At 46.4% G+C, this 57,671-nt stretch carries 53 protein-coding genes (2 of these 53 only partly in view); 23 read left to right on the forward strand and 30 right to left on the reverse strand.

Annotated elements, in window-relative coordinates:
- The 3 genes in view from KO501_RS08885 to KO501_RS08895 are tightly spaced (each overlapping or abutting the next) and all read right to left on the reverse strand, a layout consistent with a single transcriptional unit that may run on beyond the window.
- A protein-coding gene (locus tag KO501_RS08885; RefSeq protein ID WP_252728272.1) for a hydrolase crosses the window boundary here: on the reverse strand, positions 1–884 show its 5' portion. It extends 181 nt beyond the left edge of the window; 884 of the gene's 1,065 nt are visible here — the first part of the coding sequence; the start codon lies at positions 882–884; its stop codon lies off the left edge, out of view.
- Entirely contained in the window at positions 833–1,327 is a 495-nt protein-coding gene (locus KO501_RS08890; RefSeq protein ID WP_216029297.1) for a TIGR02444 family protein, read from the reverse strand. Before KO501_RS08890 ends, KO501_RS08885 begins: the two co-directional genes overlap by 52 nt.
- Positions 1,311–3,212, reverse strand: coding sequence for an ATP-binding cassette domain-containing protein (locus KO501_RS08895; RefSeq protein ID WP_216029298.1), 1,902 nt, complete (start codon positions 3,210–3,212; stop codon positions 1,311–1,313). Before KO501_RS08895 ends, KO501_RS08890 begins: the two co-directional genes overlap by 17 nt.
- Before the next feature lie 130 nt (positions 3,213–3,342).
- Between KO501_RS08895 and KO501_RS08900 the strand changes: the two genes are divergently transcribed.
- A complete protein-coding gene (locus KO501_RS08900) occupies positions 3,343–3,549 on the forward strand; it encodes a YheV family putative zinc ribbon protein (RefSeq protein WP_216029299.1) in 207 nt (68 codons plus the stop codon).
- A gap of 208 nt (positions 3,550–3,757) precedes the next feature.
- Positions 3,758–4,873 (forward strand): DUF748 domain-containing protein, encoded by a 1,116-nt coding sequence (locus tag KO501_RS08905; protein WP_216029300.1) that lies wholly within the window; start codon positions 3,758–3,760, stop codon positions 4,871–4,873.
- Positions 4,874–4,888: 15 nt separating this feature from the next.
- On the opposite strand, the gene KO501_RS08910 is transcribed toward KO501_RS08905, so the two are convergent.
- From KO501_RS08910 to KO501_RS08920, 3 genes are all read right to left on the reverse strand, one after another.
- Positions 4,889–5,578 (reverse strand): transposase, encoded by a 690-nt coding sequence (locus KO501_RS08910; RefSeq protein ID WP_216029301.1) that lies wholly within the window; start codon positions 5,576–5,578, stop codon positions 4,889–4,891.
- A 134-nt stretch (positions 5,579–5,712) separates the two neighbouring features.
- Positions 5,713–5,943: a SlyX family protein gene (locus tag KO501_RS08915; RefSeq protein ID WP_216029302.1), complete on the reverse strand. Its 231-nt coding sequence runs from the start codon at positions 5,941–5,943 to the stop codon at positions 5,713–5,715.
- Positions 5,936–6,877 (reverse strand): hypothetical protein, encoded by a 942-nt coding sequence (locus KO501_RS08920; protein ID WP_252728291.1) that lies wholly within the window; start codon positions 6,875–6,877, stop codon positions 5,936–5,938. The genes KO501_RS08915 and KO501_RS08920 overlap by 8 nt, the downstream gene beginning before the upstream one ends.
- A 224-nt stretch (positions 6,878–7,101) precedes the next feature.
- On the opposite strand from KO501_RS08920, the gene fkpA reads away from it, so the two are divergent.
- Positions 7,102–7,890, forward strand: a complete 789-nt coding sequence (gene fkpA / locus KO501_RS08925; protein ID WP_216029304.1) for an FKBP-type peptidyl-prolyl cis-trans isomerase — start codon at positions 7,102–7,104, stop codon at positions 7,888–7,890.
- Between the two features lie 248 nt (positions 7,891–8,138).
- On the opposite strand, the gene KO501_RS08930 is transcribed toward fkpA, so the two are convergent.
- Positions 8,139–8,417, reverse strand: coding sequence for a hypothetical protein (locus KO501_RS08930; RefSeq protein ID WP_216029305.1), 279 nt, complete (start codon positions 8,415–8,417; stop codon positions 8,139–8,141).
- 219 nt (positions 8,418–8,636) lie between these two features.
- Between KO501_RS08930 and greB the strand changes: the two genes are divergently transcribed.
- The 8 genes from greB to eda all read left to right on the forward strand — a co-directional run bounded on the left by greB (position 8,637) and on the right by eda (position 18,608).
- A complete protein-coding gene (gene greB / locus KO501_RS08935) occupies positions 8,637–9,113 on the forward strand; it encodes a transcription elongation factor GreB (protein ID WP_216029306.1) in 477 nt (158 codons plus the stop codon).
- 589 nt (positions 9,114–9,702) lie between these two features.
- Positions 9,703–10,581 carry an NAD(P)-dependent oxidoreductase gene (locus KO501_RS08940; RefSeq protein WP_216029307.1) on the forward strand — a complete coding sequence of 293 codons (879 nt, stop codon included), beginning with the start codon at positions 9,703–9,705 and terminating at the stop codon, positions 10,579–10,581.
- Between the two features lie 223 nt (positions 10,582–10,804).
- Entirely contained in the window at positions 10,805–13,030 is a 2,226-nt protein-coding gene (locus tag KO501_RS08945) for a polysaccharide lyase 6 family protein (protein ID WP_252728292.1), read from the forward strand.
- Between the two features lie 66 nt (positions 13,031–13,096).
- Complete coding sequence (locus tag KO501_RS08950; protein ID WP_252728274.1) at positions 13,097–15,250, forward strand: heparinase II/III family protein; 2,154 nt, start codon at positions 13,097–13,099, stop codon at positions 15,248–15,250.
- An 11-nt stretch (positions 15,251–15,261) separates the two neighbouring features.
- A complete protein-coding gene (locus KO501_RS08955; protein WP_216029310.1) occupies positions 15,262–15,606 on the forward strand; it encodes a cupin domain-containing protein in 345 nt (114 codons plus the stop codon).
- Between the two features lie 2 nt (positions 15,607–15,608).
- On the forward strand, positions 15,609–16,919 hold the full coding sequence (locus KO501_RS08960) for an MFS transporter (protein ID WP_216029311.1): 1,311 nt from the start codon (positions 15,609–15,611) through the stop codon (positions 16,917–16,919).
- 70 nt (positions 16,920–16,989) lie between these two features.
- Complete coding sequence (locus tag KO501_RS08965) at positions 16,990–17,922, forward strand: sugar kinase (RefSeq protein WP_216029312.1); 933 nt, start codon at positions 16,990–16,992, stop codon at positions 17,920–17,922.
- A gap of 65 nt (positions 17,923–17,987) precedes the next feature.
- Positions 17,988–18,608: a bifunctional 4-hydroxy-2-oxoglutarate aldolase/2-dehydro-3-deoxy-phosphogluconate aldolase gene (gene eda / locus KO501_RS08970; RefSeq protein ID WP_216029313.1), complete on the forward strand. Its 621-nt coding sequence runs from the start codon at positions 17,988–17,990 to the stop codon at positions 18,606–18,608.
- 105 nt (positions 18,609–18,713) lie between these two features.
- On the opposite strand, the gene KO501_RS08975 is transcribed toward eda, so the two are convergent.
- The gene (locus KO501_RS08975) at positions 18,714–18,941 is read right to left on the reverse strand and encodes a hypothetical protein (RefSeq protein WP_216029314.1); all 228 of its coding nucleotides are present in this window, start codon (positions 18,939–18,941) and stop codon (positions 18,714–18,716) included.
- 185 nt (positions 18,942–19,126) lie between these two features.
- Between KO501_RS08975 and KO501_RS08980 the strand changes: the two genes are divergently transcribed.
- Positions 19,127–22,093: a TonB-dependent receptor gene (locus KO501_RS08980; protein ID WP_216029315.1), complete on the forward strand. Its 2,967-nt coding sequence runs from the start codon at positions 19,127–19,129 to the stop codon at positions 22,091–22,093.
- Between the two features lie 176 nt (positions 22,094–22,269).
- On the opposite strand, the gene KO501_RS08985 is transcribed toward KO501_RS08980, so the two are convergent.
- Complete coding sequence (locus KO501_RS08985) at positions 22,270–23,004, reverse strand: FCD domain-containing protein (protein WP_216029316.1); 735 nt, start codon at positions 23,002–23,004, stop codon at positions 22,270–22,272.
- 394 nt (positions 23,005–23,398) lie between these two features.
- Here KO501_RS08985 and KO501_RS08990 point away from each other — a divergent pair, with 394 nt between their 5' ends.
- Positions 23,399–25,729 (forward strand): Tex family protein, encoded by a 2,331-nt coding sequence (locus tag KO501_RS08990; RefSeq protein ID WP_216029317.1) that lies wholly within the window; start codon positions 23,399–23,401, stop codon positions 25,727–25,729.
- An 86-nt stretch (positions 25,730–25,815) separates the two neighbouring features.
- Here the strand turns inward: KO501_RS08990 and KO501_RS08995 are convergent, their stop codons facing one another.
- The 3 genes from KO501_RS08995 to bioH form a co-directional block, all read right to left on the reverse strand.
- Entirely contained in the window at positions 25,816–26,637 is an 822-nt protein-coding gene (locus KO501_RS08995) for a putative metalloprotease CJM1_0395 family protein (protein ID WP_216029318.1), read from the reverse strand.
- Positions 26,638–26,645: 8 nt separating this feature from the next.
- Complete coding sequence (locus tag KO501_RS09000; RefSeq protein WP_216029319.1) at positions 26,646–26,978, reverse strand: hypothetical protein; 333 nt, start codon at positions 26,976–26,978, stop codon at positions 26,646–26,648.
- Positions 26,979–27,114: 136 nt separating this feature from the next.
- Complete coding sequence (gene bioH, locus KO501_RS09005; protein ID WP_216029320.1) at positions 27,115–27,933, reverse strand: pimeloyl-ACP methyl ester esterase BioH; 819 nt, start codon at positions 27,931–27,933, stop codon at positions 27,115–27,117.
- Positions 27,934–27,976: 43 nt separating this feature from the next.
- On the opposite strand from bioH, the gene KO501_RS09010 reads away from it, so the two are divergent.
- The gene (locus KO501_RS09010) at positions 27,977–28,663 is read left to right on the forward strand and encodes a hypothetical protein (protein ID WP_216029321.1); all 687 of its coding nucleotides are present in this window, start codon (positions 27,977–27,979) and stop codon (positions 28,661–28,663) included.
- Here KO501_RS09010 and KO501_RS09015 read toward each other — a convergent pair.
- Entirely contained in the window at positions 28,639–31,227 is a 2,589-nt protein-coding gene (locus tag KO501_RS09015; protein WP_216029322.1) for a M14 family zinc carboxypeptidase, read from the reverse strand. The two genes, KO501_RS09010 and KO501_RS09015, sit on opposite strands and share 25 nt — an antisense overlap.
- A 126-nt stretch (positions 31,228–31,353) precedes the next feature.
- On the opposite strand from KO501_RS09015, the gene nfuA reads away from it, so the two are divergent.
- Positions 31,354–31,932, forward strand: a complete 579-nt coding sequence (gene nfuA, locus KO501_RS09020) for a Fe-S biogenesis protein NfuA (RefSeq protein WP_216029323.1) — start codon at positions 31,354–31,356, stop codon at positions 31,930–31,932.
- 6 nt (positions 31,933–31,938) lie between these two features.
- Positions 31,939–32,187, forward strand: a complete 249-nt coding sequence (locus tag KO501_RS09025) for a hypothetical protein (RefSeq protein ID WP_216029324.1) — start codon at positions 31,939–31,941, stop codon at positions 32,185–32,187.
- On the opposite strand, the gene KO501_RS09030 is transcribed toward KO501_RS09025, so the two are convergent.
- On the reverse strand, positions 32,159–33,427 hold the full coding sequence (locus KO501_RS09030) for an MATE family efflux transporter (RefSeq protein ID WP_216029325.1): 1,269 nt from the start codon (positions 33,425–33,427) through the stop codon (positions 32,159–32,161). The two genes, KO501_RS09025 and KO501_RS09030, sit on opposite strands and share 29 nt — an antisense overlap.
- Positions 33,428–33,518: 91 nt before the next feature.
- On the opposite strand from KO501_RS09030, the gene KO501_RS09035 reads away from it, so the two are divergent.
- Positions 33,519–34,601 carry a polysaccharide deacetylase family protein gene (locus KO501_RS09035; RefSeq protein WP_216029326.1) on the forward strand — a complete coding sequence of 361 codons (1,083 nt, stop codon included), beginning with the start codon at positions 33,519–33,521 and terminating at the stop codon, positions 34,599–34,601.
- On the opposite strand, the gene KO501_RS09040 is transcribed toward KO501_RS09035, so the two are convergent.
- From KO501_RS09040 to KO501_RS09065, 6 genes are read right to left on the reverse strand one after another with little or no spacing between them, the layout of a single operon-like run.
- Positions 34,602–35,201, reverse strand: coding sequence for a GNAT family N-acetyltransferase (locus KO501_RS09040; protein WP_216029327.1), 600 nt, complete (start codon positions 35,199–35,201; stop codon positions 34,602–34,604). It abuts the gene before it with no gap.
- 5 nt (positions 35,202–35,206) lie between these two features.
- Entirely contained in the window at positions 35,207–35,851 is a 645-nt protein-coding gene (locus KO501_RS09045) for an SCO family protein (protein WP_216029328.1), read from the reverse strand.
- Positions 35,848–36,765, reverse strand: coding sequence for a heme o synthase (cyoE, locus tag KO501_RS09050; protein ID WP_216029329.1), 918 nt, complete (start codon positions 36,763–36,765; stop codon positions 35,848–35,850). Before cyoE ends, KO501_RS09045 begins: the two co-directional genes overlap by 4 nt.
- Positions 36,758–37,747 carry a COX15/CtaA family protein gene (locus KO501_RS09055; RefSeq protein WP_216029330.1) on the reverse strand — a complete coding sequence of 330 codons (990 nt, stop codon included), beginning with the start codon at positions 37,745–37,747 and terminating at the stop codon, positions 36,758–36,760. Before KO501_RS09055 ends, cyoE begins: the two co-directional genes overlap by 8 nt.
- Positions 37,748–37,756: 9 nt before the next feature.
- Positions 37,757–38,314, reverse strand: a complete 558-nt coding sequence (locus tag KO501_RS09060; RefSeq protein WP_216029331.1) for a hypothetical protein — start codon at positions 38,312–38,314, stop codon at positions 37,757–37,759.
- A gap of 5 nt (positions 38,315–38,319) precedes the next feature.
- On the reverse strand, positions 38,320–39,030 hold the full coding sequence (locus tag KO501_RS09065; protein WP_216029332.1) for an SURF1 family protein: 711 nt from the start codon (positions 39,028–39,030) through the stop codon (positions 38,320–38,322).
- Between the two features lie 30 nt (positions 39,031–39,060).
- Here KO501_RS09065 and KO501_RS09070 point away from each other — a divergent pair, with 30 nt between their 5' ends.
- A complete protein-coding gene (locus tag KO501_RS09070; protein ID WP_216029333.1) occupies positions 39,061–39,270 on the forward strand; it encodes a DUF2909 domain-containing protein in 210 nt (69 codons plus the stop codon).
- Positions 39,271–39,280: 10 nt separating this feature from the next.
- On the opposite strand, the gene KO501_RS09075 is transcribed toward KO501_RS09070, so the two are convergent.
- From KO501_RS09075 to KO501_RS09100, 6 genes are all read right to left on the reverse strand, one after another.
- Positions 39,281–40,159, reverse strand: a complete 879-nt coding sequence (locus KO501_RS09075) for a cytochrome c oxidase subunit 3 (protein WP_216029334.1) — start codon at positions 40,157–40,159, stop codon at positions 39,281–39,283.
- 18 nt (positions 40,160–40,177) lie between these two features.
- A complete protein-coding gene (locus KO501_RS09080) occupies positions 40,178–40,768 on the reverse strand; it encodes a cytochrome c oxidase assembly protein (protein ID WP_216029335.1) in 591 nt (196 codons plus the stop codon).
- An 8-nt stretch (positions 40,769–40,776) separates the two neighbouring features.
- Positions 40,777–42,384, reverse strand: a complete 1,608-nt coding sequence (gene ctaD, locus KO501_RS09085) for a cytochrome c oxidase subunit I (RefSeq protein ID WP_216029336.1) — start codon at positions 42,382–42,384, stop codon at positions 40,777–40,779.
- A 9-nt stretch (positions 42,385–42,393) separates the two neighbouring features.
- Positions 42,394–43,542 carry a cytochrome c oxidase subunit II gene (gene coxB, locus KO501_RS09090; RefSeq protein ID WP_216029446.1) on the reverse strand — a complete coding sequence of 383 codons (1,149 nt, stop codon included), beginning with the start codon at positions 43,540–43,542 and terminating at the stop codon, positions 42,394–42,396.
- A 408-nt stretch (positions 43,543–43,950) separates the two neighbouring features.
- A complete protein-coding gene (gene lexA / locus KO501_RS09095; protein ID WP_216029337.1) occupies positions 43,951–44,577 on the reverse strand; it encodes a transcriptional repressor LexA in 627 nt (208 codons plus the stop codon).
- 116 nt (positions 44,578–44,693) lie between these two features.
- A complete protein-coding gene (locus KO501_RS09100) occupies positions 44,694–45,488 on the reverse strand; it encodes a hypothetical protein (RefSeq protein WP_216029338.1) in 795 nt (264 codons plus the stop codon).
- 153 nt (positions 45,489–45,641) lie between these two features.
- On the opposite strand from KO501_RS09100, the gene KO501_RS09105 reads away from it, so the two are divergent.
- Together KO501_RS09105 and plsB are read left to right on the forward strand one after the other, a co-directional pair.
- The gene (locus KO501_RS09105) at positions 45,642–46,073 is read left to right on the forward strand and encodes a DUF2177 family protein (RefSeq protein WP_216029339.1); all 432 of its coding nucleotides are present in this window, start codon (positions 45,642–45,644) and stop codon (positions 46,071–46,073) included.
- Positions 46,074–46,180: 107 nt separating this feature from the next.
- Positions 46,181–48,634: a glycerol-3-phosphate 1-O-acyltransferase PlsB gene (gene plsB / locus KO501_RS09110; RefSeq protein ID WP_216029340.1), complete on the forward strand. Its 2,454-nt coding sequence runs from the start codon at positions 46,181–46,183 to the stop codon at positions 48,632–48,634.
- A gap of 62 nt (positions 48,635–48,696) precedes the next feature.
- Here plsB and ilvA read toward each other — a convergent pair whose 3' ends face one another.
- Genes ilvA through KO501_RS09125 form a run of 3 tightly spaced genes read right to left on the reverse strand, consistent with a single transcriptional unit; the run spans position 48,697 to position 53,041 of the window.
- Positions 48,697–50,226 (reverse strand): threonine ammonia-lyase, biosynthetic, encoded by a 1,530-nt coding sequence (gene ilvA / locus KO501_RS09115; RefSeq protein WP_216029341.1) that lies wholly within the window; start codon positions 50,224–50,226, stop codon positions 48,697–48,699.
- Positions 50,223–52,073 (reverse strand): dihydroxy-acid dehydratase, encoded by a 1,851-nt coding sequence (ilvD, locus tag KO501_RS09120; RefSeq protein WP_216029342.1) that lies wholly within the window; start codon positions 52,071–52,073, stop codon positions 50,223–50,225. Before ilvD ends, ilvA begins: the two co-directional genes overlap by 4 nt.
- Before the next feature lie 35 nt (positions 52,074–52,108).
- Positions 52,109–53,041 carry a branched-chain amino acid transaminase gene (locus tag KO501_RS09125; RefSeq protein ID WP_216029343.1) on the reverse strand — a complete coding sequence of 311 codons (933 nt, stop codon included), beginning with the start codon at positions 53,039–53,041 and terminating at the stop codon, positions 52,109–52,111.
- Between the two features lie 434 nt (positions 53,042–53,475).
- Here KO501_RS09125 and KO501_RS09130 point away from each other — a divergent pair, with 434 nt between their 5' ends.
- Together KO501_RS09130 and KO501_RS09135 are read left to right on the forward strand one after the other, a co-directional pair.
- Positions 53,476–54,087, forward strand: a complete 612-nt coding sequence (locus KO501_RS09130) for a trimeric intracellular cation channel family protein (RefSeq protein ID WP_216029344.1) — start codon at positions 53,476–53,478, stop codon at positions 54,085–54,087.
- Positions 54,088–54,157: 70 nt separating this feature from the next.
- Positions 54,158–55,678 (forward strand): YifB family Mg chelatase-like AAA ATPase, encoded by a 1,521-nt coding sequence (locus KO501_RS09135; RefSeq protein ID WP_216029345.1) that lies wholly within the window; start codon positions 54,158–54,160, stop codon positions 55,676–55,678.
- Here the strand turns inward: KO501_RS09135 and ilvY are convergent.
- Entirely contained in the window at positions 55,660–56,523 is an 864-nt protein-coding gene (gene ilvY / locus KO501_RS09140) for an HTH-type transcriptional activator IlvY (RefSeq protein WP_216029346.1), read from the reverse strand. The two genes, KO501_RS09135 and ilvY, sit on opposite strands and share 19 nt — an antisense overlap.
- A 154-nt stretch (positions 56,524–56,677) precedes the next feature.
- On the opposite strand from ilvY, the gene ilvC reads away from it, so the two are divergent.
- Positions 56,678–57,671, forward strand: partial view of a ketol-acid reductoisomerase gene (gene ilvC / locus KO501_RS09145; protein WP_216029347.1) — the 5' portion only. Its footprint extends 488 nt past the window's final position; the window shows 994 of its 1,482 coding nt (coding positions 1–994); it begins with the start codon at positions 56,678–56,680; the stop codon falls past the right edge of the window.

A 57,671-nucleotide genomic window follows, 5' to 3' on the forward strand; every position in this document is an offset into this window, starting at 1 on the left:
TCATCCAAACTGTGGACAATCAAAGTTGGGCAATGAATGGCCCCTAGAAAACGAAATGCACTGCACTTCTCGTAATAATCCTTGGCATCCGCGAAGCCATGTAACGGCGCGGTCACTTTGTCGTCAAACTGCCTGAAAGAACGCAACCCTTTCACTTGTTCTACGCTAAGATCAATTCGCCCTCCGTAATCCATCATGGCCATTTTTTTTACCAAGGTGGCTTTCATACTCTTCATGAGATAGCTTTGATAAATACGGGACGCACCTTCATCAATACTGGCGCTACACGAAGCCAGTTTCATCGGTGCTGATACTGCCATGGCAGCCTCAAGCCACGGTTGATTAGGGTACTCGCCTAACAATTTGAGCAGCATATTTCCGCCTAAAGAAAAGCCGATGGCCGCTTTTGGCAACGAAGGATACCGGCGCTGCAACAGATCAAGTATAAATGCTGGATCTTGGGTTTCACCCGAATGATAAGCCCGTGGAGTGCGGTTTACCTCACCACTACAACCGCGAAAATGCATCATAACGACCTGCCAACCCTGCTCACTGAGTGCCGCCATGGTGTCGTTGGCATAATGCGACCGAATGCTCCCCTCTAACCCGTGAAACATGATCACAAGACCCGTAGGTTTGTCTGGCTTTGGCCCCCACGCCAAATCAATAAAATCGTCGTCAGGGGTGACAATTCGCTCCCAAACATAGTCTACAGGACGTCGTTTTTGAAAAAACCGAGGCCAAATGGTTTGAATATGACGGTTTCTAGCCCATCGATGGGGGACAAAAGCACTGCGTTTGACAACACCATGACCATGAGGGGGAAGCCCCATTACGAGTGCTGCATTTTCGATTGTGAAAGTTGAACCACCAATGTCACCCATTTTACCGCCTCAGGGGTGTTACGCAGGCCATAAAGGTTAATAAAACCCGCTATACTGCCATTGATACCCGATAACGGTACGTACTCAACATCCAAGCGATTATAGGCAGCGGTAAGGGCTTCCTGCTGCTCCATCTCTAGGGCTAGCTCTTGCTGCTTTAACTCCCCGTAAACCTCGGCATTAAAAGGTGTCGCTTGCTTTGCTAAGCGCCGCTGTTTACGGTGTTGATATAATTTGTCATCCGAAGTCACAATGGCAGCTTTCAGCACTTTCCACTGATTTAACGTTACAATGGCGCCGTTATCCAAACACCAGCAAAGCAATAGCAACATATTCACGTTAACCTGATAGGAATCTTGCAATGCTAGCGCCGTTTTAGCTACCTTTTTGTCTTTATACACCTGCAGACTATACTGCCAAAACGTATCAGCGTTCAGATTCATACTCTGTCCTTGCCTCTTCAATGGCTTCTTGTGCCTCTAACCATGCCGCTTCATGATCATCCAATTGTTGTTTTAGCGTGGTCTGTTTTTCAAGCAACGCCAACAACACTCCTTTATTCGTGTCTTCGTATAAAACAGGATCACCCAGTTCGGTTTCCACTTCCGATAAGCCAACTGACACCTTCTCCATGGCTTTTTCATGCTTCTCGATGGCTTTTTTCAGCGGTGCCACCGATTGTCTAAATTCAGCTTCTCGACGCTTTTCAGCTTTACGATCTATTTTGGGCTTGTCATCTTTGCTGTCTTTCTCTGCCGGTTGCTGGGCCAAAATCCATTGACGATAATCATCTAGATCGCCATTAAAAGGCTCGGCACTTCCACTGTCCACAAGATAAAAGTCTTCACACACAGACGATAGCAAAAAGCGATCGTGAGAAACCAGTACCATGGCCCCATCAAACCCTTGCAATGCCATATTCAAAGCATGACGCATTTCTAAATCGAGGTGGTTTGTGGGTTCATCAAGCAGCAATAGGTTTGGCTTTTGATAAACAATGAGCGCTAACACTAAGCGGGCTTTTTCGCCTCCCGACATGGGGGCCACTGGCGCTAAAGCCTCGTCACCATAAAACCCAAAACCGCCCAGAAAATCTCGCAATGCCTGTTCAGTAGCTTTGTTATCCAGCCGCTGTAAGTGCAATAACGCCGACGCATTGGCATCAAGGTATTCCAACTGATGCTGGGCAAAATACCCCACATTTAACCCTTTGGCAGAGGTAAATGCTCCTTGCATGGGGTCATGGACACCTGCCAGTAGTTTAATTAACGTCGACTTACCCTGACCGTTGCGCCCTAGCAAACCAATTCGACTACCAGGCACTAAATTCAGTTTTACATTACTAAGTATTACCTGCTCACCGTAACCCAGTTTAACATCGCGCATTTGTATTAAAGGGTTTGGCAGACCGGCAGGAGCGGCAAATTCAAAACTAAATTCACTGGCGGCATGGGCAGGTAACAATTGCTCCATTTTTTCTAACTGTTTAATGCGACTTTGGGCTTGCTTGGCCTTACTGGCCTTCGCCTTAAAACGGTTAATAAAGGACTCTAAATGAGCAATCTTGTCTTGCTGTTTTTGAAACTCGATATTTTGTAACCGTAAACGCTCGGCCCGCTGGCGCTCGAAAGCTGAATAATTTCCGCTGTACGTCACCAATTTCTTTTGTTCAACGCTAACGATTTGTTCCACCGTATTATCAATAAACGCTTTATCGTGACTAATCAATAACAGTGTACCGGCGTAACGCTGCAACCATTTTTCAAGCCAAATGACGGCGTCTAAGTCGAGGTGATTGGTGGGTTCATCAAGCAATAACAAATCCGAAGGGCACAACAAGGCTTGCGCCAAATTCAAACGCATACGCCAACCTCCTGAAAAGGCGGTAACTGGCGATGAAAGCTGGGCAGTAGAGAAGCCTAGGCCGGCTAAGATCGTAGCCGCACGGGCTTCCACATCATAGGCACCAGCATGTTCAAGCATACCGTGTATGCGCCCCATGGCATCGCCATCTTGGTTAGCTTCGGCATCGGTTAGAGCCTGTTGTAAGCTGCGCAAATGGGCATCGCCGTCAATGACATAATCAATGGCACTACGGTCGACGGCAGGGGTTTCCTGCGCCACGCTAACAATGCGCCATTGCGCGGGCACCTGACACTCACCGGCATCCACCGACAATTCTTGTCGAAGCAGGGCAAACAAGCTGGATTTACCACACCCATTACTGCCTATAAGAGCGGTTTTGTGACCGAGGAAAAGTTGCACAGAAGCGTTTTCTAACAGTACTTTACTGCCGCGCATTAAGGTTATGTCAGATAGAGTAATCATGCCTGCGTGGTTGTCCTTCAATTTAAGCGGCGTATGATAACAAACTCACTGTAGTTGTGGCTTGTTTTTCACGCTTATACCACCACTATAAAAAAACAGCGCATTTTTTACCAATAATCGGGAGAGAAGCATGACTGCGCGCAAGAGAAAACGTTTTATAGCTGGCGCTACCTGCCCTAAATGTGGTGCGGTAGATAAAATCATGTTGTTTTTTGAAAACAATGTGGAAAAGCTCGAATGCGTGCAATGTGGTTACTCTCAGTCTCAGGCCGACCAAAACGTCAGCGCCGAAACCCGTCAAAATGAAAATGTTATTGGCGTTTTTAAACCCGAATAGCCTGTTATTTTTACCGAGTCGTAAGAAAACCCTTCCCAAGGTAAGGTCAACCGAGAACGCCACCTCTCGTGAGCGTTCTATAAACCAAATTATTTTTCAATAATAACAATTAGTTAATTACAGATCATGGCAGCGGCAAATTCACTGTAGCGCTGGCATGAGTTTTGGATTACCTCTTAGACTATGTCACGTTACAGGGGTAATTATCATGGCCAAGCATCACGGCAAAAAGCCCGTTACCTATTTTGTGCTTGTTGTTGCCAGTATTGTGCTGTTACGCATGAGCCTACCTTTTGCCGCACAATGGTATATCAATGATACCCTGGACAAAGGCGAGAATTTTACCGGCAGTGTAGGTGATGTTGATATTTTACTGTGGCGCGGTGCCTATCAACTGGAAAATATCGTCATACTAAAACGCACCGGTGAAGTCACCGAACCGTTTCTTGAAATTGAGCAAGCAGACATCAGCCTGTTATGGTCCGCCCTTTTTGACAAAGCAGTGGTCGCCGACGTAAATCTTGTGCACCCCCAAGTTAACTTTGTTGACGGCCCTTCTAAAAAATCTAGCCAATCAGGAGAAAATGAGAATTGGTTAAATTTAGCTGATCAACTGGTGCCTCTACGGGTAGATCGCTTGCATATTGAACACGGCACGGTGCGATTTATTAACCCTACATCGTCTCCCGCCATCAAGGTTAAACTTCATCAAATAGACGCTACGGCAAGAAACTTGGTAAATAGCCGTCACCTGTCAAAAGATCTGATTGCGACTATCGAGGGCACGGGTAAAACCGAAGATAAGGGTACCATTACATTAACGGCATCATTGGATCCCAGCACACCAAAGCCCACCTTCGATATTAATCTGCAGGCGAACGACGTAGCACTAGGTAACTTCAAACCGTTATTAGAAACCTACGCCCCCTTTGATTTAGAAGCCGGCACCCTTGAATTCACTATGGAACTGGCTAGCGACAACGGCAGCATTAACGGCTACGCAAAACCCATCCTTCACCAGGTAGAAGTGTTTTCATGGAAGGGAGATATTGAAGACGATGACGATGGCTTTTTCCGCGGCATTAGCGAAGGGATGTCAGCATTCATTGCTGAACTATTTGAAAATCAATCTGAAGACCAAATTGCCACACGGATCCCCCTATCCGGTTCTTTATCTGACGTTAACACGCCGGTTTTCAGCACACTTGTCGGGATCCTCAGAAACGCCTTTATTCAGGCTATTCGAGGTGACTTAGAAAATAGCGTCGTCTTTTCTGAAACCGAGCCAAATGACGAACAACAAGCTGACCCGCAGCAGCCGTAACCTTGCCCGTTTACATTACCCATGGTGTTTTGGCGGACGGCCTCGCTTGCCCTCGGTGAGCCGTCTTCCAGTTACCTGTTCTAAACGCTTGATAAAACCCGCATCGCCAAGAGCCAGCCCCATTTTTAACGACTTACCAATGTGTTCAGACAACCCGCCATGATTTTGCAGAACAAACCCTCTATACGATTGGCAACGTTGGACAGTGGTAGTCCCTAGCCGAATATACGCTTTGTGTGGCGTAATCATTCGGTTAGCTTGCCCCAACCCATTGTAGGTAACACTTGACCAAGGGTGCTGTTCCGGCGTATCGCATAATCCTTCGTTCACTGGGCTTTGTTCTATAAAACGATAAACGGCCAATAACACCTCATCATCAAGCACAAGTGCAGACTTATATCGATCTCGCCATATGGTTCCGGTGGTATTGTAACGTTGGTGGTAATACTGCGCGTATAACCTACCTGTAGCCTGTAACATAAGCGAAATCCCATCACTTTGTGAGGGAGTGCATAAAGCCAGAAAACAGCTTTTGCCCACAGACCAGGCATGTAAGGCCACCTTATACCTACTGGCATAGTTTTCTAGAAATTTGAGGTAAGTCTGTCTATCTGCGTCGTCTTTAAAAGGTGCAAGATTATCCCGCCCCTGTCGCTGTATAAGCTGGGGAATACCGGCGGGGGATGTTCTGAGTTTTCTGGCCATAACACGTCACTTCGTAGTAAAAATTACGAGAAACCTTCGCCAACCCCTGTATTCTATGGATTAGCCAAGCTTGTATGCCAGTAAAGTGTAGTCAATAAATACCCATTTAACTAAATTCCTCCCACTTACAAAATTTAGTAATGGGGTGGTGGCGACTCATCTGAAATCTTGGCGATATTTGACGGCTCAAACCCTTTCACTTTTTCCATTACATGGCGCATCTGCACTTGCAGCTTTTCTATCTGATACTGCTGGGCCGTTAACGCCTCGTTAAGGGTTTCAATGGTATGCTCTTGAAACGCTAACTTAGTCTGTAATTCTTCGATGGCTTCTAAAGCTTCGTTCATTGTTGTCGGATCACTCATCTTCTATCGCCCATAATTCTGCTAACCCACTGCTACTTTCTGAAAGTAGGTTGCCGTTTGGCATAAAGCCAACAGCATAAACCACCGCCGTTGCCGGCCGAGATCCTTCCTTAGGCGCAACCTTCCATTCTTGCAGTAATTTACCGCTTCTGACGTTCCAACGGTAAATACGCCGAGAAGGTGCGCCGGTAAGTAAGGACTTACCGTCATCAGAAAACACAGCGTCGGTGAATATTTTCTGACGTGCAATATACTTGAGGTTACTGACGGGCGCACCTGTTTGTGCATTCCAGATTTTCGAATCTTGCTTGCTATCGGCAGTAAACACATAGCGTCCCTGATCATCCAGAGCCACTTTTGAGATACGACTGCCATGCTGAAAGGTATGCACTATTTGCCCGCTATCAGTACTCCACAGATACGCCATGTAGTCGTTACCACCGGTAAGAGCGAACTTACCGTTTGGTGATAAATCCACACTATTGATACGTTCTTGGTGGCCCAAAAACTCAAGTCGACGGCCTGTTTGGGGTTCAAAATACATAACATGACCATTTGACCGGCCCACCAATACCCCTTTAGCATCATCGGCAACGGCCACATCCCGAATGGAAGATTCGTCAATCCGCCAAAAGCCCACGGGATCGCCGGTTTCTATGCTCCAAAGCGCAAACGCTTCGCGATCGGCGGTCACCACATATTTGTTATCCGATGAAATATGAATAGCAATAACTAAGTTATTGCCTTCACTTTGATGTCGCCAATGATACAGCAGCTTATTATCGGTGTTGCGCCAAACATTAATGCCGTTATCTACACCAGAAACCACGCTGAATTTTCCGTCTGGGGAAATATCCGCAGCGAAAATTCCTCCTTCAGCGTGCCACCATTTATTCACAGGATCCGTTTCTGGGACCGTGCAACTGCATAGCATCAGGCTAAAAAATGCCAGTGATAGTGTTCTTTGGAACAATCGTCGATGAATCATGTCTTACAGGTTTCGCTTTATCTACGCCTGCATTTACCATAGCATGGATAAATGAAGATCAATTTAGCAAAATGATTTTTACGTTGATCATTTTTCTAAATTTATTAGTTTATAACTCAAACAAGTTAGACGTGAAGTCTGGCGAATATTTTACATTAATGGAGAATTTTATGCGTAAGTCGCTTGTCGCCTTATCGACAATAGCTGCACTTGGTTTGTTTGCCTGTCAACCAAAAACAGATGATCAATCAAAAGAAGACATGGCAGCCAAAGAAACTACCACCCAAGACAGTGCGGCGGTTGATATGACCGAAGAGCAAAAACATGCTTATGCCATGGGCGCAAGTATGGGAATTTTTGTGACTAACCGCGCCAAGCAACAAGAGCAAGTGGGCTTGCCATTAGATAAAGATGCCCTGAAAGAAGGCTTTCTTGATGCCATGAATAACGAAACTAAGTTTTCTACTGGTGACATTCAGAAATTTGCGCAAGCGGGTGAAGAACAGTTACGTGCTAAGCAACAAGAAATGGCATCTAAAGCGGCTGAAGAAAACATTAAAATTGGCGAAGATTACCTGGCAGAAAACGCCAAGAAAGACGGTGTTGTTGTTACCGATTCAGGTCTGCAATATGAAGTGCTTACTGAAGGGACAGGAAAAAGCCCTGAAGCGACGGATACGGTGAAAGTGCATTACCACGGTACCCTTATTGACGGCACAGTGTTCGATTCTTCATACGAGCGTGGCGAACCTGTTATCTTCCCACTAAATCGAGTCATCCCAGGTTGGACCGAAGGCGTTCAATTGATGAAGGAAGGCGCCAAGTATCGTTTCGTGATCCCAGCGGACTTAGCCTATGGCGAACGCTCTACGGGTTTAATCACACCAAATTCCACATTGATTTTTGAAGTTGAATTGTTAGAAGTGGTAGAACAAGCCGACGGTTCTGAAACTGAATAAAAGAACAAAGAGATGCTAAAAAGCCGACTGAGTAAGTCGGCTTTTTTTATGGTAACTCCGTACCCGCTGTGAGTCCTTACGTGCATATCGCCTGTTTAGGTTCAAGCGCGTGCTCGAATAAGAATCCGAGCCAGATTGGTATGCGTAAACATATTGTTCACTTTTTATACTAGTGCATTATGGCGGTTTTAACAGATTTTTTATAAAACCTTTTGCACTAAAAAAACTCTGATTATTAGTTTTGGTTGTTAACTACTACTGGAAAGTAAATGGCGACGACGCTCTGTCCTTGTGCGTAACGTGGCACAATGACGAATCATGATAAAACCCAGTTTATAGGAGAGGATGCCTCCCACCAGTAACAAAGCCGTTTTTAGGCTGTTTATATGCACTAATATCTCTATCATACCGACAGAAAATAAAATCACACCGGTCAGAAAGAGTAAAAAACCGGCAATGGTAATTCCATTTGCAGTGGCTGACACGCCATGTCGCTTTGAATTGTTGAAAGCTTGATCATCTTGCATAGAATTACCCACTGGCCTCGTTTAGAAATTATCGACAAATATAGCTAACCCTACTTTTAGGACATTTCTACAACCGTTATGTTCAATTATGTGCAAATTTTATGCAATTGTCATGCATAAGGTTGCAAAACCTGTTAACTGTAACCACATCATTAGTCTATATCGGCCAGTGTAACCTTTATATGAGTAGAAAAATCATAAACATAGCGAATAATGATTATGCGAACACCTCTGATTACCCGTAAGGGTTATGAAAAGCTACAACGAGAGTTAGATCACCTATGGCGGGTTGAAAGGCCCGAGACTACGCGGAAGGTGACCTGGGCCGCCAGTTTAGGTGATCGCAGCGAAAACGCAGATTACCAATACAATAAAAAACGTCTGCGAGAAATCGATCGCCGAGTGCGATACATAAGAAAATGCTTAGAACGGTTAAAAGTGGTGGATTACGCCCCTGAGCAAGAAGGTCGGGTTTTCTTCGGTGCCCGGGTAGAAATAGAAAATGACGGCGGTGAAGTTCGCACGGTACGCATTGTAGGTCCAGAAGAAATATACGGCGAAGATAAAACATTTATTTCCATCGATTCTCCCATGGCACGGGCTTTACTTAAAAAAGAAGTGGATGAAACGGCGACGGTTCATACCCCCGATGGCATCAAAACCTGGTATGTAAATCGTATCGAGTACGAAAAATAAGGCGCAGGCTGCCTATGCCCTTAGCGCATAATCACATCGCAGCCTGTTATTACCAGTTTAAGCACAGTTCTTACCAATTTACCCCCCATACCTAAACCAGAAATTTAACAGCTTTTTCATACTTTCACTGTTTACCATTCCCGCGATTTAGGCTGTTTATTAAAGTGATTGCACAGCTTTGCAATATCATCATAAAAACCAATTAAAACAGCGTGATAGGCATTTATCACTTGGCTTTCAACCGTCTTTACCGACTTATTTAATCTGTGTATTTACGCCTCTTTCTTTAATTTGTACCGCAAAAGTAAACTCTCATATTGTAGCCAAATGTTAATTATTGGTTGACAAATTGGCAAGGTAGGAATAGTGTTTTTGGTATGCTGATTGGTTAGCACGAAGAATAAGCAACCAGGTTATATCGGTATAACGAACGTTTTGCATTGTACGACCGCCTTTTTTTTAGTGGGAATTTCACGTTTAAAACGTGTTGGTACGAGCAACGCAATATTGAATTTAATCGGGGTGATGACGTGTCTTTTAAGCAACTATTCAGCCCGGGTAAGTGCGCCAAATATTTTAGGAGTTTTTCATGTCAAAACCTGTCATTGGTTTCATCGGTCTCGGTTTAATGGGCGGTAATATGGTCGAGAACCTGCAAAAGCGCGGGTACGATCTTATCGTAATGGATCTTAACAAAGATGCTGTAGACGCCTGTGTAGCACGCGGTGCTAAAGCCGCAACATCAGGCAAAGAGCTTGCTGCTAGCGCAGATATCGTTATGTTTTGTTTGACCACTTCCGCCATTGTAGAAAAAGTTGTTTATGCTGAAGATGGCGTATTAGCAGGCATGAAAGAAGGGTCTGTATTAATTGACTTTGGTACGTCTATTCCTGCATCTACACGGAAAATCGGAGCAGATCTTGCTGCTAAAGGCATTGGCATGATCGACGCGCCATTAGGCCGTACACCTGCTCACGCTAAAGATGGCTTACTGAACATCATGGCAGCAGGTGATATCGAAACATTTAATAAAGTTAAACCCGTGCTAGACGATCAAGGGGAAAACGTTTTCCACCTTGGCGCATTAGGTGCAGGTCATACAACCAAGCTTGTTAATAACTTTATGGGTATGACAACAGTTTGTGCCATGTCTCAGGCGTTCGCCGTAGCCGACCGCGCAGGTGTGGACAGACAACAATTGTTCGACATCATGTCTACAGGCCCATCTTCATCACCATTCATGCAGTTCTGTAAGAACTATGCGGTAGATAATGTTAGCGACTTAGGCTTCTCTATTGCTAACGCGAATAAAGATTTGGGCTACTTCCTACAAATGGTAGAAGACTTAGGCACTGAATCTAAAATTGCTGAAGGGTCTTCAGCTAACTTACAAGCCGCATTTGACGCGGGAATGGGTGACGGCAACGTACCTGAAATCTTCGACTACTTCTTAAAATTAAGTAAATAAGTAGGTTGTTGATAACGCGGGCGTTACCTGGCTGAACTACAAACAGATTCTTAGCCCTGTAACGCTCGCCCTTTCGCTGATATTAATAAATACTGGATTTGCCTGTCCTGAATTATAGGGTGAAGTTACTTAGCGTTTTTCAGGTTCACGGTCTGGTCTCAAAGAAGAAGAGTTATCTATGCGTTTTATGTGGGTTTACTTATTCGCGCTTAGCACGATTCTTATGGCGTGCTCCTCTGTCAACTCCAACACCGACACCAATACTTATGTTGTTGAAGATCAACAAGAGTATCAGGCCATCGCCAACAAGTTGGTTGCCGGCGACACGGTTATTCTCAAAAACGGCACCTGGACAGATTTCGAAATTATATTGCAGGGTAAAGGCACAGAAGACGCCCCCATCACTCTGAAAGCAGAAACCAAAGGCAAAGTCATTTTATCCGGCGAATCAAGTCTTAAATTGGCCGGCGATTATCTTGTTGCTAGCGGCCTGGTATTTAAAGACGGCAATACACCAAGCAGCGCCGTTATCGAATTTCGCAATAAAGATGTCTTAGCACACCACTCACGAGTAACAGAAGTGGTTATCGACAACTTTAACAACCCAGACAAACAAGAATCAGATTATTGGGTTGCCTTTTATGGCCGCCACAACCGCCTGGATCACAGCCATATTGCGGGTAAACGCAACAAAGGCGTAACCGTAGCAGTGCGTTTAACAACAGAAGCAAGCCAACAGAATTATCATCGTATCGATCACAACTATTTTGGATATCGCCCGACCTTTGGTTCTAACGGCGGTGAAACACTACGTATCGGTACTAGCCATTACTCCCTCACCGATTCTCATACCTTGGTTGAAAATAACTATTTCGAACATACCGACGGTGAAGTAGAAATTATTTCAGTAAAATCAGGCAAAAACATCATTCGTGGCAATGTTTTTTATGAAGCCCGAGGCACCTTAACCCTGCGTCATGGCAACGGCAACATTGTTGAACAAAATGTATTTTTAGGAAATGGTGTGCCCCACACCGGTGGTATTCGGATAATCAACCGAGATCAAGTTGTACGTAACAATTATCTTGAAGGTCTTACCGGGTATCGTTTTGGCGGCGGCTTCACTATCATGAATGGTGTACCTAACTCGCCAATTAATCGCTACCACCAAGTCGATAATGCCACAGTAGAAAACAACACATTTATTAATGTTGCTCATTTTCAACTGGCGGCCGGTAGCGATGCCGAGCGAACGGCTACGCCCATTAATAGCGTGATTAAAAACAACCTCATCGTTAACGAAGACGGTAAACAACCGTTTACCGCCTTTGATGATATATCCGGAATCACCTTTTCAGGTAACGTAGCCAATACCGAGGTACTCGCTCAAATTGGTACTGGCGTAGCAACCCAAGAGGTTTCGCTAACCCCCCATGACAATGGCCTGCGCTATCCCACCTCAAGCGCGGTAACAGCGGGTGTTAAACACGACCTTAGCGTGCTAAGTAAAGACCAAACCGGCGTTACCTGGTATCCCAAAACACCCGCCAGTGTCAGTTTTGACTCGGGTAAGGTTCACCAGGTCGAAGCCAATGCGATTGCACTACAAAATGCAATTGAACAAGCCGCATCCGGCGACATCCTGGAATTAGCACCAGGTGAGTTTACCATTCCCAAATTAGTGATCATTGATAAAACCCTAACCCTTAAAGCCAAACAAGAAGGGCAAACCCAGGTGTCTTTCGAGCGCACGGCTCTGTTTGAAATACACGATGGCGGTAGTTTAAAAATTGATGGTTTACACATTTCAGGGCAAGCAAGTCCTGATGCGGCAGGCAACAGTGTTGTGCGTACGCAAAAATGGGGCATGCTCAAAAATTATCGCTTCGAACTCATTAATGCCACATTGTCCGATTTGGATATCAACCATTCCTTCCATGTGTTTGTGTCCGGAAAAGGCGCTTTTGCTGACGATATTACTCTACGCAACAACACCATCAGTAATGTGACTGGCGATGTATTGCAATTGAACAAAGAAACCGAAGATTTGGGTATTTACAACGCAGAGTATGTGACATTAGAAAACAACACCTTTACCGAAATTGAAGGCGCATTGGTTAAGCTTTACCGAGGCGGCACAGATGAAAGCACCTTTGGCCCTCATTTTGAGATGACAAATAACAAGGTAGCGACGGTCGGTTTCGGCAAACGTAATCATGAACAAGCCAGTGTATTCCTACACGGTGTGCAAGTTGCCAATATCACCAATAACACAATTGAACAATCTCGCCCGTTAGTCATTGAACACACGGTGGGAGAGCCTAAAACCCATATCATCAACAATGTTTTCGATGGCACGGCAGAACCTCTTGTTACAGAGCTTAGGGTTAAGGGCCCGCATACCGCGGTACTACAAAACAATAAAATGATTAATCAATCGGCGGAGTAACAAGCAATGATTACTAATTTGTTCAAAACAAGACGTTTTTTATTACTCTGTACAATGGTTACCACCATGCTTGCTTTTAATGTACATGCTGCCCATCCAAACTTGGTGATCACGCAAAGTGACGTGGCCAACATGCGTCAGGCCATTGAGAAAGAAGGGCGATTTAGTGACGCCTACCATACGTTAAAAGCACAAGTTGATGAGCAAATTGCTCTGCCCATCACGGTGCCTGTACCAAAAGATGGTGGGGGTGGTTATACCCACGAACGTCATAAGAAAAATTATCAACTGATGTATAACGCCGGTATTATTTACCAGCTAAGTCAGGATGAAAAATATGCTGATTACGTTCGCGATATGCTTCTTGCCTATGCCGAGCTATATCCAACCTTAGGACTGCATCCTAAACGTAAAATGAAGTCTCAGAACCCAGGAAAGTTCTTCTGGCAAAGTCTGAACGAAGCGATGTGGTTGGTATATACCATTCAAGCTTATGATTTCATCCATGATGCCTTAACCCCCGCTCAAGTAGACACTATTGAAGGTGACTTATTAAAACCGGTAGCCCTTTTTCTGTCTGAAGGCCAACCGTCCACCTTTAACAAAGTACATAACCACGGTACTTGGGCCACCACGGGTGTAGGCATGGCAGGCTACGTTATGGACGAACCAGAGTGGGTAGAAAAAGCCTTATATGATCTTAACAAATCAGGTAAAGGCGGTTTCTTAAAACAGTTGGATAAACTGTTTTCACCCCAGGGTTATTACAATGAAGGGCCTTATTATCACAGATTTGCCTTATTACCCTTTGTGACCTTTGCCCGAGCAATCGAAAATAACGATCCACAACGTCATATCTTCGCCCATCGGGACGGCGTGCTGCTTAAGGCTATAGATACGGCCATTCAACTCAGTTACAACGGCCTATTCTTTCCCCTTAATGACGCCATTAAAAGTAAAGGCACCGATACCATTGAATTGGTTCACGGTGTAGCCGTTGCCTATGCACTGACTAAAGATCCTGGCTATTTAGATATTGCCCAACAGCAAGATCAAATCGTATTAACCGGCGACGGCCTAAAGGTGGCCCAAGCACTCGATGAAGGGCTAGCGACACCCTATGTTTATCGTTCTGTTGCCTTCGGTGACGGAAGCGACGGTAAAGACGGTGCGTTAGTGGTCATGCGAAGCAGCATGGGCGGCGAACAAGCGGTGGTATTTAAACCCGCAGCGCAAGGCTTAGGACACGGTCACTTTGATAAATTAACCTGGCAATATTACGACCATGGCAATGAAATTGTGTCTGATTACGGAGCTGCCCGCTTCTTAAATGTAGAAGCGAAATTTGGTGGCCGTTACTTGCCGGAAAATGACAGCTATGCCAAGCAAACCGTTGCCCATAATACCGTGGTAGTGGATGAAACCAGCCACTTTAATGGCGATGTAAAAATCGGAAATCAACACGCACCAACATTGAATTTCTTTGAAACCAGTGAGTTCGGTAGCGTAGCCAGTGGCCAAATTGATACCGCTTATGCCGATGTCATGCTGTCGCGTACTGTGGCACTAGTAAATTTACCTGAGCTAAATACCACAGTCGCCCTGGATGTTTTTGACGTGAAAAGTAAAGACAACCATCAGTTTGACTTACCTCTTCACTACAAAGGGCAACTTATCGAAACAAATTTTGACCTGCGCGCGTACACCGATCAGATTTCGGCCCTTGGCAAGCAGTTCGGATACCAGCATTTATGGTTGAAAGGCAAAGCCACCCCAGAGAAAGGGTTAGCGAAAGTGTCTTGGCTTAACGAGAACGGCCGCTTCTATACGCAAACTAGCCTCGTAGACGGCGATGAAGCCTTCTTGTTTACCCAAATTGGCGCCAATGATCCTAACTTCAATCTACGTAACGAAAACGGATTTATTCGCCGAGTAACCGATGCCAATGAACATACCTATATTTCGGTACTAGAGCCCCATGGCGAATACAACCCAAGTAAAGAATACACGTTAGACGCCACCAGCAAAGTCACTGAACTCGCCTATAGTAAAGAAGGCACCGTATCTATGACCAAACTAACCATTGCCGGTAAGCACTACCTTATCGCAATTAATCATGCTGATTCGTCAACGATGACAAATAAAACAACCTTTAAATATAACAATCAAGACTTTGCATTAGATGGCCGTCTAGCTGTTTATGCGATTGATAACCACTAGGAGTGAACAAGATGCAGAAGCAAAGCGATATTTTCTCATTTACCAACGAAGCTGAAATTTTGGATATTGGTGGTGGCCTTAAACGTCAAATGCTGGGGTTCAACGAAGAACTGATGGCAGTACGGGTATGGTTTGATAAAGGGGCAGAAGGCTACACCCATAAACATCGTCATTCCCAAGTGACTTATATTGTAGAAGGTGAGTTTCACTTCACCATTGATGGCGAGACAAAAGTACTGAAAGCCGGCGACAGCTGTCTTATTCCACCGTACGCGGAACACGGCGCAATTTGCCCTACAGGCGGCAGCCTTATTGATACGTTCAGCCCGCCCCGTGAAGATTTCCTCGAGGACTGATTATGAAACTCCATGGCCTACGATGGTATGTTATTGCGCTCATCGCGCTAGCAACCATTATCAATTACATCGACCGCCAGGCACTGAGTGTGCTCTGGCCGGACATTGTTCATGATCTGTTTCCTGAAAAAACAGCGCTAGAACGCAAGCAAATATACGCGAATATTTCCATTGTATTTGTTTTCGCTTATGCCTTTGGTCAAGCCATCTTTGGCAAGATATTCGACTGGGTGGGTACACGCCTCGGTTTTGTGTTATCCATCGGTGTTTGGTCCCTCGCCACTGTGGCCCATGCCTTTGCCCAAGGGGTTCTAAGCTTTGCCTTCTTCCGTGCCATTCTTGGTGTTGCCGAGGCTGGCAACTGGCCTGGCGCGGCAAAAGGTAACGCAGAATGGTTTCCCACAAAAGAACGTGCCCTAGCACAGGGTATATTCAATTCGGGCGCGGCCATTGGCGGCATTATCGCCATTCCGTTGATCGCAATGTTAACCATCTACTTTAACTGGCAAATGGTTTTCGTCATCGTAGGTCTTGTTGGATTACTTTGGTTGGTACCTTGGCTCATTTTGGTCAAAGCGCCACCTGGATCACACCCTTGGATCAGCGAAGAAGAAAAAGAATATATCCTGACTGGCCAACGTAGTAGCGACAAAGTGGAAACCATTGTCACCGCACCTGGAGAAGAAGAATATAATCCAGGTACATTAGAGTTGTTGTCACGTAAGCAAAGTTGGGGCGTGATCATTGCGTCTGCGGCTATCGATCCCATTTGGTGGTTGTTCGTTTTCTGGATCCCTATCTACTTAAACGAAGTGTACGGTATGGATGTAAAAGCCATCGGGATTTATGGTTGGGTACCTTACGTTGGTGCCATGTTCGGTGCTTGGTTTGGTGGCTTGTTAGCGCAAAATAGGCTCAAGGCCGGTTGGAATGCAGACAAAACCCGTAAGCTAACCATCACCTTAGGCTGCTTGATAATGTTGCCGGCATTAATTGCCATGGCAAACCCTGGTGAACCTGTGGTTGCAGTCCTGATCATGGCGGTGATCCTATTCGGTTTCCAAACAGCCATTGGTAACGTACAAACCTTACCTAGCGATTTATTAGGGAAAAAAGCAGTAGGAACCTTATCCGGCTTCTCTGGCATGGCGGCAAAATTAGGTGCAGTTGGCCTAACGTCACTGGTGCCTTGGTTAACAGCCGATGGTAACTATACCCCTGCCTTTGTGATAGGTGCCTCCCTTGCCATAATTGCCATGGCAGCGGTTTGGATCCTCATCCCTAAAATAGAACCTCTGAAAAAAACAGGGTAACAAGTCAATAAGCGGCAATGGCTAATGGGCCTTGCCGCTTCAACTGCTTAATTAACGGTACACTACCGATATGAAAACTATTTACTTTATTGGCGAGTGCATGGTCGAACTTCGTGAAAACGATGAAGATATGATCAGCCGCTCATACGCCGGCGATGTTTATAATTCAGCCGTCTATCTGAAGCGCTGTTTTACTGATACCCAAACTGCTGTTGTAACGGCTATTGGTGAAGATAGCTTAAGCACTAAAATGCTGTCACGGTTTAAGGATGAAGGATTAGACACCACATTTGTTTTCCGCCATCCGGACAAAAATGCCGGAATGTATTATATCGAAACAGATGACACCGGAGAACGCAGCTTCACTTATTGGCGTAGCGATTCGGCAGCAAAAAAAGTAGTACGTTTTCTAAATGACGACGTTATACGTGGTTTAGCCGGTGCCAATATGTTCTTTATTTCAGGTATTTCATTAGCGGTTATTGATGCTCAGGACCGAGGGGCATTTTGGCTAAAAATGAAAGCTTTAAAAGAAGCCGGTGTCACTATCGTCTTTGATCCTAATTACCGTGCTCGATTATGGCAAAGTGAAGACGAGGCCGCGGCCGAATTTAAACAAGCCTTTTCATTATGTGATATCGCCTTACCAGGCGTAGAAGATCTCACCGTCTTATTTGGTGTTAATACTGCAGAAGAAGCCCTCGCATTTTGCCATCAATACGATATTGCAGAAGTCATAGTGAAAAATGGCCCAGAATCGGTAATCACGTCCCTTGAAGGACAACAACAAAATCATCCGATTGTTCCGGTGACTAATGTGGTGGATACCACATCGGCAGGTGATGCATTTAACGGCGTATATTTAGGCGCTCGTTTGAACGGGCGGGCGATTGACGAAGCCGTGCAATTAGCAGCAAAAGCTGCTGGCACCGTTATCCAGCACCCCGGCGCTATTGCTCCTAAAGACGCATTTACCCAAGCCATGGCAGCTTGCGGGCTGTGATGTACAACCAAAATTAGTATTGAGATCTTTTTAGGATCTCGCCTTTTTATATAAGAGAGAATTTCATGACGCGCTTTTCCGAACTGATGTCCGGCCAAACACTGCTTCCGATCATCCAAGCAAATTCCCCCACAGAAGGTGTCAATATTGCCCGTGCTATGGCAGATGCAGGACTTAACTTAGTCGAGGTGGTGTTACGAACCGACGCTTCCATTGACGCCCTTAAGGCCATCAAACAAGAAGTCCCTGAACTAAAAGTCGGGGCGGGCACCATCATCAATGAGCAAATTTTAGAACAAGCCTTGTCTGCAGGTTCAGACTTCATTGTTACCCCTGCGGTTTCCCAAAACTTGCTCGCAGAGCTAAAACAATGCGATGTCCCAGTACTGCCAGGCGTATCGAATACCGGCGATATCCTTATGGCGTTAGAATTTGGTTTCGAGGAACAAAAGTTATTCCCCGCGGCTCTGTCTGGTGGCGCGCCTTTCTTATCAGCGGTTTCATCGGTATTTCGTAAAGTCAGCTTTTGCCCCACTGGTGGCGTAAGCCAAAGCAATAAATCGGAATATTTATCCTTAAACAATGTGTTTGCTGTTGGCGGCACGTGGGTAGCGAAAAAAGAATGGGTCGCTGCATCTGATTGGCAATCGATAACGGATGCCTGTCGTAGCGCATTGAAGGACTGATCCCACGGTTTTACCCCCCATCCCAGCGGAAGAGTCTTTCGCTGGGACATAGCTTCTTATCACCTTGTGACTTTCTCTCCCCCAAAAATGGTCTGATAGGTTTTCTTAACCTGTTAGCACTTTGCCCTCTAGCACCAGCATAATGGTAGACCAATTGCCTATATGTAAATTTTTTACTTTATGCATTTCATAATATGAAATTAAAAAATTAACATTTTTAATACGATTCGCCAGCACCAAATAGGCGCCTTTAAACGTATCAAGAAAAACACTACAAACCTCTATATTACAATGAGTTAAACCAGCATTACCATTGGCATTACCAATACCCATATAACCGAAATACATTTTGGTAATAACAAATATATAAAATAATCGTAAAAATATCTTACCAAAAATTTGACCTTTTCCACTTTACCTGTAAATATCAGGTAAATTCTTTGTAAAAAGCCGATAGCGTCCTTAACGAAGAATGCCGTTTGTAAATTCAACATTGAAGAAACACACAGGAAAAAACCATGGGGCACAAACTTTCTAAATTAACATTAGCTGTATTATCAGCTTCTGCAATTAACGTTGCCATGACCGCACAAGCACAAGAAGTCGATACCACGGCTGAAGAAGATGTAGAGGTCATTGAAGTTTCAGGAATTCGTCAATCGTTAACCAATGCGCTGGCTGAAAAGCGCTCTGCAGATAACCTTATTGAAGTTATTCAAGCAGTGGATATCGGTAAGTTACCAGATCAAAACTTAGCCGAGGTACTGGAAAACGTAACCGGTATTCAAATTACCCGTGAAGCCGGTGTAGGTACGGGCGTTCAAATCCGGGGTACCAACGCCAACCGGACTGAAATTAACGGCGTTTCCACAGTAGGTTCAGGTTCAGGCAGAAGCGGCATTAACTTTGAAGACGTTTCGGCGGCTATCATCGCAGCGGTAGAGGTCACCAAGGCTCCCGAAGCGAAAACCATCGAAGGATCTGTGGGTGGTACAATTAACCTTCGTACCATTAGACCACTACAATTAACCGATACAATGGCTTCTATTCGTCTTCAAGGCGAAGATAGCAGTTTATCCACCGATGGTATTATGCCGCGTATTTCCGGCGCATGGGGTGATAACTGGGACACGGATAATGGCCGCTTTGGTATTGTTTTAAGCGGTAGTTACAGCGAACAAGATGTGAGTGCGTTTCGTCCCCGTGCCGACCGAGATAACTCGGTTGCTGCCAGCAGCGGCGTAGATAGCGCTCAAACCTTCGATTACTTGCCAATCCAATTTTTGGTACAAGATTACGATAACTACGAATATGAAACGATTAACCTTTCCGGTACGTTAGAATGGGCACCTACAGAAAATACTAAGCTGTATTTTGATGCCGTTATCAATGATCAAGAACGTCGTCAGGAAAGCTCCCGTATTCAAGCCTCTGGTTTGAGCGACCTTAAAGATGTTGCTGTACCCACAGAATTTGAAACCGTTAACTTCGGTTCTTTGGATGGCGTAAACCTGGGTAGTATTCAAGCTGCGGTTCGGGGTGTAGTGCCCATCGAAGAAGGTGGTGCCGATCCAAACTTACGTTTCTCCGGCGATACCAATTCCCGTATTACAACCAGCAAAATCTTCCGTTTAGGCGGCGAATGGACGGGAGAAAACCTGGCCGTCAGTGCTGAAATTTCGTCTTCGTCCTCAGAGTCGGATACGCCTAGCTTTAACACCACCCTTAACTTCATTAACCCAAATGTCGCGACCAACGATTCAAATGAAAATGGTACGCCATTTATTTATGACTTAACCGGTGGTTCATTATCCTTTGGCATTGCCCAAGACGAAGAAAATGCGCCTACTTCCGAACAATTGCTAGACCCAGCAAATATTAGACTGCGAGACGTAAATATCGGTCAAGACAGAACGGAAAACACAGAAGATGCCTTCCGTACCGACTTTACCTATTATGTGGACAATATCGATGTGATTACGTCCGTTGATTTTGGCTATCGCTACAGTAAAGCCACCAGCATGACGGATCAAATAAACTATAACCGTGGTTTACGTGACATGGTTGATAGTCCCTCAGGAAGTTTGTTTTCTGATTTATTGGTGGCAGGCCCAGACAACTTTAATGCTGCCGATGGCCGTGAACTGTACGTTAAGGACTTCTTGGTTATCGACCCTGAGTTGGTAGCTGCCGATCCTGATGCCGTACTCGATAGATTGAACGAAGCAATTACAGAAAACAATGCGCTAACAGGAGGCGATACGGCCTTACTGAGTGAGCCTACCTCTCAGGTCACCGGCTTTTTCGATATTGAAGAAACAACCCACGCCCTGTATGCCCAAGCCAACTTTGAATACAGTATATTCCGCGGTAACTTTGGTCTGCGTTATTTAGAAACCGACGTAAGTTCGGTGGGTAACTCATTAACCATTGATGATTTTGGCAACGAGACGGTGTCTCAGGTTACCACCGAAGGCGACTATGACTTCCTATTGCCACGCTTTAACGTGGTTGCCAATGTGGCTGAAGACGTCATCTTACGTATGGGGATCTCAAAAGATATCCGTCGTCCAGACTTCGATAAACTGTCCACGTCTGTAACCTATTCCACCAGCCCTAATCCGCCGGTACAAATTGGTAACCCAGCACTGGTGCCAGAAGAGGTCACCTCCTTTGATATCTCAGCCGAATGGTATTTTGCGCCAGCCGCTGTGGTTAGTGTGGGTTACTTCCATAAGAAACGGGAAGATTTACACGTAACACGTCAGGTAGACCCGTATGAAGATCCAACCACTGGTTTCCGTGATACGGTAGGCCCAGATTGTGAAGCTGGGGGCATTTTCAACCCCATCGCTGATATCAACGTATTTGGTCCTGAAGTCGGTGTGGGCGTGTGTGTTCCTACACAAACCACTATTAACGATACCGGCACCACCACACAAAAAGGTGTGGAAATGGCGGTCCAGTACGACCTGTCTAACTTTGAAGACGAATTGGGCTGGGCATCTGGCTTTGGTGTCGCGGCTAACTACACTATTCAGAAGTTCTCTGGCGGTGAATCCATAGATAACGCCACCAGTCGAGCTAACACAATATTTGGCCTAAGCACGGGTAATAGCGATATCGAAGTGTCTGCGGTACAGCCATTGGTTGATTTGTCAGAAAACGCGTACAACGTAACGGTTTACTATGAAAAATATGGTTTATCTGCCCGTGCACGTTACACATGGCGTGAAGCCTATCGTTCAACAGACTTCGGTAGTACTTCTAGCTTCCCTTGGGGCTTCCCAGTGGTACAAGAAGACCGAGGCCAGTTAAACGCCAGTGTTAGTTACGATGTAACCGAACAACTGAACGTGGGCATCGAAGCGGTGAACCTAACCAAAGAAGACGTTACCCAGTCTTGCGTTAACGAAGGCGCCTTACTGTGTTATCAAGGTCTAACCGACCGTCGTCTCACCTTTGGTGTTAGCTATCGCTACTAACATGTAGCATGATGCGGGTTGGTAATAACGCCGCCCGCTCATTACATCAGAACTAAAAAACAAGCACTTAGGCTTGTTTTTTTGTGTCTAACATTTGCTTAATTGAAAGAAAAAGGTAAAGCGCCACCGATAACCTGGTTTGTGTAACGACGCTAGGATTAACAACGATGGCTATTTTATTTGTGTGACAGGTAGGACAACGAATACAACCCTCGGGTTTCATCGGTTTTACGTTTGATTTCCTGTAAAGCTTTGGCTTCACTGGCATCAAATAAGGCATTGATGAGTCTATCAAAGTGGTTGTGCATGGCTTTACGTGCAGCACAGGAGTCACCTTCAGCGATGGCATTGTAAATGGAGGTATGCTCATCTAAACGCTGATTCATACTTTCAGAACACACATCTTTATAGGCTGAGATAATCTGAGGCTCTGTGCGTCGTAGTTGCCATAATTTATCGATGTAAAGGACGATCGCGTTGTTGCGGGTAGCTCGGGCAATGATTTGGTGAAACAGTTGATCGGCTTCTTCTGCCGTTTCGGTTTTTTGCATGTCAGCAAGGGTTTGCTTTAATGTAATGAGTTCGTCAGGTTTAATGGTAGACGCAGCAATGGCTGCTGCTTCTGCCTCTACTAAGGCTCTGGCTTGGGTCAGTTCAAAGGCACTAATTGGGTTATCGGTACTTTTGGCAGGTTTGGCACTAAGCACATACACTCCTGACCCTGTTTTCACCTCAACCCGCTCCCTTACTTCAAGAGCTATAATTGCTTCCCGAATAGTCGGGCGACTTACCTGGTAAGTGTCAGCTAACTCTCGTTCTGCAGGTAAACGACTACCTGCGGTATACACCCCTTGGTCAATCAAAGCCTCTAGCTTTTCGACCACCGTCCAGAAACGTCTACGCCTTTTCATTATTTTTATCCCCAATCGTTTACCAAGGGTATATCTGTCAACTACGCTGGTTTAGACAAAAAAGTTACCGGCTACAACAGAAGCGTGAATAGATACCCCGAGAAACAGTATAGTGCAGTCGAACACAATTGGTAAGCCCAAAATTAACAATTGGTAAAATAAAAATAACATTTGTGGCAGCGAGGTTGGTTAATGAAAAACGAGGCTTTGGGTGAGTGCTGAAGTCTGGGTGAAAGGGGTAGCCTAATAAAAATACTGTTGAGGCCACCACAAAGGGACTTCTTCAAGGCTTTATCAATGATATACTTAATCCACTTTTCAAAAAACGAATACTAAAGCCGGTTGACTATCTACCGGCAGGACACGTACCAACGTTACAGAGCCAAAGCCAACTATGATTATCAATAAAATTGCCGACGAACTGGCTGTCAGTCCCACTCAGGTGAAGGCTGCGGTATCTCTATTAGACGAAGGGGCGACAGTACCTTTCATCGCGCGATACAGAAAAGAGGCGACACAGGGGTTAGACGACACCCAGTTACGTAACCTCGAACAACGATTAACTTATTTACGTGAACTGGAAGACCGCCGTAGTGTGATCTTAAAATCCATTGATGAGCAGGGGAAACTCACCGACGGTTTACAAAAAGAAATTGCCAGTGCGGACAGTAAAACCACATTAGAAGATTTATACCTCCCGTATAAACCGAGACGTCGCACCAAAGGGCAAATTGCCATTGAAGCCGGCTTAGCTCCTCTGGCTGATGCCTTATTTAACGATCCTACGTTAAACCCTGACATCGAAGCCGAACCCTATGTTGACGCAGAAAAGAACTTCGCTGATGTGAAAGCCGTATTGGAAGGTGCCCGTTACATTTTAATGGAGCGCTTTGCAGAGGATGCCTCACTACTCGGTAAGGTACGTCGCTATTTACAAGACAATGCCTTTGTTACAAGTACCGTGGCCCCCGGTAAAGAACAAGAAGCAATAAAGTACAAAGACTATTTTGATCACCAAGAAAGACTAAAAAATGTGCCTTCGCATCGTGCCTTGGCGATGTTCCGTGGCCGTAATGAAGGCATGTTGCATATCCAACTTAATGCGGATCCACAAAACGATGATCCCCTTCAACCTTCTCAATGTGAGCATATCATTGCCGAGCATTACGCCATTGCCGATAAGGGGCGTGCCGGTGATAGCTTTTTAAAGCAGGTGGTACAGTGGACATGGAAAATCAAAATCGGTTTGCACATGGAAACCGAGCTGTTTGCCGCACTAAGAGAGCAAGCAGAAGAAGAAGCCATCAGTGTATTTGCTAAAAACCTCAATGACTTATTGATGGCGGCACCGGCTGGCGCCAAAACCACTATGGGACTGGATCCTGGCCTGCGAACTGGGGTTAAAGTGGCCGTAGTGGATAAAACCGGCAAGGTAGTGGCAACCCATACAATCTTTCCCCATGCACCACAAAATGCCTGGGATAAGTCGATGCGCACCCTTATTAATGTATGTAAGCAGCACAAGGTCGAGCTAATCAGCATTGGTAACGGTACTGGTTCACGGGAAACCGACAAGTTAGTAGGCGAAATGTTGAAAGCTGCACCGGAAATTGGCGCGCAGAAAATAATGGTGAGCGAAGCCGGGGCATCGGTTTATTCAGCATCGGAATTGGCATCAAAAGAACTACCAGACTTGGATGTGTCTATTAGAGGGGCGGTGTCCATAGCCCGCCGGTTACAGGATCCTCTGGCAGAACTGGTAAAAATAGAACCCAAAGCCATTGGAGTAGGCCAATATCAACATGATGTTAGCCAGAGCCAACTCGGTAAATCCTTGGACAGGGTGATTGAGGATTGCGTAAATGCCGTTGGTGTTGATCTAAACACCGCCTCTCCGGCCCTGCTGTCCTATGTTTCGGGTCTTAACAAGACCTTGGCACACAACATCGTTGCCTTTCGTGACAACAATGGGGCCTTTGCCGATCGCAAAACCTTACTAAAAGTAGAACGCTTAGGTCCCAAAGCCTTTGAACAAGCGGCTGGATTTTTACGGATCCAAGCGGGTAAAAACCCCCTTGATGCTTCCGCGGTTCACCCTGAAGCCTACCCGGTTATTGACAGCATTGTGCAGCAGACTGCGGTAGCAGTAAACGACCTTATAGGTAACACTGATTTATTACGCAAGCTGTCCCCCGACAATTTTACCAATGAGCATTTCGGGTTACCCACGGTAAAGGATATTCTTAAAGAGCTTGATAAGCCGGGACGAGATCCTCGTCCCGAATTTAAAACCGCGTCGTTTAAAGAAGGTGTTGAAACCATCAAGGATCTGAAGCCGGGCATGATCCTAGAAGGAGTAGTAAGTAACGTTGCTAACTTCGGGGCGTTCGTCGATGTCGGTGTCCATCAAGATGGTCTGGTTCATATTTCGGCGCTTACCAACAAGTTTATTTCTGATCCCCGAGACGTGGTTAAAGCCGGTGATATTGTTAAAGTTAAAGTGTTGGAAGTAGATATTCAGCGTAAACGCATCTCGTTTACCATGCGCTTAGAGGACACGCCAGCACCGGCGACGGCAGACAAGCGAGCTCAAGGTAAAAAGCACCCAGGTAAAAGCGGTAAACCCAAATCGGCTGGCCGTAATAATGGGGCGAAACCCTCATCACCCAATGCGGCGATGGGTAATGCTTTTGCTGATGCTTTTGCCAAAGCTAAACAAAAATAAGCTTTACATAAAAAGTGGGAAAGAGGCCAAAAAGCCTTAGCACCATAGGGTAACGTGGGTGGCTTAACGGCCACCTGCGTTGTTGTCTAAGCGCTGGCAGTGAATGCGGTGTTGTTGGGTGTTACCGCAGACTGATAAAACTGCTGAATGATCCCAACACGAGACTGCCCCTCTGTTGCTTCCTGAGCCAAGGACCGTTCAACATTAGCCGGTTCTGGGTCAGCAAGATCGGTTGTGGTCTCGCCATCTTGGTTAAGCGCTTGTCGGGCTTCAGCCGCGATGCGGGTGGCTTCGCTGGCCACCTTGAGATCTTGCGCAGAAGGTTCCGCTGGCGCTAATGCCGCCGCGCGCACCTGCTCCATTTTCTGTACTGTTTGTTCAGGAGATTCAGCTTCTGAAACATCAATGCTCACCTCTCCATCGGTGACATAACGCTTTCCATCCGGACCGTTTTCATAATCATATTGAGGCGCACTGGCATATTGTCCACCACGGGTGGCATGGGCTTGCTCGTGCTGTCTGACCTCTTGATCACGTTGTTCAAGCTGCTCTATTTCTTGTTGCTGGGCTTGTTGCTGTTGCTTTTCTTCCGCTGATTCTTTGCCCGCGCTTTCTCTGTTGCCGTTATCAGTATTGCCTTGCTCTGTGTCGTTACCCTCTTGTGGCAATGACGCAGAAGGGGCTTCAGCCTGAACCTGGGGACGTTCGTAGGTAACCGGAGCGGCTTGTTGCCCGGGAGATTTAGCACGATCAGACTCGGAGCCCAATCCTTGCTCTGAAGCACTGTTGTCCGCATCCTTCGAGGGTGGAATGGTTTCTTTGAGCAAATTGTCACGACGTGCTGCTTCCGTATTCACGTTAGCAGTAGTGAAAGCAAGGGTCGTGGGTACCGGCGTCACGATATTCATCGGTGGGATCAGGTAAGGGTGTCTATGATGGTACCAACAGTATCAAATGCCGTATCCAGCACCTTGGTGGATGCCAGCGCATTATTACTGTTTAGTTGTAAAGACACTAAATCCGATGTGACAGAATCTCCACCCGTAGGTAAGACACTGCGAATATTGGACAAGTTTTGTAACGACGCATACGCTAACACGTCACTGGTACCGTTAAGCTCAACACTGGTTTGGGCCACCTGCTGAGCCAGGTTCACTGACGATTGGTTCATTCCCTGATAGGCACTTTGAAAGCCACTCATTCCTGACACAATAGCCGAATTAATACTACTTCCAATTATACTGGACATATCTCATACCTCTACTCTCTCACGGTTAATTATTAACCAGAATGCAGTAAAGGAGAAGCCCCATTTAAATATATTTATTGCGGCCTCTGTATACATGAAAGTACAGCTTTATAACTCACTGCTTTTGCGGGATTTTTTATACCGACAGAGCAAATTGACGAATAATATCTGCCGATTGCTGGGGATGAGAAATAAAGGGTGCATGGGAAGCATGGGGCAATACCACCGTATCGCACTGAGGTTGCAACTCACAAATACCGTCAATGCCACTGGTGGGAACCAAACTATCTAAACGACCATAAATACGTAACGTTGGCTGTTGAATACGTCCGATATAAGGCCGTAAATCCTCTTGAGAGAGCAGATTTAAACCGGCTTTTAGCGCGGCCACTGAAGGTGTAGGGTAAGCAGTAATACTCTGCTTTATCGCTTTAATGTCCTGCCGTGCAGTTTTGCTACCCATGGCCTGAATAGCAAGAAACCGCTCTAAGGTTTTCTGATAATTTTCTGCTAACTCCGACTCGAATTGGCTTAATAACTGAGGGTTAATGCCTGGCCATCGCGGACCTTTCACAAAACACGGTGTAGAGGCAATCGTGATAAGACCGGAAATCTGTTGCGGATAATGGATGGTTAAATACTGAGCCACCAAGCCACCTAGAGACCAGCCGGCAACAATACTGGCAGCGGGCACATAGTCTTTGATGGCTTGTGCTAAAGACGCCACTGTATATGGTGTAGGAACAAGATGGTGATTCTCTCCAAACCCCGGCAGATCAATGGTTGTTACCCTAAACTCCTGTTCAAGTAAGGGTATAAAATGCTCAAAGACGCCGCTATTCATTCCCCAGCCATGTAAAAGAACCAGATCTTTTCCTGTACCACAAGTACGGCTGACAAGGGGTGCTGAAACGTTAGTATTTACCAAGACAATATCCTCTAACTTTGCCAGCATGGTCAAAACACACGACTGGCAGGACAATAATGAGTACGCTCGAATGGAACTGCCTAATTTTGCCTGCTTATTATGTCAGCAGTACAGTGACCATCCCATTTGTGAGTACTGCAAAACCGATACCTGTTTTTTAGCCAACGCGGGTTATAAAGATAATTTACTTTTTTATCCGCAAATCAGCCGACAGTTTCGTCATAGTGGGTACCACACACTGTATGCATGTGGAGAATACCAGTGGCCGTTTACCGATTTAATACATAGGATGAAATTTCACCGCTGCCTGACAAGTGCTCGCATTCTTGCTAACTGGTTTGTGGAATTCTGTATCCATGAAGACACACTTTTGCCTGACTGCTTACTTCCTGTTCCTGTGCATTTTCGCCGCTTTGTGGGGCGGCGATTTAACCAAGCGGCGGTGATTGCCCGTCATATCGGTAATCAAATAGACCGCCCTGTGTGCTACAACTGGGCCCATCGCCACGGAGGGAAAGCCCAACATACCCTTACTCGAAGCCAACGTTTGCTCAATTTGCGTTCAGCATTTACCACATCAATAACCGCTGATTATCATCATGTGGCCATTATTGACGATGTCTTAACCACAGGCGTGACTGCTGACGTACTTGCTAAGCAGTTACGGACCCAGCAGCCTGGGTTAATAATCGATGTTTGGGTGATAGCACTCTCCACCCAAAAGCCGTTAGTTCAACGAACTAAATGGGTCGACTGATAAATCGCATTACCCATGAGTTTGCCTGTGCCATACCAGTATCCGCGGAATAAAGTATTATCCACAAAACCAATAACCACACCTTTCCCTTTAGGCCTTACCAAAACAGCCGCCGAGTCGGCAATCATGTCTTGTAGCACAGGGGCACTAAAACCGGCTATCAACGGCGAATCGGAATAATAACCCGGCTGATAAAACGGACTATGTTCAGCTCTCACAATCATGTTGTTGGTTTTGAACATGGGTAAGGTGGTATTTTGATAACCAAAGAATAAGGGATGTGATGGGTCGATTTCAGCTTCATAAACAGCGCCCGCAATGATCTTACTCGCCGCCAATGCTGATTTATCTTTGTATTTTAAGCCGTCGGTGGGAAACACACTGTTTATTTTTTCCGAACTGACAATTTCCGCGTCCAGCCACCCTTCTGCAGCGAAGAATTTAAGCGCCGATTTTTGCCCAATTAGCACCCCACCGTTGTCGATCCAACTGTCTATTTGCTGAGCTTCCTGACCCACTAAATCACGATAACTGCCACTGACAAAAATAATGTGAGTATAGTCACCCAAATTCACGCTACTTAAACGATTTTTTTCAACAATGGTAGGAGCCACGCCCACACGGGTATCAAGATAATGCCACACTTCTCCGGCTTCGTAAGACGAGGTGCCGTTACCACCTACCAGCAATATATGCGGGGCTCGAACCGGCTTCATCGTACGGCTACCTAAATCAGCACCTTGGGCCGTTAACCCACTTTTCATAGCGTAAACTTTTACACCACTGAGTTTGGCAGCAGCTTGAATGATTGCATATGTCTCATCCGGTTGTGTTAGCGCCATGGGGATCACGATGCTACCCGCTGAAAACTGCTGTTGTTGGTCATTGCTGAGTGTCGCGGTAAACGCTGACAACGCGCTTTTCACTTGCACGCCAGCCGCTAATAAATGCTGCAACATGGCTGGGGCAAAATAGTCATTCCACTCAAACCCATACGCATAGGCATCTGTGGCTAAGCCCGGGGCGTTGTCTTGTTGTTGCTGACTCACCAAGTCTAGGCGCTTACCTTTGCGTTTATCTAACAAGGCGTAATCTAAATTAAACGCGAGGGCAATATTCCAGTTTGACACGTCATAAAAGGTATTTTCAGCAAAATCCTGACGACTAGAAAATAGACTTTTTACCAGACGATATTTGGGCTGGTCATAAGACACCACCAGACTGCCAGCGGGGAAGGATTTGTCACCCACCTTGGTGTCATCTTGGGTAAAACCATAGTCAATGTGATGTTGATCCAATAGAGACAGTAACGCATTCACTCGCCCATGATCCTGAGGCAAAGCGGTAATGGCACCAAAGTCATCATCGTCAGCAATGGCAGCTTGAGTTTCGTCGTAAAATGTCTTTTGGTAATTAAGCAGTGCCGGTTTATTTGCCATGGCTCCAGCAATGGTACTTAAACTGGTTGTGACTTGATTTTGAATGGTCTGTGCAAAAGTGAGTTCACCGTTAACGGTATTTTGCACATGCCCTCGACTGCTGGCCTGCTCAAAAAGGATCCCAATACTGCCTAACGCATCTGGGTAGGATGACCCTTTGCCGTAATAAAAATCATCAAAGGCTTCTTCAGAAAAATACAGCTGCCCAGCTTTATCAAAGGCTTTTGCATGGAATGCACCTAACGCTTCGGTTAAACGGACATTACCGTCTGGGGTGTTGGGGTTTTTTCGAGATGGCACTCCAGGCTGAAAAAAGTAAGTATTATCGGGGCCCATCTCGTGATGATCGGTAAGAATATTGGGACGCCATTTTTGGAATTGGCGAATACGGGCCTGAGACTCAGGGTGGGTTAACAACAACCAGTCGCGGTTTAAATCGAACCAATAATGGTTCGCTCTGCCTGATGGCCAACCTTCACGGTGTTCTCGGTTTTCCGAATCAGCCACCAAATTTTTACTTTTATGCATATTCGCCCATTGGGCAAAACGGGACAATCCATCAGGGTTTAACACGGGGTCAAGAAGTACCACATTACGACTTAACAGTTCAGAGACTTGTTCATCCTGAGCCGCAGCAAGATAGTAAGCCACCACTAAGGCAGCATTGGCACCAGACGGTTCATTGCCGTGAATGCTATAACCCATATACAAGAATAAGGGGTCATCTTTCGCTGCTGGTACCCCTTCATTCACCTGTTTTAGGTGGTTTTCACGCCACTGAGGAAGTGCGTCTCGATTGTTAGGCGCGGTAATGGTCAATAACAATAGAGGTCGGTGTTCGTGGGTATAGCCTGTGACTTCCAGCGAAACCCGGTCTGAGGCGTTCGCCAATACGTGCATATAATTGACTAATTGATCATGGCGAACATGCCATGTACCCACTTCACTGCCAAGCACCGATTCCGGTGTAGGAATGGAAGGATCGTAGCTCACTCCTGTTGGTAGATACGCGGTAACTGCCTTTCCCCCTTTATCTGAAAAAGAAGGATTTGCCTGTGCTGACACACAGACAAGTGCCATCAATGCTGCTGCCCATCTTACTGTCCATTCGATCCTTGCTACCATTTTACTTTTTCCTGTTGTATTTTGCTGGTTTGCCCATACCTGTAAGATTGCATTCAATACTTGACTGTTTTAGTCAGGTAAATTTGTTATTATATGCTCAATTAAGATGCAACGTAGGATTTGTTAATGATTACTATATCAGAAGATGCGCAGGCTCACTTTGCAAAACTGTTGGAAAAACAAGATGCTGGGACGAACATCAGAGTGTTCGTGGTAAACCCCGGTACATCCACGGCAGAGTGCGGAGTCTCCTATTGCCCCCCTACAGCGGTTGAGCCGGGCGATATTCGTTTACCTTTCAATGGTTTCGATGCCGTTGTGGACGCAGAAAGTGCACCGTTTTTAGAAGAAGCAGAAATTGATTATGTCACCGACCAAATGGGGTCACAGTTAACCTTAAAGGCCCCCAATGCGAAGGCTCGCAAGGTTGATGATGACGCACCGCTTGTAGAGCGTGTGAGCTATGTTATCGAGTCAGAGGTTAACCCTCAACTGGCCAGTCATGGTGGCCAAGTGGTGCTGTTAGAAATTACTGAAGATGGCCATGCAGTGCTGCAATTTGGTGGCGGTTGTAACGGTTGTTCTATGGTAGATGTAACGCTAAAAGAAGGTATCGAGAAACAACTTCTTGAAAGTTTCCCTGGCGAACTAACCGGTGTGCGCGATGCCACCAGCCACGAAGCGGGCGAACACTCGTACTATTAATTTATTATGTCAACGCCTGAAGCCGAGTTAGCTCTACACCGCAGTTGGCACCGGTTTAAACTGGGTTTGATGATTTTTATTGCTGGTGCCACACTTTTACTCACGGTGGCTCAGCAACATCAAATATTGTATTTCCTTTCCATCGCCATTTTATTTATCGGGTTTGGCATTGCCATGACAGGCTACCTAGCGATTTTATGGCAACGTTTAAAGACCATGAATCCAGCTAAAAAACGTGATCATCCCGACGAATAAGCCTTAAAAAGCTATAGCCTAAGGTGACCCCTCGGGCGAAAAGAAATGCCAGTAATGCATACCAAAGTGCTTTATTTCCTGCCCCACTTGCCAACCACCAAACGGGGAAATAAACAGCAAAAGCACTGATGATCATGGTATTGCGCATTTCTTTTGAGCGGGTTAACCCCACAAAAACCCCATCAAATAAAAAGCACCAGTGGGCCAATAAAGGCAACCACACCATCAGCGGTAAATATTCACCGGCAGCAAGTCTTAATGGGTGTAAATCGGTAAGTAACGCAATGATATGATCGCCAGCGAGCCAAAAAAGTAACGCATACCCAATGGCAAAGCACGAAGACCAAAACAATCCTCGCTGCGTGTTCTTGACCACCTGCTCTTTATCATTTGCCCCTTTAGCTTCACCAATTAAGGCTTCTACCGCCTGCGCAATACCATCAAGCCCTAGGGCTACCAAAACAAAAAACTGCATAAGGATGGCATTTACCGCCGCCGCGGTTTCTCCCATTCTGGCACCTTGTAAGGTTAAAAATGCCAAACAAAGTTGAAGAGCCAAATTGCGTAGTAGAATATTGCTATTCAGTTTAAACAGAATTTTTCTGGCGGCACTGTTAAACCAAGACCAAGCGGGTTTTATTCCTTGGGTATGTTTAAACGCAACCCAAAAACCTAAGGTCATCATCGTATATTCAGCCAATACGCTGGCCAATGCCACACCCGCTACCCCCATATCCAATACGTAAACGAAAAGCATATCCAACCCAACGTTTTGCAAATTCCCCACCACTTGGATCCACAAAACATGCTTGGTTTTTTGTTGGCCAACTAACCAACCAATAAGTACCAAGTTCAACATGGCAGCTGGCGCACCCCACACCCGTACGTAAAAATACGACGATGTGTATTGAGCAACGTCTTGGGCGCTATCGGCGAGAAACTGCCCTGCGTCTAGTATGGGTACCTGCAGTAACAAAATACCCAGCGCTAACAGGAGACTAATGGCTGATGTTTGCCACAACGCTTTTGCTGACAAGATGTGACTGGCGGTTTTGTCACCCTTTGCCTGGGCGCTTAGCCCAGTGGCTGACATCCTTAAAAAGCCACATACCCAATATATCTGCGTTAATATGAGGGTACCGATGGACGCGCCAGCTAACATAGCCGATGAATCCATATGCCCCATCACAGCCGTATCAACCAAACCTAATAATGGCGTGGTAATGTTGGCGAGAATCATGGGAAATGCTAATGTAAGCAGCGTCTTGTGTGCCGGCCAAGCAGCGGAAAATTGGGTCGTCAACAGAATCTAATAGTGGAAAAATATATTTATGAAGTTTATCAGAATTTGGCCCCGTTCACAGATCACAAATTATCTTGTTAGCTTACTGTTCCTGTGTTCTGTTTCAGCGGTGCAGGCAGCCCAGACCAATAGCGCCGTAATATTACTCTACCATCATGTTTCAGACACCACGCCTAAAAGTACCAGCGTGAGTCCTGCTACCTTTGAAACCCACATGCGTTATGTCGCCGAGCACTACACGGTACTGCCATTATCGGAAATTATCGCAGCCATTAAATCCAATACACCATTGCCAGATAAAGCCATGGCCATCACCTTCGACGATGGGTACGCCAATATCCTGACCAACGGCCACCCCATTTTGGCCCAATATCAGCTGCCTTACACGGTGTTTATTAATCCAGATGAAATTGGCAAACAACGAAACCAACTCACCTGGCAGCAAATTAAGCAGATGACAAACGAAGGGGTTGAGTTTGCAAACCATACCCTGGATCACCTGCATATGCTTGAGCGGTTGCCGGGAGAAAACGAACAAGACTGGTTAGCACGCATTTGGAAAAATGTTGAAGATGCTGAGTCGCAAATAGCGGAAAAAACCGGGCAATCATTGAAATTTCTCGCATACCCCTTTGGTGAATACAACCAAGCATTAGCGCAAAAAGTATCCGAAGAAGGCTACATTGGGTTTGGGCAGCATTCAGGCGCCGTGAGTCAATACAGTAATTTAGCGGCATTGCCCCGTTTTCCTGCTGCCGGTCCCTATGCAAATATGAAATCGCTGAAAGTGAAGATGGCCAGCTTGTCGATGCCCGTTGTCTCCACAACGTTAACCAACCCAGAACGGGCGTCGTCATCGCTCACCGCTGCCCAAAGCATTACCTTAGACGGAGATGACGTAGGACTCAGTCAGGCAGCTTGCTACTTTTTAGGGGAAAAAATGCCGGTGAAAACCGATGCGAAAACCCTAACCTATACGCTAACCGCACAATTACCCACAGGTCGCTCTCGGGTAAACTGTACAGCCCCTTCTCATTCCCAGCCTGGCCGGTATTATTGGTTTTCCCAGCCGTTTTTTGTTGCTAGAGAGGATGGCTCATACCCAGACTAGTTATGGTAGCGGCGCGATCCCTTTTGCCAATTGAATGAAAGGAGGGATAGCCTGCTGCTCTCTAAAGCCAAGAGCATAATAAAATGCCAAGGCTTTTTCATTCGCCTGTTCCACATCTAGTACCAAGGCTAACTTGCCTAGCTCGCGGGCATACTGCTCCATAAATCGGATCATCGCCGTCCCCACGCCCATGCGGCGGGCTCCTGCGGCCACGGCGATGTGACCGATACACAATTCGAGCGCCATGGGCGAATTAAGTGCGACTGAATATTGTTGACTTCGCATAACCACATCAAGGGCCATATCGAGGCCATAGTAATCGGTTATGGCAAGCAGGGTGTCACGGTCAAAGTTATCAGGTAAATGGTCATGCCAGCACGAGATAATGCCGACGACGTCATTGTTATGACAGGCTAACCAATGGTTCGCAAAGCCGTATTGCCCCAGCCCTCGAAGCCAGGCAGCGTGAAGAAAACCCAAAGCATCTTCATGCTCTCCGTTTCCGAATATAGATACTAATAAATGCTCTCCAGCTTCTAAAAGTAAAGGAACGGCTAAATTCACGTCCTTTGCTGTGGCTTGCCTTACAACTACGGTCATAACTACTAATGAAGTGACACAATCTCTGGCATATCGGCAAGAATCTGCTCGGAATCACTGATTGCTAACTTCCCAGGCTCCATTATTGGTTTAAATCGCCCGACAACTTGAGCATCGGGATTGATGAGCACCACGGAAGCACTATGATCGACTAAATAGTCAGGTTTTTCCGTGTCACCCGTTAAGGCATACATCAATCCGAGGTTCCTGACAAGGGGAAATAAAACCGTGTGCGGCCCCGTGGCCGCCTGAAATTCTTTATTGAAAAATCCAACATAGCTGTTAAGCCTTTGTATATTATCTCTTTTTGGGTCTACAGACAAAAATAAAACTTTCACTGGGTGGTCGGAGGTTATAGACGAAAGTTCACCCCACACTTTATTTAAGGAGGCCATAGTCGTAGGGCATACGTCAGGACAATAGGTATACCCCACAAAGACCAAGGTCCACGCATTTTGCAAGCTTTCACGGGTAAAGGGTTGCCCATGACTATTGGTCAGTGAAAACGGGGCGATGTCCCGAGGTTCTGGGTAATACTGGAAATACTTTACAGCAGGGGAAGACTGGGGAGGTGCAATATAAAGCGCACCCACAATGCCGGCAACCAAAGCAACCAGTGCAATGATGCCTACGACGTATTTTTGATTCATAAGCTCAACGGTAAATAGTGATCCACGAGTAATACCACAAACAATAGCATGAGATGTAAGATGGAATAGCGAAATGTTTTTATCGCGGTATCTTCTTTACAGGCATATTTTAATCGGCAAGCCCACACAACAAAGCCGGCGTTAAGGGCTAAAGAACCGATTAAATAAATAAGATGAGACATGCCCACAAGGTAAGGTAGCAAACAAACCAGTACCAATAAAATGGTGTAACCGAGTACCGAGGTTTTAGTAAATTCAATACCGTGGGTCACAGGTAGCATGGGCACTTTGGCTCGCGCATAATCCTTTTCTCGATGGATGGCCAACGCCCAAAAGTGGGGGGGTGTCCAAGTAAAGATAATCAATACCAGCAACAAAGCGTGGGCATGTATTTCATTGGTAACCGCAGTCCAACCCAATAAAGGCGGGGCAGCCCCGGCAAGCCCTCCAATGACAATATTCTGAGGCGTGGCCCGTTTTAAAAACATGGTGTAGATCACAGCATAGCCCACCAGGCTTGCCAAGGTGAGCATGGCCGTTAATTCATTAACAAAGAACCACAATAACCCAAAGCCGGATGCACCAAGTGCAAAGGCAAATAGCAAGGCCCGCGACACTGACACTTTCCCCTTTACCACCGGGCGGTTTACCGTGCGCGCCATCAACCCATCGATACGATGATCAACCACATGATTGATGACCGCGGCGGCGGAGGCTATCATGCCGATACCGACAATACCTGACAGTAAAATCCAACCATCAACCCACGTGTCGGTGGCTAAACACATCCCAACTAAGGCGGTTAACAGTAGTAACAACACCACTTTAGGCTTGGTTAATTCATAATAATCACGCCACGTTGTCGGAGCAACATGATTGGCTTGTTCAGAATATGCCAACAGGGTTTTAGCCATGAGCTTCTCCTTGCATCCGTGATACCTGATAGGTTATCCACACCATTACCAGCAACAAACAGGCGGCCACAAGATTATGTGCCACCGCCACTAACACGGGTAAGCTCAGTACGATGTTGCTAACCCCGAGAGTGACTTGCAGCATAAGTACGCCAATTAAAACCATCGCTGCGGTTTTTAAAGGCGCAGATACGTTTCGACTATATAAGCGAAAGCCTAACCACAATAAATATAAAAAGGTGATCACCGCGCCCCCACGATGGACAATATGCATGGTCATTCTTTCGCCATAACCATGAGCGCCATATTCGTAGGTTTCAGCATAAGGCACACTAAACGCACCAGAAAAATCCAACCGTTGTGCCCAGCCGTCTTCACAAACCGGAAAATCCGTACACGCCAGCGCCGCATAGTTTGCCGATGTCCATCCGCCTAACCCAATTTGTAGCAGCAATATGCCTAACCCCAATAGGGCAAACTTCGTTAGGCTATTTATTCTGCGCGGCGCTTGCCTGTAGCGCTCTCGTAGTTTCAAATGCAGTAAGAACAACCCCGCTAACAAAGTAAAGCCACCGAGTAAGTGGCCCATTACGATCACCGGCAGAAGGTTCATCGTAACGGTCCACATGCCTAATGCGGCCTGAAAAATTACCAGTGCAGCAAGAAACAGGGGTAACCGCACAGACTGCCCTTGATGACGCTGCCGAATCGCCACCAGAGCAATAGCAAAAATACACAGCCCTAATGCACCGGCAAAATACCGATGGATCATTTCGTTCCACGCTTTTGCCGGTTCCACCGGGCGCTCTGGGAACGCCTGATTAGCCGCTTCAATATGCGCCTCCTGCATAGGTACGCTGAGCAAGCCGTAGCAACCGGGCCAATCCGGGCAACCTAACCCGGCATCGGTAAGACGGGTATAAGCGCCCAGTACAATCACCACAACCGCTAACAATAAACTGAACAACACCAGTTTTTTCATTTTATTCACCTATCCAATACGGGATAACTTCAGTAGCTTTTTAACATCCGCAAGTATGTTTCTGCTGCTTTGCACGGCGGCCTGTTTATCAGCGAATATGGGGTAGCGAAGCATGGCGTTATTTAAGGTATCTACCAACAAGATCGCTTTGGTATCATTGGGTTCAAGCACTTGATGAACATTCGTAGAGGCAACATTCACCATATGAAAGCGGTTATCTTGCCGCAACTGCTTAACCATGCTCGGATCACTTCGGTGCGTAACTAGCACTGTCGCTTGCGCACGATCATTTTCTCGACCTAGGGCAACCCACACCTGCCTGATGCTATAAATGGCATTCTCACAGGCGCTGTCACATTGCTCGGGCACAAAATACACAATTCGCCACTTGGGCGCTTCCTGCGCAAACACTGCGCCTAAGTCTCGTACCGGTTGCAACAATTCACCTTTATTTGTAGATGCGCTATTAAACCAACCATTATCCAAAGCCAACTTGGCAACCAGCACCGGCATAACAAAGACAAAAAACACCCCGATTAAGGTGATCTTACTGCGTTTCTGGGACATGGCCCTTACCCCTTATTTTTCGATGTTAATGCGAAATACCCCACCATCCCGGCAGCCGCGGCAAGCCCGAACCATTGAATGGCGTAGCCAAGGTGTTTTTGCGGCGGCATGACAACAGGTTGCCAACTACGGACAAATTCCCCTTCTGTGGGCGTTGTTAACTCAACCACAAAGGGCGCGATATTCATGCCGGTTAACTTGCGAATAAAGGCGATATCAACTTGTTGAATAATGGCGGGAAACGCCGCACCTGCGGTGAGGGTTTCCCTTACCACTGGATTGTTTTGCGGCACCGTGATGCGGCCATGAAAATGGCGAAACCCTTGTCGAATATTCACCCTTGGCAAATATTCTCGGCTGAGAGGCGCCTCTACCCAGCCAAAATTGACAAGGACAATACCTTCGTTAGTTACCACAGGGGCAATGATATCGAACCCCACTCGCCCACTTTCTACGCGATTATCTAGATACAACAATTGGCTCGTATCCACTTCACCGTTAAATCCCACTTGATAATCCCGAATATCCTCTCGTCGCGGATCCAATGCATCTAGCGAAATTGCACTTTGCTGACTTTTTTGGGTTATGCTGGCTAAACGGATTTCTTTTTGGTGCATTCGATCTAACTGCCAAAAACCAAGACAAATCATGGCAATAATTGCCATGCCAATGAGGGCTGTCGTGGGAAACAATGTGTATCTTTCATTTATATTCATGACTGCTTTGCTCCACCATAGGAGAAGAAAATGACGATAAAAATTATTCTTGTCTGCTTACTTATCTATATGATTTTAAATTTATTTCTAGCAATGAAAGCGATGATGAAAAACGATCCTAACGGCCCTCCTATGAGTAAATATATTGGCCGCCGGGTTTTTACCTCTGTGGCTATCGTTGTGCTCATTTTGATCGCATTGGCTACTGGATTAATAACCCCTAATCCTCGCCCGTACTAACGGGCTGGCTCTACAACACATACACAAATAGAAACAGCATCACCCACACCACATCAACGAAATGCCAATACCAACTGCCGGCCTGAAATGCGAAGTGGTTGTGGGGCGTAAAGTGGCCTTTAAGAACTCGGAAAAAAAGCACAATCAGCAATAGTGTGCCTAAGGTGACATGCATGCCATGGAACCCCGTGAGCATAAAAAAGGTATTGCCATAAACCCCAGATTGAAGGGTTAGCCCTAACTCGTGGTATGCATGGATGTACTCTTCTACCTGCAAAGTCAAAAAGCCCAAGCCAAGTAAAATAGTGACACCCAACATAATGGTTAATTGCTTACGCTTGCCTTGCTCTAGTCCCACATGCGCGAAGTGCAAGGTTACTGACGAAATGAGCAGAATAATGGTATTAAAGGTGGGTAAACCCGTAGCCTGCATTTGTTGTGTTGTGGTGCCTCCTGGTGTCGATAAAAGGGGCCATATGGCATTAAAACTCGGCCACAGCACCTCGTTGGTCATGGCATTGTTTGAAGCGCCCCCCAGCCAAGGCACAGAAATCATACGGGCATAGAACAAAGCACCAAAAAATGCGGCAAAAAACATCACTTCAGAGAAGATAAACCAACTCATCCCCTGGCGATAAGAACGTCCTAGCTGGTCGCTATATAAACCACTCATGGACTCATCAATCTGATTTTTAAACCACCCGAAAAGCATCACTAGCAAAGTGAGAATGCCTAACCCGAGTACACGACTACCAAACCCTTGCTCGCCATTACTGTTGTCGATGACCGTATATGCTGCTCCCACGGCAATTAAGAACAACGCCACTGCACCGACGATGGGCCATGGACTTTGCGCTGGTACGTAATACCGCTGATATTCTTGCTGCATAGTGACTCTCCTTCCTGTTTAGCGACTACCGCTCACAGGCTGACGTAAAAATGGATTCTCGTTATCGGTGAGATCGGCCGCCCGATCCGTCACGTCATACAAGGTGTACTGCAAGGTAAAATAGGTAATATCTTCGGGAAGGTCCGGATCCACATAAAACGACATGGGCATCCACGCTTCCTGCCCCGCTTGAAGGGCTTGTTGGTTAAAACAAAAACACTCGGTTTTATTAAGATAAAGTGCCGCTTGACCTGGGCTTACAGAGGGAATGGCCTGGGCAATAATATTGTTTCTGGCAGGGTTACGAACATAAAATGAAACGGTATTCACCTCGCCTGGATGCACACTGATGCGCTGGGTTTGTGCCGTAAACTCCCATGACATCCCCGAGTTCGTCCGGGTAATAAACTCCACCGTTATCGAGCGACTGTTATCAATCTGACCGCTTTGCCATACCGCCGCGCTATTTTGGGTTTTACCGTTAATGCCAGTGATATCACAAAACACGTCATACAAAGGCACAAGGGCAAACCCAAAGCCAAACATCCCGATCACGATGATGACTAAGCGTAGGGTTAGCTTGCGATGCTGTGCAGAGGAAGTAGCCATACCAATAACTACTTCACAACCGGCGGTGTTTCAAAGGTATGGTAAGGGGCAGGAGAGGGAATTTCCCATTCCAGCCCTTGTGCACCTTCCCAAACACGATCGCTAACGGGCTCACCTTGCTTCTTACACGCTTTTATCACCAAGGTAAGGAATATCAATTGGGATAGCCCAAAGGCAAAGCCGCCGATACTGATCCACTGGTTATAGTCAGCAAACTGCAATGAGTAATCGGGGATCCGGCGAGGCATACCGGCCAAACCGACAAAATGCATAGGAAAGAACAACACGTTGACAGAAATAAGCGAGCACCAGAAATGCCATTTTGCCAACGTGATATTAAACATTTTTCCTGTCCACTTAGGCAGCCAGTAGTACACCGCAGCCATAATAGAAAACACGGCCCCGGTCACTAATACATAATGGAAGTGCGCCACCACAAAATAAGTATCATGGTATTGAAAATCCACCGGTGTTATCGCCAACATCAAGCCAGATAAGCCACCGATGGTGAAAAGCACAATAAAGGCCAGTGCAAAAAGCATGGGAATTTCAAAGGTCATCGCTCCTCGCCACATGGTGGCCACCCAATTAAACACTTTAACGCCGGTGGGTACCGAGATAAGCATGGTGGCAAACATGAAAAACATTTCGGCAAACACGGGCATCCCCGTGGTGAACATGTGATGGGCCCACACAATAAACGACAGCAAAGCAATAGAAGCGGTGGCATAAACCATAGAGGCATAACCAAACAACGGCTTGCGAGCAAAAGTAGGCACAATTTGCGAGATTATGCCGAACGCCGGCAAAATCATGATGTACACCTCTGGATGCCCAAAAAACCAAAAGATGTGCTGGAACATGACTGGATCGCCACCACCGGCAGCATCAAAGAAACTGGTGCCAAAAAACTTATCGGTGAGCACCATGGTCACAGCGCCAGCTAACACCGGCATAACGGCGATCAGTAAAAAGGCGGTAATTAACCATGTCCAAACAAAAAGCGGCATTTTCATCCATGACATGCCTGGCGCACGCATATTGAAAATGGTCACTATGACGTTGATGGCGCCCATGATGGAGGAGATCCCCATAATATGTACCGAAAATACAAATAGGGCGGTGCTGTCACTGCTATAAGTGGTAGAAAGCGGGGCGTAGAATGTCCAACCGAAGGCAGGTCCGCCGCCTTCCACAAATAACGAGCCTAACAAAATAGCGAAGGCAAAAGGCAGGATCCAAAAACTCCAGTTATTCATTCGCGGTAACGCCATATCAGGTGCACCGATCATCATGGGAATGAGCCAGTTTGCCAGCCCTGTAAATGCTGGCATAACGGCGCCGAACACCATGATGAGACCATGAACTGTGGTCATTTGGTTAAAGAAGTTGGGATCGACAATTTGCAGACCCGGTTGAAATAGCTCCGCGCGGATCACCATAGCCATGGCGCCGCCCACTAAAAACATAATAAAAGCAAACCACAAATAAAGGGTGCCAATGTCTTTGTGATTTGTCGTCAACAACCAGCGCATGATCCCTTTCGGCGCGCCGTGGTGATGATCTTGGTGTGCCGATGCATGGTCAGGCACCAAGGTTTCTGTCGCTTTGGTCATAGCACGCTCCTAAATACCGGTTCCGGTGGCAACCGCGTTAACGTCTTTTGGCTGAATAATATCGCCGGTATTGTTACCCCAAGCGTTACGCTCGTAAGTCACCACCGCAGCAATGTCTTTTAGTGAAAGCATCTTGCCAAAGGCCTGCATCGCTGTGCCGGCTTTGCCATTTAACACAATCTCAATGTGTGCTTGCTGATCCTGTAAAACCATAGGACTGCCTTTTAGTGCAGGGAACACACCAGGTAACCCCTGTCCGGTGGGCATATGACAGGCAGCGCAGGTGCTGTTATAAACTTTTTCTCCCAGCGTCATCAGTTCATCCATGCTCATACTCATTGCTAGCAGACGCTGCTCTTCGGCTTTCGCTTGTTTGACCCTACTTTCTTGTTCTGTCATCCAGGCATTGTATTCATCGGGTGTTTTGGCAATCACCACCACCGGCATAAAGCCGTGATCTTTACCGCACAACTCTGCACACTGGCCACGATAAATGCCTGGCTCATTGACGTTAGTCCACACCTCATTGATAAACCCTGGGTTGGCGTCTTTTTTGATAGCAAAATCCGGCACCCACCAAGAATGAATGACATCGTCAGAAGTAATAAGAAAGCGCACTTTCTGGCCAGTTGGAATAACCAAAGGGCGGTCAACCTCTAACAGGTAATTCTCGCCTTTTGTAAACTTATTGGTGATTTGCTCGCGCTGGGTGGCCATGACCGAATAAAAAGACACATCACTGTTCATGTACTGGTAGTGCCATTTCCATTGAGAGCCGGTGACTAACACGGTCATATCTGGCTCACTGACATCTTCCATAGCAATTAAGGTTTTGGCGGCCGGTACCGCCATAAAAACAAGGATTAAAAACGGAATAATGGTCCAGGCTATTTCCACTTTTATGTTTTCGTGAAAATGAGCCGGCTTAACACCACGAGACTTACGATGGCGAATGATGGAGTAAAACATGACGCCAAAAACCAGCACCGCAATGACCACACAAATGGAGAACATGAGCATGTGAAGGTCATAAACCTGGCCGCTAATATCGGTTACGCCCTGACGTAGATTTAACTCGCCGGATCGTTGCGTGGTAGATTCGGTTTGTGCCAATACCCGCAAAGATGTAAAGGCAGCAATGCCTCCCCAAACCATCATTGCGTTACGTATGTGTTTCTTCACTCAACACCTCCGTGATGGAGAATCCTGTATGATGCTTGCATCATGGAACTCTATGGTGATTGCCGTCCCGGCTTGTTAATTTTTATCCTATTTTGTTATTTTATTGTTAATAACAGTATAAGAATTAAACACATTTAAGATTTTGTCTAGTCTTTCATTCATTATTTCTTAAAAAATGTAAACAAAACGAGGGGATAAAAAGACGTGCAATTTAGGCAGGACATTACAGGCGGGGCTTTCCCAGAAGAGGTTGGGTTATTTGAGTGAAAAAAAGCACCTGGCCTCGCTAGTGGGTACAAACAGACAAAAAACAAAAAAGGGCAACACCATTATAGTGTTGCCCTTTCTCTAATGCTTTGCAGCACGGATCACCGTGACAGGATTTTACATCCAATCGGCGTTTCTGATCACACCCACAGCGATGCCTTCGATATTAAAAGGCTCTGATGCTAAATCTACTTTAATGGTGTTGAAATCGTCATTTTCAGCATGTAACCAAACTTCTCGGCCACGCTTCTCTAAACGCTTTACGGTAACATCTTCATCTACACGCGCCACGACAACCTGACCATTATGCACATCAGTGGTTCGATGCACCGCGAGTAAATCACCATCCAAAATACCAATATCTTTCATGCTCATGCCGTTAACTCTAAGCAGAAAATCGGCACGGGGACGAAACAGTTCAGGATCAACTTTATAGTGCATTTCGACATGTTCTTGGGCCAAAATAGGCTCACCTGCCGCAACACGCCCAATTAACGGAAGACCGGCTTCTTCATCGTTATCTGCCTCCAGAGGAATGTTGAGTTTGATACCTCGGGACGTACCCGCTAAGATCTCAATAACCCCTTTTCTGGCCAACGCTTTTAAGTGTTCTTCTGCCGCATTGGCAGATTTGAAACCCAATTTTTTTGCGATTTCTGCTCGAGTAGGTGGCATACCCGTTTCCAGCATAGTCGTTTTTATGAGTTCAAGAACTTCGGTTTGTCTGGGTGTAAGTGGACGCATAAACAGCCTGTTTTTCTATACAGTTTCTGTAAGTATATACAGTTCAATTGTAGAAACAAAGGCTTAATTTACTCCAACCCGCTAAATCCCCTCTTTGGCCCCTCTCTTTTATTGTATTACTTCACCGTTGATGGTTTAGGCGCAGTAATGTGGTGGGCAGTCACGCCAGCAGGATATAACCAACTGCGTCTAAACGTGGTGGTGACGGTAGAGGTGGTAAAACCGGCCTCATCAACGATCTTTTTCAATGAGCGCTGAGAATAGCAACGTAAGTTAGACACCAAGCCATCCCACAATAACATTAGCGGCACCAGTGGAATAAGATATGTAAAAATCGCAGTAACCAGCAACTGCCGTCTTTCAGTAATAAAGGGTAGTAAAATCATAGCGAGAAGAGGACCAAACAACATAGAGATATAGCTCACAAACGAGTTGTCGCAATATTCTAGAACCAAAATGTCATTACCATGGGTCAGATTCAATCGCAGAATTTGTGCGACCTGTTCATCATCAAAGTGATGAAAAGAATTGATAAATATTTTCGGGATTTGAAAATCCGGATTGTCTTTTAATACATCGATGGGTTGCGCTAAGTAATGGATGCGATCATCACCGAGGTTATTGATGTGCTCTCTAAATTCTGGGTTTTTATCTATCATAAAGTCAGACAAATAGAATTTTACCGCGTCGTTATCCAGTTCCTTAACGAGCAGTTCATTCACATAACCACTGCCTGCACACGGGTCGATTACCGTGCCACCCGCTTTGCTGATAAATGCTTTAAGCTCAGGTAACCACAACTTGTGATAGCCAATTAATTTATAAAGGGCGCCCATAAAGCGTCGAAGAAAAGCATGATAGAACTCTGGTACCCAGAATAAATCACCAAATTCGAATAGTTTTTTCTGCATAAGGTTTCCGTGGTAATCCTGTATGTTAAATCGGCGCCGCGCCGGTTATTTTTTTCTCGGGCATGGGTATCAGTATGGCTCAAATAACGCATATAGTGACATTGTATTTATTTTACTCTGAACTTTTATTCACTCTATTGCGTTTATGACACTATGAAACTTTCCATTAAAGCGTTTCTTGCCAGTTATCTTACCGTACTACTCACCTTTGCCGTGCTTGACACCGTATGGTTGGGTCTGATTGCCATGCCTTGGTATCAGGAGGCGTTTGCCCCTTTATTCAGAGCGCCATTTATTACTTGGCCATGGATTGCATTTTATCTGCTTTATTGTGCATCTGTGGTCTATTTGATAATACGCCCTTATATAAACCAGAACCTGATCCAAACCGCCATTGGTGGCTTTATATTAGGTGCTACCGCCTATGGCACCTACAACCTCACCGCGTACTCCATTATTGCCCACTGGCCACTGACCATGACATTTGTCGATTGGTTTTGGGGCAGCGTAGCGACCATGAGTATGGCGTTCACCGGTGGCTGGGTAGCAAGAAAAGTCAACGCAAAAACAAGGGGTCAGGGGTGACAGCCCCAAATTGACACTCTATTATTGTAGGCCCATCGCAGATCATCTAGATCGCCGCGGGTTTATGATAAACTGCGCCGGTTATTTTAATACAGGATTCTCTTTTCATGTCGTGGATGCGAAAAACGCTGCTTTCGGTGTTTCACTATCCCGTGAAGCTTTTGGTTAAAGATCACAATATTCCGGCAAATGTCGAGTCTGAACTAGGCATCGACAGAAGTAAGCCCATTATTTACTTACTGCCAACCAATTCAGTTACCGACCAACTTGCATTACGAATGTGTACAGAACGGTTAGGCCTACCTAGCCCTACTGCGGGTATAGAAGTGGCAGGAAAGCACTACCCAGGCAGTGTGTTTTTGCGCAAAACAGAACCCTTGTTTGCCAAAACCGCGTCTAACACCGATGTAGAGTCGGTGTTCTCAAGTCTGTTCCAATTGCATCGGGATCATGACGATGTAGACATTCAGGTGGTGCCGGTTTTCGTAACCTGGGGGCGCGCGCCGGGTAAAGGCTCGCCAAATTTAGGGGATCTCATTGCCCACCATGCTTCTCCCAGTTGGCTACGGAAATTCTTTATTGTGATGCTTTTGGGCCGCGATAACTTTATTAACTTCAGTAAAGCCGTATCGTCCCGAGAGATGTCTAACCAACGCGGCACTGACGATTCTATTGCGCACAAGCTTATTCGGGTAGCCCGCACCCACTTTCATCGCAAACGCCAAAGTATGACCGGCCCTAATTTGCTGGAACGAACAGAGCTGTATAACGCCATACTGGGTTCAGACAGTGTTAAGCGTGCGATGCAGGAACAAACCGCGTCTAAAAAGAAATCAAAAAAGAAACAAGATCCCCGCGATACGGCCGTGGAGTATGTCAACGAAATCGCCGCCGATTATCGTGAAGGGTTGATTCGCTTTGGCGACAGGATCCTTACCCGTATTTGGAACAAAATTTATAACGGCATTAGCGTTAGGCACAGTGAGCGCATTCGGGAACTGGCGGCGAACGGACATGAGATCATTTATGTGCCCTGTCACCGCAGCCACATGGATTATATGCTGCTGACCTATGTTATTTACCACGAGGGGATGGTTACGCCGCATATTGCCGCGGGCATCAATTTGAATTTTTGGCCAGCAGGGCCTATTTTCCGCCGCAGCGGTGCGTTCTTTTTGCGCCGCAGTTTTGCCGGTAATAAGCTTTATACTGCGGTATTTCGTGAATACCTCGAATTACTGTTTAACAAAGGGTACTCGGTTAAGTATTACCCAGAAGGCGGCCGTAGTCGCACTGGCCGCCTGATACCACCCAAAACGGGTATGTTAGCCATGACCATGCAAGCAGTGATCAAAGGGGTACAACGGCCTGTGAGTATTGTGCCGGTGTATATCGGGTACGAAAATGTCATGGAAGTAAAAAGCTACCTAAGTGAATTAAAAGGGAGCGGCAAGAAAAAGGAATCCAGTTGGCAGGTTTTCTCCGCCATCAGGAAGCTAAGAAACTACGGACATGGCTATGTCAATTTCGGCGAACCCATTCAACTCAACAGGTTTTTAGAGCAATCTGTACCAGACTGGCGAGAAACCTTACCTCAAGACAATGACAAAAAACCTGGCTGGTTAACCCCCATGGTGAACGATTTAGCCCATGAAGTGATGCTGCGTATAAATAAAAATGCGGCCGTTAACGGCATGGCCTTGGTCTCTCTATGCTTGTTGTCGTCAAAAACCAAAACCATGACCGAGAAAGAACTCATGCGGGCCATGGCAAATTATTTGGCACTATTAAAAAGTGCCCCTTATAGCGACGATGCCACCATACCCGATGCCAACGCGAAAACCATGTTAGCGGAAACCCTAGCCCTGAAGCGTTTTGATATCAGCAAAGATGGCTACGGCACTTTGGTTTCGCCACTAAAAGATGCTGCCATCTATCTCACTTATTACCGTAACAATATTCTGCATTTATTTGCATTACCTGGGGTGATTATGGCTACCGTGTTTGCCCGCCCCGGTATTCATCGACACGAAGTCCTCAGGCTAATGGCGGCCTTCTACCCCTTACTGCAAAAAGAATTGTTCATTTACATGACGCAAGATCAAGCCCTGTCATACACCGACAAACTGATCACCACCATGCTTGAACAACGCATGCTAAGTGGTGAGGATGACAGCCTTATGCCTCCGTCGTCCTCGGATCGTACCTTCCATGCTTCTTGGTTACTAAGCCGCTGCATGCAAGAGACATTTCAGCGTTATGCCGTGGTGCTAACTCTCATTGAACGGGAACGGGTAATCAGTCGCAGTGCATTAGAGCGAAACAGTCGCCAGGTGGCTGAACGGCTATCGACTCTTTATGGCATGAATTCACCGGAGTTCTACGATAAAAATGTGCTCTCCAGTTTCATCTCCGCATTGAGGGAGAATCACTGGCTCGACTCAGCAGCCGATGGCAGTTTGAAGTATTCAGAAGAAAGTGATGCGTTACGGCAAGACGTACTGTCGTTGGTTTGGCCTGAAATCACGCAACACCTCGAAAATGTAGAGGGTCAGTGTTGAAGCTAAGCAGTTAAAAGCAAGACAGTAAAAACAATAAAGGGGCGTGACCGCCCCTTTGTTATTTATGAAAGAAAGAACTGATAAGCCGGATCCTGAGTCACTTCTTTATACTCATAATTGAGTTGGGTTAAGTGAACATCAAACTCTTCTCTGCTGTCTGGCGGGATCTGAAACCCTGCCAATACCAGCCCTTCTGCGGCGCCATGATTTCGGTAATGGAACAAGGTGAGGTTCCACTGTTCACCTAAGGTATTGAGAAACGTTAACAAGGCACCGGGGTGCTCTGGAAACTCAAAGGTAAACACGGTTTCATTCAGTAAGGTTGGCGGACGCCCTCCCACCATATGACGCACATGCAGTTTGGCCAGTTCATTATCAGATAAATCGAAGCACGAATATTCTTTCGCCGATAAGGAGTCCTTAAGGGCTGCGAATTCCTGTTTACCACCTTTTAAATTCACACCAACAAAAATATGTGCGTCAGTATCGTTAGCATATCGGTAGTTAAATTCCGTAATCGCTTTGCCGCCAAGGGTTTCGCAAAACTGTTTGAAAGCGCCCCGACGCTCAGGAATTTTTACCGCAAACACGGCTTCTTTTTGCTCACCCAATTCACAACGCTCTGACACGTAGCGAAGGGTATGAAAGTTAATATTAGCACCGCACAAAATGCCGCCTAATTTTTTACCTTTAATACCTTGTTGCGCGGTGTATTTCTTAATGGCCGCCACAGACATAGCGCCTGCTGGCTCAGCAATAACCCGGGTATCATCAAAAATATCTTTGATGGCCGCACATATTTCATCGTTAGAAACCGTCATCACGCCATCGAGCAAACGGGAACATAAACGGAACGTTTCCGTGCCCATGGTTTTCACCGCGACACCGTCTGCAAAAATGCCCACAGAGGGCAGGGTGACAATTTCACCGGCTTCCATAGCTGCGGTAAAACAAGCTGATTCTTCCGACTCAACGCCGATGATCTGAATGTCCGGCTTTAACTGCTTTAGGTATACCGCGATACCCGCGGCTAATCCACCGCCGCCAATGGCAACAAAAACAATATCTAAATTTGGATTTTGCTCTAGTAGTTCACGGGCCACCGTGCCTTGCCCGGCAATAACATCAGGATCATCAAAAGGGGGAATAAACGTATACCCCTGAGAAGCCGATAAGGCTTGGGCGTGTTTGCTGGCCATATCGAAATTGGTGCCATGCAGCACAATATTGACATGGCTTCCACCGAAGCGGCGCACGGCTTCAATTTTAATTTCTGGGGTGGTTTCAGGCATCACGATAGTGGCATGGACGCCTTTCATTTTTGCGCCATATGCCAACCCTTGGGCATGATTACCTGCAGAGGCGGCAATCACGCCAGCCTCTAGCTCGTCCTCGGTAAGCGTACTTAGCCGGTTATAGGCCCCTCGAAGCTTGAAGGACTTAACCGGTTGTTGATCTTCCCGCTTTAAAAAAACATCGTTGCCAATTAACTGAGACAAACGAGACATGGCCGATAATTCACTGTTTAGTGCAACTTCGTAAACAGGGGCCAATAGTATTTTCTTTAAATACTCGTGATCGCTGACACTCATATATCTTCCAGTTTTGACGGATCCCGCACCGCGCCCTTGTCAGCGCTGGTAGCCAGCATCGCGAAGGTTTTTAACGACAATGACACTTCACGTTGACGATCCTTCGGACGCCAAGGTTTATCACTGTTTTCCATAGCATCCCGACGTTGATCCAGTTCTTCATCAGAAATCAGGATATTGATGGTACGATTTGGAATATCAATTTCAATTTTGTCGCCGTCTTCAACTAGGCCAATGCCGCCGCCGCTTGCCGCCTCGGGAGAACAATGGCCAATTGACAAGCCGCTGGTACCACCGGAAAAACGACCGTCAGTGATCAGAGCACACTCTTTACCTAAACCTTTGGATTTTAAGTACGAGGTGGGATACAGCATTTCTTGCATACCCGGACCACCTTTTGGTCCTTCGTAACGAATAATAACCACATCGCCAGCTTTTACGTCGTCACCCAATATGCCAGCTACCGCATCATCCTGACTTTCATAGATTTTTGCGGTTCCGGTGAATTTCAAAATAGACGCATCTACCCCTGCGGTTTTTACAATACAACCGTCAGTAGCAAGGTTTCCGTATAACACAGCAAGACCACCATCGTGACTGTAAGCGTGTTCTAAGGTACGAATACAACCTTCTTTGCGGTCATCATCCGCTTCATCCCAACGGCAATCCTGACTAAATGCTTGTGTAGTGCGGATCCCTGCAGGGCCAGCACGGTAAAACTTCACCGCATTTTTGTTTTCCGGGTTGGTAATGTCCCAATCAGCGATCACATCTGGCAGGGTTTTCCCTAGTACGTGATGGACATTTTTATTTAGCAAGCCAGCTTTATTCAGTTCACCCAAAATGCCCAGTACGCCACCTGCACGATGCACATCTTCCATATGATATTTCGGCGTCGACGGCGCTACTTTGCACAAGTGCGGTACCTTGCGTGATAAGCGATCGATATCTGCCATCGTGAAAGGCACCTCACCTTCCATTGCTGCGGCCAGCAAGTGCAGGATGGTATTGGTTGAGCCGCCCATGGCAATATCCAAACTCATGGCGTTTTCAAAGGCTTCAAAAGACGCAATATTACGAGGCAAAGTTGACTCATCGTCATGCTTGTAATAGCGCTCACAAAGCTCTACCGCGACCACTCCAGCTTGTTTAAACAGGTTTTCTCTATCAGCATGGGTAGCCAATAACGAACCATTGCCGGGCAAAGAAAGGCCTAATGCTTCGGTTAAACAGTTCATGGAATTGGCAGTGAACATACCAGAGCAAGAGCCACAAGTTGGGCACGCAGAACGCTCAATTTCGTTTGAGTCATCATCGCTGATTCGATCGTCTGCGGCAGCCACCATGGCATCCACCAGATCTAATTTGATCAACTGGTCGGAAAGCTTGGTCTTACCGGCTTCCATTGGACCACCTGAGACAAACACCACGGGGATATTTAATCGCATAGCGGCCATCAACATTCCTGGGGTGATTTTATCGCAGTTTGAAATACACACAATCGCATCGGCGCAGTGGGCGTTAACCATGTATTCCACAGAATCCGCGATAATTTCCCGCGACGGCAAACTATAAAGCATGCCTGCATGGCCCATAGCGATGCCGTCATCTACGGCGATGGTGTTGAATTCTTTTGCCACACCACCCGCAGCCTCTACACTTCTGGCTACAAGTTGGCCCATATCTTTAAGGTGCACATGCCCCGGTACGAACTGCGTAAAGGAGTTGGCAATGGCAATAATGGGCTTGCCGAAATCGGTGTCCTTCATACCGGTTGCGCGCCAGAGCGCGCGGGCGCCGGCCATGTTTCTTCCTTGGGTCGTCGTTGCAGATCGTAACTTGGGCATAATGCTTTCCCGTTTAAATATATTTTAAATAAAAATTACTTATAAACCGGTGTTAACCAGTTCCATTTATCTTCTGTTTGGCCGTTAAATAAGCCAAAGAACATTGTTTGTACTTTTTCGGTAATTGGGCCTCGGGCTCCGTTACCGACTGAAATTCCGTCGACACTACGTACCGGCGTGACTTCTGCCGCCGTGCCGCACATTAAAATTTCATCCGCCAGATACATGGCTTCCCGTGGGATATTCTCTTCACGAACTTCGTAGCCCATCTCTTGTAATAAGGTGATCACGGTGTCTCGGGTGATCCCCGGTAAGATAGCCGCGGTTTTCGGCGTGGTAGAGACCACGCCATTACGAATAATAAAGATATTCTCACCCGCACCTTCAGAAATGTAGCCGTTGCGGTCAAGGGCAATGCCTTCGCCATAACCATGACGTCGCGCTTCCATGGAAATCAGTTGCGATGACAAGTAATTACCACCCGCTTTAGCGCCCGTTGGAATGGTATTTGCCGCCAGTCGATTCCAAGAAGAAATGCCCGCATCTACACCACTTTTTAATGCTTCTTCGCCTAAGTATGCGCCCCACTCGAAAGCGGCAATGGCCAATTCTGTTTCTTGGCCGAAAGGCACAGCTAATCCCATGCCGATGTCACCATAGTAAGCGATAGGGCGAATATACGCAGACTTAAGCTCGTTCTTACGGAGAATATCCATAGTTGCAGCGTTTAATTGCTCTAATGTATAGGGAATGGTCATGCGGTAAATTTTTGCTGAATCCAGCAAACGACGATTATGCTCGTCTAAACGAAATACACAGGTACCTTGATCTGGCGTATTGTACGCTCTGATCCCTTCAAAAACCGATGAACCGTAATGAATTGCATGGGTCATAACGTGCACCGTGGCCTCTTTCCAAGGCATGATGTCGCCGTTAAACCAAATATATTCTGCGGGTTGCTTAGCCATGTTTGTTCCTTCCTGTACCAGGCACTTCTGCCTGTCACCGATTACGGTATTTAATTAATTACAAGACAACGTTCTGAAACGAATGATACATGACTGCAGGAATGTGCCCAACAAGGATTCTGCTGCTTGTATGTGACTGGACAGGAATATTTACACATTAAAGGGTGTAGACACACCTATGCCTATCTCGTTTCGCCTTAAGTCGACACGGATATTCGGTTAGCCCTAAGTCAGGACTATTAATGACTGGATTTTAAAAATTCGGAATTAAATTTTTGGAATTTGCTCCTCAAATTCGCAGCTGGCTGACTACAAATTTGATATTGGACGAAGAAATAGCATGAAACCGCCGTCAGAATCAAGTATTTTGCGTTCTGGGATGGTTTTTTCCCGACATCGTTACACCATGTAAAACAATTTCAAAGAGCAGACACATGAATGACTGGTTTCACTGGATAAACCTGGCCGGCGTTGCAGTATGTGCAATTTCTGGCACCTTAATGGCGTATCAGAAAAAAATGGATGGCTTTGGTGTGGTGGTCCTAGCCTCTGTGACCGCTATTGGTGGCGGTACCCTGCGGGATATTGTGCTGGATATTCCTGTGTTTTGGGTAAAAGACACCGACTACATATATTCAACCTTACTGGCCGCCGCACTCACCATTGCTTGGCTGCGTATTAGCCCCCGCTTTCCTTTCCATTATTTATTAATTGCCGATGCCTTCGGCCTGGCTCTTTTTAATGTGGTGGGTATGGAAAAAGCCCTGATCAATGACGCACCTATGGTCGTGGCCATCGCCATGGGCACCATTACCGGTGTATTTGGTGGCTTATTACGGGATGTTATTTGTCGAGAAGTGCCCTTGGTACTTAATGGCGAACTTTACGCTATCACCTGCATTTGCGGCGGCGTTAGCTACGCCGGGTTATATCAATTGGGTCTCGCTAACCAGTATTGTGTGGCGGTATCATTGGCCGTGACCGTACTGATGCGCTTAGGCGCTTTGCGCTGGCATTGGCAGCTGCCGGTGTTTAATTCCGAATAACCCACCTTGGGACCAGTTTTTTCTTAATTCCGCCGCCCTTACACTTCTTGTACAAAAGAAGGAGATAGCAATGGGCATGGCGGTGGTCAACACTCGAGCGGGAACTGGAATCGATGCACCGCTGGTGCGCGTGGAAGTGCATTTGGCAAACGGATTACCCGGGTTTCAACTGGTGGGTATGGCAGAAACCTCGGTAAAGGAAGCCAGAGACCGAGTACGTAGTGCATTAATAAACAGTGGCTTTGAATTTCCCGCCCGCCGCATTACCGTAAATTTATCACCGGCCAGCATTCCCAAACAAGGAGGCCGTTACGACCTGGCTATCGCCGTCGGTATTCTCATTGCCCACGGCACATTAGATAGCCATGCCGCAGACGGCACTGAATTTATCGGTGAACTGGCACTTACCGGCGAACTTAGAAAAATTAGCGGCATTATCCCCGCGGTTATTGCCTGTAAAAACAGCCAACATAAGCTTATGCACCCGCTAGAAAATCGCGTCGATGCGGCCATTGTAGAACACGCGCATCGCTATGCGGCGGAGTCTCTACTTGCGGTATATTTACATCTATCGAATACCGAACCACTTATTAAAGACAAAAACACGCCATTGCAGGATACCCAACACCATCAATTACCGGTGTGGGAAGGCATACAAGGGCAACATCAAGCTAAACGGGCCTTGTTAATCGCCGCAGCCGGTTCCCATAATGTGCTTTTTACCGGCCCCCCAGGCACAGGAAAAAGCCTTCTTGCCAGTCGCTTACTGCGCATGCTACCGCCACTATCTACCGATCAAGCTTTAGAAGTGGCGTCATTGCATTCCATAAAACAAACCCAAATGCCTGTCACCTCCACCGCAGTTCGGCCTTTTCGCTCTCCGCACCATACCTGTTCGGCCATCTCCCTCACCGGCGGCGGTGCCTCTCCAATGCCGGGGGAAGTGTCATTAGCCCATCATGGTGTGCTTTTTCTTGATGAATTACCGGAATTCGGTCGCCGTGCATTAGATGTATTACGCGAACCTTTAGAAACCGGTGAAGTACATATTGCAAGAGTCTCCGGCAGTGCCTGTTATCCGGCTCGTTTCCAGCTTATCGCTGCCATGAACCCCAGCCCGACCGGAGATGTGGACGATGGCCGCACCCCGCCCGATCAAATACTGAAATACCTAAATCGGGTTTCTGGGCCTTTACTGGATCGCATTGATATTCAAGTAGATGTGCCCCGTTTACCGGATTATCAACTAACGCTAAGCTTTGATGCCGACGAGCCAGAAGATATTCGAAACCCAAAGGAAAAAGTCATGCAGGCCCAGCAACGACAACTAGACCGACAAGGGGTGCTTAACGCTCACTTACCAGTAAATCAATTAGCTGATGTATGCGCCCTTGGTTCAGAGGATTTATCGTTTGTACAAACTGCGGCAGAAAAGCTGCATTTGTCCATGCGTGCTTTTCATCGAGCCTTAAAGGTCTCCCGTACCATCGCTGATATTCACGGCGCAGCCCAAGTTCGCCGTCAACATATCAGTGAAGCACTTGGCTACCGCGCCTTAGACACCCTAATTCGTCAACTCAGTTCCAGCTGAAATAAGGCATTAATAAGAGGTTCATGACGGCGCGAAGATAAGCAACTAAGCCCTAATTCATAGGCTTCTATGTCGTTCACGTGAATACGATTAACACTGCCTGCCATCGATGAATGCTCGAGCACCACTTTAGGTACAAAGCCAATACCACATTCAAGTGCAACCATGCTTACAATGGCTTCGTTACCCCCCACCGACGCATACACATTGGGTCGAATTCCGTGCTCTGCGAACCAATGGTAGGCGATACGACGGGTAGGGCCATGCTCAGGCATGATCACCTGATGCCTACGCCAATCTATTTGCGCCAACTCGGTAAGACGCCAATCCTTCGGCGCAATCAGCACCAGAGGCACTTTGTCTAATGGTGAAAAACTCATATTGGTAGGAAAGTCAGGGGCATCAATGGCAATAGCCACATCGCATTGTTTATGCTTAACTTTTTCGTTAGCCAGCGCGGGATCACCGGTGACAAGCCGAATATCTACGCCGGGATAGCGAGCACGAAACTGTCTCAGCAATGCCGGTAGGTGGCTTTGACTTGCGGTTACAGAGCAAAACAAGCTCAATTCACCCTGTAAGGCTTTATTATCGTCTCGTAATTCTTGGTGCAACGCCTGCCAGTCTTTAAGTACTTCGGTGCTAAAACCAAGCAATTTGTGTCCCGCATGGGTCAGCACCACAGATCGATTGTTCCGTTTTAATAATACGGTTCCGCACTCTTCTTCTAAGCGCTGTATGGCCCGGCTTAATGTTGACGGCGACACATACATTGCCTCTGCCGTTTCGCCAAAATGCAAGCTGCTGGCTAAGTGATTAAAAAGCTGTAGCGATCGAAAATCCATAATATTGCACAAAATGAAATACTGTTTTGCGAATATATCATTTTCCAAAACAAAAGTGATCCAGTATTCTTCTGGACAAGTCGTCATCGACGAGGTCATCGACTGGCTTTGTGCCCGTTGATAATGACTAGATTAATGATGTTCGGAATTATATATGGCTAATTATTTTAATACTCTGTCTCTTCGTCAGCAATTGGATCAAATCGGTCGCTGTCGTTTTATGGAGCGCAGCGAATTTACAGACGGTTGTGAATTCTTAAAAGGCAAGAAAATTGTCATCGTCGGCTGTGGAGCTCAAGGCCTTAACCAAGGTCTTAATATGAGAGATTCAGGGTTGAATGTTGCTTACGCTTTGCGTCAAGCAGCTATCGATGAGAAACGTGATTCTTATCAGCGTGCAAGTGGTAACGGCTTTACAGTAGGTACGTATCAGGAACTTATCCCCGATGCAGACCTCGTGTACAACCTAACACCCGATAAACAGCACGCCAGTGTCGTAGAAGCGGTAATGCCGCTAATGAAGAAAGGTTCTGCCTTAGGTTATTCTCACGGTTTTAATATCGTGGAAGAAGGCCAGCAGATCCGAGAAGACATTACTGTTGTAATGTGTGCACCTAAGTGTCCAGGTACCGAAGTTCGCGAAGAATATAAGCGCGGTTTTGGTGTTCCAACTCTAATTGCCGTACACCCTGAAAATGATCCGAAAGGTGAAGGTTGGGATATCGCTAAAGCACTAGCAAGTGCCACAGGCGGTGACCGAGCAGGTGTACTTGAGTCTTCATTCGTCGCTGAAGTAAAGTCAGATCTAATGGGCGAGCAAACCATCTTATGTGGTATGCAACAAGCTGCTGCAATCTTGGCTTACGAAAAAATGACTGCAGATGGTATTGATGCTGGCTACGCAGCCGCACTAATTCAATACGGACTGGAAACCATCACCGAAGCACTTAAGATTGGTGGTGTAACAAACATGATGGACAGACTGTCTAACCCAGCAAAAATCAAAGCGTATGATTTAGCTGAGGAATTAACAGACCTGCTTCGCCCTCTGTTTGAAAAGCATCAGGATGATATCATTAGCGGAGAATTCTCTCGCACCATGATGGAAGACTGGGCGAACGGTGATGCTAACTTACTGAAATGGCGTG

The sequence above is a fragment of the Alteromonas sp. C1M14 genome, assembly GCF_018860965.1.
Lineage (GTDB): Bacteria > Pseudomonadota > Gammaproteobacteria > Enterobacterales > Alteromonadaceae > Alteromonas.

Excerpts from the sequence above, each read along its gene's own strand:
- KO501_RS08890 (WP_216029297.1), bottom strand. The coding sequence starts at position 1,327 with ATGAATCTGAACGCTGATACGTTTTGGCAGTATAGTCTGCAGGTGTAT.
- KO501_RS08895 (WP_216029298.1), bottom strand. The coding sequence starts at position 3,212 with ATGATTACTCTATCTGACATAACCTTAATGCGCGGCAGTAAAGTACTG.
- KO501_RS08900 (WP_216029299.1), top strand. The coding sequence starts at position 3,343 with ATGACTGCGCGCAAGAGAAAACGTTTTATAGCTGGCGCTACCTGCCCT.
- KO501_RS08905 (WP_216029300.1), top strand. The coding sequence starts at position 3,758 with ATGGCCAAGCATCACGGCAAAAAGCCCGTTACCTATTTTGTGCTTGTT.
- KO501_RS08910 (WP_216029301.1), bottom strand. The coding sequence starts at position 5,578 with ATGGCCAGAAAACTCAGAACATCCCCCGCCGGTATTCCCCAGCTTATA.
- KO501_RS08915 (WP_216029302.1), bottom strand. The coding sequence starts at position 5,943 with ATGAGTGATCCGACAACAATGAACGAAGCTTTAGAAGCCATCGAAGAA.
- KO501_RS08920 (WP_252728291.1), bottom strand. The coding sequence starts at position 6,877 with ATGCTATGCAGTTGCACGGTCCCAGAAACGGATCCTGTGAATAAATGG.
- fkpA (WP_216029304.1), top strand. The coding sequence starts at position 7,102 with ATGCGTAAGTCGCTTGTCGCCTTATCGACAATAGCTGCACTTGGTTTG.
- KO501_RS08930 (WP_216029305.1), bottom strand. The coding sequence starts at position 8,417 with ATGCAAGATGATCAAGCTTTCAACAATTCAAAGCGACATGGCGTGTCA.
- greB (WP_216029306.1), top strand. The coding sequence starts at position 8,637 with ATGCGAACACCTCTGATTACCCGTAAGGGTTATGAAAAGCTACAACGA.
- KO501_RS08940 (WP_216029307.1), top strand. The coding sequence starts at position 9,703 with ATGTCAAAACCTGTCATTGGTTTCATCGGTCTCGGTTTAATGGGCGGT.
- KO501_RS08945 (WP_252728292.1), top strand. The coding sequence starts at position 10,805 with ATGGCGTGCTCCTCTGTCAACTCCAACACCGACACCAATACTTATGTT.
- KO501_RS08950 (WP_252728274.1), top strand. The coding sequence starts at position 13,097 with ATGCTTGCTTTTAATGTACATGCTGCCCATCCAAACTTGGTGATCACG.
- KO501_RS08955 (WP_216029310.1), top strand. The coding sequence starts at position 15,262 with ATGCAGAAGCAAAGCGATATTTTCTCATTTACCAACGAAGCTGAAATT.
- KO501_RS08960 (WP_216029311.1), top strand. The coding sequence starts at position 15,609 with ATGAAACTCCATGGCCTACGATGGTATGTTATTGCGCTCATCGCGCTA.
- KO501_RS08965 (WP_216029312.1), top strand. The coding sequence starts at position 16,990 with ATGAAAACTATTTACTTTATTGGCGAGTGCATGGTCGAACTTCGTGAA.
- eda (WP_216029313.1), top strand. The coding sequence starts at position 17,988 with ATGACGCGCTTTTCCGAACTGATGTCCGGCCAAACACTGCTTCCGATC.
- KO501_RS08975 (WP_216029314.1), bottom strand. The coding sequence starts at position 18,941 with ATGGGTATTGGTAATGCCAATGGTAATGCTGGTTTAACTCATTGTAAT.
- KO501_RS08980 (WP_216029315.1), top strand. The coding sequence starts at position 19,127 with ATGGGGCACAAACTTTCTAAATTAACATTAGCTGTATTATCAGCTTCT.
- KO501_RS08985 (WP_216029316.1), bottom strand. The coding sequence starts at position 23,004 with ATGAAAAGGCGTAGACGTTTCTGGACGGTGGTCGAAAAGCTAGAGGCT.
- KO501_RS08990 (WP_216029317.1), top strand. The coding sequence starts at position 23,399 with ATGATTATCAATAAAATTGCCGACGAACTGGCTGTCAGTCCCACTCAG.
- KO501_RS08995 (WP_216029318.1), bottom strand. The coding sequence starts at position 26,637 with ATGAATATCGTGACGCCGGTACCCACGACCCTTGCTTTCACTACTGCT.
- KO501_RS09000 (WP_216029319.1), bottom strand. The coding sequence starts at position 26,978 with ATGTCCAGTATAATTGGAAGTAGTATTAATTCGGCTATTGTGTCAGGA.
- bioH (WP_216029320.1), bottom strand. The coding sequence starts at position 27,933 with ATGCTGGCAAAGTTAGAGGATATTGTCTTGGTAAATACTAACGTTTCA.
- KO501_RS09010 (WP_216029321.1), top strand. The coding sequence starts at position 27,977 with ATGGAACTGCCTAATTTTGCCTGCTTATTATGTCAGCAGTACAGTGAC.
- KO501_RS09015 (WP_216029322.1), bottom strand. The coding sequence starts at position 31,227 with ATGGTAGCAAGGATCGAATGGACAGTAAGATGGGCAGCAGCATTGATG.
- nfuA (WP_216029323.1), top strand. The coding sequence starts at position 31,354 with ATGATTACTATATCAGAAGATGCGCAGGCTCACTTTGCAAAACTGTTG.
- KO501_RS09025 (WP_216029324.1), top strand. The coding sequence starts at position 31,939 with ATGTCAACGCCTGAAGCCGAGTTAGCTCTACACCGCAGTTGGCACCGG.
- KO501_RS09030 (WP_216029325.1), bottom strand. The coding sequence starts at position 33,427 with ATGATTCTCGCCAACATTACCACGCCATTATTAGGTTTGGTTGATACG.
- KO501_RS09035 (WP_216029326.1), top strand. The coding sequence starts at position 33,519 with ATGAAGTTTATCAGAATTTGGCCCCGTTCACAGATCACAAATTATCTT.
- KO501_RS09040 (WP_216029327.1), bottom strand. The coding sequence starts at position 35,201 with ATGACCGTAGTTGTAAGGCAAGCCACAGCAAAGGACGTGAATTTAGCC.
- KO501_RS09045 (WP_216029328.1), bottom strand. The coding sequence starts at position 35,851 with ATGAATCAAAAATACGTCGTAGGCATCATTGCACTGGTTGCTTTGGTT.
- cyoE (WP_216029329.1), bottom strand. The coding sequence starts at position 36,765 with ATGGCTAAAACCCTGTTGGCATATTCTGAACAAGCCAATCATGTTGCT.
- KO501_RS09055 (WP_216029330.1), bottom strand. The coding sequence starts at position 37,747 with ATGAAAAAACTGGTGTTGTTCAGTTTATTGTTAGCGGTTGTGGTGATT.
- KO501_RS09060 (WP_216029331.1), bottom strand. The coding sequence starts at position 38,314 with ATGTCCCAGAAACGCAGTAAGATCACCTTAATCGGGGTGTTTTTTGTC.
- KO501_RS09065 (WP_216029332.1), bottom strand. The coding sequence starts at position 39,030 with ATGAATATAAATGAAAGATACACATTGTTTCCCACGACAGCCCTCATT.
- KO501_RS09070 (WP_216029333.1), top strand. The coding sequence starts at position 39,061 with ATGACGATAAAAATTATTCTTGTCTGCTTACTTATCTATATGATTTTA.
- KO501_RS09075 (WP_216029334.1), bottom strand. The coding sequence starts at position 40,159 with ATGCAGCAAGAATATCAGCGGTATTACGTACCAGCGCAAAGTCCATGG.
- KO501_RS09080 (WP_216029335.1), bottom strand. The coding sequence starts at position 40,768 with ATGGCTACTTCCTCTGCACAGCATCGCAAGCTAACCCTACGCTTAGTC.
- ctaD (WP_216029336.1), bottom strand. The coding sequence starts at position 42,384 with ATGACCAAAGCGACAGAAACCTTGGTGCCTGACCATGCATCGGCACAC.
- coxB (WP_216029446.1), bottom strand. The coding sequence starts at position 43,542 with ATGATGGTTTGGGGAGGCATTGCTGCCTTTACATCTTTGCGGGTATTG.
- lexA (WP_216029337.1), bottom strand. The coding sequence starts at position 44,577 with ATGCGTCCACTTACACCCAGACAAACCGAAGTTCTTGAACTCATAAAA.
- KO501_RS09100 (WP_216029338.1), bottom strand. The coding sequence starts at position 45,488 with ATGCAGAAAAAACTATTCGAATTTGGTGATTTATTCTGGGTACCAGAG.
- KO501_RS09105 (WP_216029339.1), top strand. The coding sequence starts at position 45,642 with ATGAAACTTTCCATTAAAGCGTTTCTTGCCAGTTATCTTACCGTACTA.
- plsB (WP_216029340.1), top strand. The coding sequence starts at position 46,181 with ATGTCGTGGATGCGAAAAACGCTGCTTTCGGTGTTTCACTATCCCGTG.
- ilvA (WP_216029341.1), bottom strand. The coding sequence starts at position 50,226 with ATGAGTGTCAGCGATCACGAGTATTTAAAGAAAATACTATTGGCCCCT.
- ilvD (WP_216029342.1), bottom strand. The coding sequence starts at position 52,073 with ATGCCCAAGTTACGATCTGCAACGACGACCCAAGGAAGAAACATGGCC.
- KO501_RS09125 (WP_216029343.1), bottom strand. The coding sequence starts at position 53,041 with ATGGCTAAGCAACCCGCAGAATATATTTGGTTTAACGGCGACATCATG.
- KO501_RS09130 (WP_216029344.1), top strand. The coding sequence starts at position 53,476 with ATGAATGACTGGTTTCACTGGATAAACCTGGCCGGCGTTGCAGTATGT.
- KO501_RS09135 (WP_216029345.1), top strand. The coding sequence starts at position 54,158 with ATGGGCATGGCGGTGGTCAACACTCGAGCGGGAACTGGAATCGATGCA.
- ilvY (WP_216029346.1), bottom strand. The coding sequence starts at position 56,523 with ATGGATTTTCGATCGCTACAGCTTTTTAATCACTTAGCCAGCAGCTTG.